This is a genomic window from Tindallia californiensis, assembly GCF_900107405.1.
Classification (GTDB): domain Bacteria; phylum Bacillota; class Clostridia; order Peptostreptococcales; family Tindalliaceae; genus Tindallia; species Tindallia californiensis.
The window spans coordinates 403700-454743 of sequence record NZ_FNPV01000001.1; the positions used below are offsets into that span (position 1 = coordinate 403700).

A 51044-nucleotide genomic window follows, 5' to 3' on the forward strand; every position below is an offset into this window, starting at 1 on the left:
CAGCAAAGTCCAAAACTTCCACCTTTTCAAAAACGTAAATGCCTACATTTCGCATGTTTGAAATCCCCTCTCTAATGGCTTCTTCACCTACACTGGCCATCCTTATTTCTATTTGATTCCCTAAAACGGCTACTATAACTCTACTCTTTACATACTTTCCTAGAGATACCCTTTTTTGAATCTTCGTATCATACTTCTTTCAAAACTTATGTTGATTCGCTGTGTTTTCTTTAACAACATTTAATAATTTCTCGTTTTCTATCTGTAAACAAGCTATAATAGAATATAATGAAACTTAAAGGTGATTACGATGGAATGGAATCGAAAAAATGTTGAAAACTTAATACTAGTTACAATGATTATCACATTTTCAGGCCAAATTTATTTAAGCCCACTCCCCAGTGTATTTCGATTATCAATGGCCGTTGCTGCCCTTACGGTTACATTGATTCATTTTCAAAAACTACCAGTGATGCTAGTCTGTGGAACAATCGCTTTTACCATCCCTTTGTTTCGGGCTTTTGTCGATTATATGAGTATTTCTTCCGTTGGATTTATTCAACTCTTTTGGATTTATGCTCCTGTTGCCATCTACTATTTTTCATATGGTATCTTATTTGAATTTCTTCAAATCAGAAAAAAACTTCAAAGTCCAATGCTATTTATGTTTTCTTTATGGTTTGTCGATAGTTTTTCAAATCTTATGGAATTATCCTTAAGGCAGTTATTAAATCGAACAGAAATAGGCGATACCATTCTACAAATTATTGTTATCGGAATGGTACGAACCGTGCTTACCTATTTTCTCTATAACACCACTATATATTATATTGAACGTTATGATCGAAGCTTAAAAGAAAAAAAATATCGAGAAACATTGCTGTTCCTGTCCAGACTGAAGTCTGAACTCTTTTTTATAAGAAAATCCATCACCGATATTGAAGAAGCAATGAAGGAAAGCTACAGTCTTTATCGTCAACTGGAGCCTGGTGTTTTTAAAGAACAAGCTCTTAGTGTGACAAAAAATATTCATGAAATAAAAAAAGATTATGCTCGAGTAGTAGAAGGAATTGAAAAAACTTTAGCTGGCGAAGAAGATTTTTCTCTCATGAGTATCCGAGAAATATTTGAGTTGTTAAAGGAAAACTATATCAGCTTAGCCGATAGTAAAAACCTTGAAATACGTTTTGTTTTCCAGTGCCGTACTAATATCATGACTTCCGAATACTATCCACTTGTGTCTATTCTCAACAATTTGATCATTAATGCATTAGAAGCTATTGAGGAAGATGGCGCTATTGTTGTAAAATCCTATCAGGATAAAGACTATTATCATTTTCAAGTGATGGATAACGGAAAGGGCTTTGACCCTAAAGACCTTGAACTTCTTTTCCTTCCTGGTTATTCTACCAAATATGATGAAGTAACCGGAAAAATGTCTACCGGTATTGGTCTTTCTCATGTCAAAGAGATCGTTGAAAACCATTTTTCCGGTATCATTCAGGTAGATACGCTCCATCAAAAAAAATGGACTCGCTTTTGGATTCAAATACCGGTCAAAAGAATTTGGGAGGTGGCATCTTAATGGAAACTCGTTTTTACATTGCCGACGATGATCTTAGCATCCAGCGCATTTTAGAAAGTATTATCGAGAAACACCATCTTGGTTTCGTTATTGGTACGGCAACGGATGGTAAATCTACCGTCAACGAAGTTATCTCATTACAGCCTGATATTGTCCTAGTCGATTTATTGATGCCTCATATTGATGGTATTGGCGTTGTGTCTATGCTGAATGAATCAAAATGCAACAGTTCTTTTATCATGATTTCTCAGGTTGATTCCAGCGATATGATTGCTACTGCTTATGAAAAAGGAATCGAGTTTTTTATCAGCAAGCCAATTAATGTCGTAGAAGTCGTTTCCGTTATTAAAAATATCAAAGAAAAACAAAGCCTTACAAAGATGCTTTACTCTTTTGAAAGTGCCGTTAAAATGATACGGGGTAACGAACCGGTCCTGTCAAAATCCGAAGGGCAGGATTACTTAAAAGCCAATATAAGAAAAGTATTGGCTAACTTGGGAATTTCGGGAGAAGCTGGTTATCAAGACTTGATAGAAATACTCGCCTTGCTAATGAAAAACGATCCACAACATAATCATTATCATAGCCCTAAAATGAGCGAAGCCTATGAGCAATTAAAAAACCACTACCTTCACAGTGGATCACATATTAATACCGGAACCATCGAACAAAGAATACGACGCACCATAAAAAGTGCGCTTAATAATCTTTCTCATCGTGGCTTAGAAGATTATCATGACGATCTTTTTATTCGTTATTCCTCTCTGCTGTTTGAGTTTAGTGAAGTTAGACGAGAAATGGATTTTCTGAAAGGAAAAAAAGCTACTGGTGGCAAAATCAGCGTTCGAAAGTTCGTTGATGGAATCCAGATTTTATTAGCGGATGAGTCTGCATTATAAGTTAAAATTTTCACGAAATTATGTATTTTTCTGTACTATTTTGTCTTTTTTTGTCACATCCCTTTTATACTGATTATGTCTCTATATAGGTGAACAGTGTTCAATAAAGGAGGAATTGTATTGAAAGGAAAGATGTCGCTTACTACAAAAATCCTGTTAGGGCTTGTTGCTGGTCTGATCGCCGGTATTATCCTGCAGGGAGCTCCAGAGTTTGTCAACACGTTTATCGCACCCTTAGGTAGGCTTTTCTTAAACATGATTATGATGATTATTGTGCCATTGGTCTTCTCATCATTGATTGTTGGTGCGGCTAGCGTAGGTGATCCTAAAACCCTTGGCCGAATGGGAGGTAAAACCTTAGCTTATTACCTTTTAACAACCGCTTTTGCCATTACTATTGGATTAGCTCTAGGTTCGCTTTTCAAACCAGGTGTCGGCTTATCCATGCCCGTTGATGCGGATATAGCCGCTTCAGAAGCGCCCGCATTAACAGAAACCTTATTAAATATTATTCCCAGAAATGCCATCAGTGCTATGGCCGATGGCAATATGCTCCAAATCATCGTTTTCGCACTTTTCCTTGGAGTAGCATTTAACGCTATTCCTAAAGAAAAGGGACAAGTCTTTATTGATTTCTTTGATGGTCTGGCAGAAATTATGTATAAAGTAACTTCTTATGTCATGGCCTTTGCACCTATCGGTGTCTTTGGATTGATCACGCCAGTAGTCGTTAATCATGGCTTATCGGTCCTTCTTCCTTTAGGTACCGTTATTGCCGCTGTCTATATTGGATGTATTCTTCATGCTACCATTGTTTACAGTACGGCTGTTTCAGTAATGGGTAAAATCAGTCCGTTGAAATTTTTCAAAGGTGTTGCACCTGCCGCTATTACAGCTTTCAGTACCACCAGTAGTGCCGGAACTCTACCCGTTACTATAAAGTGTGCCCGAGAAAACTTGGGAGTCTCTCAAAAAGTATCGAGTTTTGTTTTGCCTCTCGGAGCTACTATCAATATGGATGGAACGGCTTTATATCAAGGTGTTAGTGTTCTTTTCGTTGCGCAAGTATACGGAGTAGAGTTAACAATGGCACAGATGGGTACTATCATTTTAACAGCCACTTTAGCTTCTATCGGAACAGCCGGTGTACCGGGAGCTGGAATGATCATGTTATCTCTAGTGTTAACTTCTATCGGTCTTCCTCTGGATGGGGTTGCTTTGGTTGCAGGTATTGACCGGATCTTAGACATGGCCAGAACTTCTGTAAATGTTATTGGCGATGCTTCTTGTGCCGTTGTTGTTGCTGCCACAGAAAACGAATTAGATGTACCAGAAGAAGCTCAGTTAGGGTAATAGTGAGTGAAAAAGCTAAGAAGCCTGACTTTTCGGTCAGGCTCTTTTTTGTTTTTCTTCTCTCTTCATCAATAAAAGAAAAAAGAAAGAGGTTTTTATCATGAATGAAAAAATTGTTGGCATTTTAGGCGGTATGGGTCCAGAAGCCACCTGGGACCTATTTGGAAGAATTATTAAACGCACCCCAGTAAAAAAAGACGCTGATCATTTAAGGGTCATTATTGACTCTAATCCTAAAATTCCGGATCGCACAGCTGCAATACTTTCTAATGGACCGAGTCCTGTAAATGCGATGATCCAAACAGGTCTCAATTTAGAAAATTCTGGAGCTGATTTTTTAGTCATGCCTTGTATGACAGCACATTATTTTTATGAAGCTGTTCAAACTCGATTGAAAATTCCCATCATAAACGCTTTTGAATTGATGAAAAAGCATATCGAGCAGCATTTTTCTAACCAAGTTAAAGTGTTGGTTGTTGCGACTAGCGGTAGTATTCAATCCGGATTATACCAAAAGTACTTACCACCTGATCACTTGGTTTTTCCTGGAGAAAGTATTCAGGAAGAGGAAGTAATGGATCTCATTTATGGTCCTCGTGGTATCAAAGCCGGATATACCGACGAAAAAAATCTGGACCAATTATATCGATTAATGCAGCGTTACCAACAATCAGGGGTGAGCTCTGTGATTGCTGGTTGTACAGAAATAGGTCTTTTACTTAAAGATCAACCAACGCCACTTCCTGTCATCGATCCATTAGACTTACTAGCTGACGAAACCCTTCGTCTGGCCAAAGAACTCTAAAAGAAATTTTTTGAAACTTTTTTCCCTTTCACACGTCTTTATAGGTATCAAGCGCTTTTACAAGGAGGGATTGAAGTGAATGACATTCACGTTTTCAGAAAGAAAAAGGTAGTTCTCATTTTATTATTATTTTTTATCGCTTTTTTTGCTGTTTCCGGATGTGGATCATCGCAAGATGATGCCATGATGTCCGAACCTGCCTCAGCGCCAGATCTTGATATCTCTGAGAGTGCTTCTTTTACAGAAGAAGCAGCCTACGATGCTGCCCCGCAGGATCCCAGTACCCGCAGCGGCATGAACGTGAGTGATATTCCTAAAGCCAATCATAAAATTATCTACACAGGTGAAATCTCGATGGAAACCCTTACCTTTGATGAAACCATCGAAAAAATAACCCATTATGTAGAAAAAACAGATGGATATATCGAAAGTTCTTCTATCGAAGGTCACAGGATTGGTAACCGATCCGTCCAGTCCAAAAGATATGCCCATTTTACTTTTCGAATCCCCGAGCAAGGTTTTGCTGGATTCGCTGACCAAATGAGGGAGTTGGGCAATGTAACCTCCGAAAGTACCCAGGGAGAAAATATCACTGAACGTTATTTTGACACAGAAGCCCGCCTTAACAGTCTGAAAATCCAAGAAGAAAGATTGTTAAGCTTACTTGAAAAAGCTGATACCATCGATGATATCATGCGTATTGAATCCGAACTTTCCAATATACGTTATCAAGTCGAGAGTTTAACGGGTACTTTGCAACAATGGGATCATTTAGTCCAGTATTCAACTATCTACCTTAGCCTTCGAGAAGTGGATGAAATAACACCAGATCCAACTCATCCACCAGGATTTTTAAAAGACTTGCAACACGCCTTGGAAGATTCTATCCTAGCGGTCGTTGAATCCTTAAAATTTCTTGTCACCTTTATCATCATGGCCGTTCCTTTTATGATTGTCTTTGGTCTATTGTTTTTGCTAATCAAGAAATTCTATCGAGTGGTTATTGAGCCACGACGCAAATCAAAAAAACAACCACCATTACCACCAAAAGAATAAAACTAAAAAATCTTCGGTTTATCACCGAAGATTTTTTATCTTTTTTTATTATTAGTGAACCCGAGCCGCCGTAAGAAACCGTGGTCCCCAATAAGACGGATCATCTACAGGATCTAAGGTCACAGAACCTCCGGAGGAAGGAGCATGAATAAACATCCCTTCTCCTACATAAAAGCCTACATGAGAAGGTCCTGACCGATAAGCAGTAAAGAATACTAAATCTCCTGGTTCCATCTCTTCCTTCGGAATATGCTCAACGGCATTATACATAGCCGCACTGGATCTGGGCACAACCACTCCATGATTTGCTAACACATAGGATACCATTCCCGAACAGTCAAACCCAGTATTAGGACTGGATCCACCAAAACGATAGGGTACTCCTTTCATATCCATCGCCTTGTCTAAGATACTTTCACGCAAATCTTCTGCCTGCTCAATTTCTCTTTGCAATAATTTTTCTGCTTCATCCAGCATCTGCTTCATTCGCAACTGAGCTTCCTGCCCCATGGATTTTGTCAGCATAACAGAGGCTTCCGCTCGTGTTACTTTATTATCCGGTTGAAAACTTCCATCCGGATAACCAGAAATCCAGTTTTTCGCAAAAGCTTTCAGTACATAGGTCTGATAAGCTTCTGGTATTTTTTCATAATCCTTCACTCGTTCAATGTAAGATTCGCAACCCTCTGTATCCTCTGTAAGCTGTGTTCTTACTAAAATTCTTGCCGCTTCTGCCCGGTTAATCGGTTCATCCAGAGCCATTGTTTCAGCGTCTCCCGGCTCGATAGCACCCATCTCTTCTGCCGCACGTATGTAATTCATTGCCCAATGTTCATTTTCTGCTGTTTGGTAATGTCGGTGACTTGTTTTCATTGCCAATACAATAAATTCTGCTTTACTGATGGTTGCATCCGGTCTGAAGGTCGAGTCACTATACCCTCTTACAACGTCCATATCCGATAAGGTTAACACATAGCCAACATGCCAGTCTGTTAAATCAACATCAGAAAACTCAGACCCGTTAAACGTCGCAAACGCAGAAGGAATACTTATGCCAATAACTAGGATGACAAGAACTAGAATCATTCGATACTTCACACTGTCACTCCTTTAAGGCCTTGATGACATTTTTCGCTCAGAATTGGTTTATACTCAAGCCTTTTTATTTTAAGCAAAATTATATCATAAAAACAGTTTTTGTAAACGCCAGATCTCGTCCTAAAGATAAAGGATATATGTCCTTTATCTTTACAAAGCCTTCCTTGACAGCTTTCAAAGGGTGCAGGATAATAAAAACATCAAGTATATTTTTTTACTTATTTGATAAGCTTCTTTATCGATGAAGCCTATAGAATACGTTGAAAGGAACTGGATAAAATGAGTAAGACTATTTTCTTGGTCGATATGAATGCTTTTTTCATAAGCTGTGAAATGAGCCGGGATGCTTCTCTTAAAGATGTACCAGCGGCGGTTGCCGGTAGCCCTGAAAAACGAACTGGCATTGTATTAGCGGCTAATTATAATGCTCGCCATTATGGAGTTAAAACTGCTATGACGTTACATGAAGCTTATCAAAAATGCCCCGAACTAATTACCGTTCCACCTGATCATAAATATTATAAACAGCGATCAGACGAAGTGATGAAACGGCTACTTCACTATTCACCGATCGTTGAACAAAACAGTATCGACGAAGCTTGGCTGGATATGACCGGTACAGAGAAGTTGCTTGGTCCTGCCTACAAAGTAGCAACAACCATCATGAACGATTTGGAGAATCATCTGGACTTATGGTGTTCTATTGGCATTTCCAGTAATAAGTTTTTAGCAAAAATGGCTGCTGATATGAAAAAACCTCTTGGTATTACAGAACTTTGGCCAAAGGATGTCGAAAAGAAGCTATGGCCTCTTCCTGCACAAAAAATGTATGGGGTAGGAAGTAAGACTTTCCATAAATTAAAATTGTTAAATATCAACACCATTGGCGATATTGCCAACTTTTCGGCCACAGAGCTTTTAAGGGTTTTCGGAGCCCATGGTCTCAGCTTGCATCAAAAGGCGAATGGCATCGATCCTAGTAATGTTGTTCCTAACTCAAAGGATGATATGAAATCCATTGGACGGTCTGTCACGCTAGAATCTGATGCTTATAAGGCAGAATCTGTCAGAAATATTTTTTTTGCTTTAGCAGAAGATGTTGCTATGCAAGGAAGACAACATAACAAAAAAGGTACAGTGGTACAAATTATCCTAAAATCCAACGACTTCAAGTCCATTACCCGTCAAGTAACTGTAGAGCCAACTTACTATACAAAAGATTTATATGACCACGGTTTCCAACTACTGCAAAAGAACTGGCCTCCTCATAAAGGTGTCCGATTAATCGGAATTAGCCTAACTGGTTTCTGTGATCATGAGCAAGGTCAACAGATGAGTATCTTTGATACGTTGAACCATTCACCAAAAAAACAAACGCTTTTATCCCTTAAAAAACCTTCTCATACGGTTGATGACTTATTAGACAAAATCAGAAAAAAGCACGGCTCAGATTCTATCAGCCGCGCTTCTTTGCTTAGAAAGAAAAAATAGGTTGTAATGATACGCTTTAAAGCTTTTTATTTTATGCTATTCAATGCCTGATCTAAATCAGCAATAATATCTTCGACTTCTTCAAGACCCACGGATAATCGGATAAGATCTGGTGAGATACCTGCCATTTCACATTCTTCCGGTGAATAGGTAGAATGGGTCATGCTTGCCGGATGCTGAATCAAACTCTCAGCATCGCCAAGACTGACGGCCAGACCGCATAACTCTACGTTTTCCATTACTTGTTTTCCTTTTTCAACGCCACCATTAATCAGAAAAGATATCATGGCGCCAGGTTGGCTCATTTGCTTTTTCACCAAATCCACCTGAGGAAAATCTTCAAAACCAGGATAATACACTTCTTTTACCGCAGGGTGGTTGCGTAAAAAGGCTGCAACTTTTCTAGCATTCTGACAATGCCTGTCCATTCTTAATTTAAGGGTTTTTAGTCCTCTTTCTATCAAAAATGAATCGAAAGGACTTATGGAGGCACCTGTCATATCTTTTAAGCCGAAGGTTCTCACTTCTGTTATAAATGCTTCGCTTCCTATGACGAACCCAGCAATAACATCCCCATGACCATTAAGATATTTAGTAGCCGAATGTACTACAACGTCAGCTCCTAATTCCAATGGTTTTTGCAGGTAGGGTGTACAAAAAGTATTGTCAACCATCACCAAGCAATTCTCGTTTTTATGAGCTATTTGACTTATTTCAGCAATGTCCGCAAGTTCCATCGTTGGGTTTGCAGGACTTTCCAGATAGACAATCCGTGTGTTAGGCTTCATTGCCTTACGCACATTTTCCGGATCTTTCATATCTACAAAGGTAACTTCTACGTTAAACCGGCTCATCCCATGACATAGCAAAGCGAAAGTGCACCCATATAATGTTTTTCCAGCAATGATATGATCACCTGCTTTGATAGCTGTCCAAATAGATGAAGAAATCGCCCCCATACCGGAAGCTGTTGCCAGAGCAGCTTCTCCCCCCTCCAGCAAAGCCATTTTTTCTTCTATTACTGTGGTAGTAGGGTTGCCAAGGCGTGTGTAGATATAGCCTTCCTCTTCTCCTGCAAAACGGTTCCCTCCTTGATCGGCAGAGTCAAATAAGAAGGTGGCCGTTTGATAGATGGGTGTTGCTAAAGTACCTTGCTCATTACGAACCGAACCAGCGTGTATGCTTTGTGTTGCAAAACCCTGTGTTTTCATCTTTTCTTTTTCCATGAAGCATAACCTCCCGTTTTCACAAAATATTATCGAAGAATCCATCATTCACTGATTTACCCGATGACTAGCACCACTTAAAATTCTGTTTATTATCCTCTGTAATATATCTTCGACAATAATTTGTAAATCCCTTCTTTTTTGTGGAAATAATGTTCATTCATTAGTTTTTTCCAACTTGTCATTGAGTCAACCTCACCACTTTTGCAAGAAAGGTTCTTTTGATTAGTTTGTTTTCCAGATAATTTCCCCTACCGTTGCTTCTGTTTTTTCCAATACAACCCCATCGTGTTGTTGCTTTTCTAAAAAAGTTCGAATTTCCTCTTTTATGTTAGAGGATATTTCTTGCTTAATTCGAGTTTTTTTAATGTAATGTTGAGCGGCTTCTTCTATAGGCATTTTCATTTCCCACTCTCGATGATAAAGGTTCAACTCTGAATTGATGCCTTGTATTCTAAGTATATTTTGTATAGATTCGATTTTATTGGTGAGATGAACCCCTTTATCCCCTACTCGCCTTTGAATTTCATCCCCCAACTTATCCTTTCGTTTTATGAAAGCACTGATATAACAATATCCTTTGCTAGCCGTCATCATTTTGTCAAAAGTATCCCAATTGTGTATTGCTGGTGACATAGAAGCAATCACCATATCAAAGTAATGGTTCCACCCATAGTGGTTCAGATCAACCTCTTCCCAATTTTCTTTTATTAATGTAATGGAAGGAAGGTTTAGATTTTCAGCCTTTTCTTTTAGATGTTTCAACATGTTTGACGAAATATCCATAGCCGTCACCTGGCACCCTTTTTTTGCAAAGGCAATGCTATGTGTTCCCGGACCGCACCCAATGTCCAGCACCTTGCTCTGACTGGAAATCATACCTTTCTGAATCAGCTCTTCTGCCATCTGATCTGCTTTTTCTTGACGTTTTTCAGCACGTTGATTAAACTCATTTGCCCTATCGTCCCAGAAAGATTCGCAGGTTTCCATATCTAACTCTTGATTTAACTGATTAATCCAATACTCAAGTTTCTCTTCATTCATTTGTAAACCATCCTTTCCATTTATCCGATGACTGTCATCGCTAAAGCTGGCTCTTCAGTAAGAAAGAGGTAGCGCTTCACCGAAAGCTAAAAACTCTGTTTTATCGTAACATCCTAGGGTCTGCCATGCTTTCTAAATCTCTCCCTAATAGTGCCAGCGAGGTTACCAAAAGTGTAAGAAAAATCCAAGGAAACAGTAACCACCATTTCCAAAAAGGAGTCATAAAGATCCCTTGAAAATTAACAGCATGGTGAATGATCAAGCCCCAACTTCTTGAAGCTGGATCGCCAAGGCCTAGAAAAGCTAAGGAGGACTCGGTTACAATGGCCATACTTGCCAAACGGATCATGTTAATCATCAGTAATGGAAACAACTCTGGAATAAGATGTTTCCATATCATATAGGGAGCCTTCCCGCCGTAATGGGATGCCATCTTGATATAAGGTTGTTCTCTTAGGGATAATGTTGCTGCCCGGAGAATTCTTGCTGGTCTGGACCAGGAAAACAGAGCTAAGACAATAATGATATTTTTCAGGCTTGATCCAAAAAAAGCAGCAATCACAATCATTGCTGGTAATTCAGGAAGTGCCAGCATGATATCAATGAACCGTTGGATACATCTATCCATAACGCCTCCTTTCCAGGCAGCCATGATGCCAATAATCCCACCTCCCAAACCTGCCAGTAGAGAGGTTCCCAATCCAACCAACAGGCTGGTTCTGGCACCATGGGCAATCATTGACCAAATATCAATCCCTAGCTGATCCGTACCCATAATATGAGGCCATCCTGGCGGTTCCAAAGCTGGTCCTGATGAACGCTGATGTGGTAAGTTGGTAAGGACTGGCGCAAAAATAGCCATCATGGTTAAGGTTATTAATAGAAGCATTGCCAGCTTTCCGAACAAAGATCTGGCTTTCCAGAAAAAAATCAAGGCTTTCATTTCGCCCGACCTCCTTTTTCAATACGAGGATCAACTTTTAGATATATTAAATCAGCTATCAGATTAGCAAGAATCACCGTTATCCCCATTACCAAAAAAATCCCCTGAAGCAATGGATAGTCTCGATAGGCGACAGCCGTTGTCATCAATGTGCCTAATCCTGGATAAGAAAAAAGGTTTTCCACGATAACCGCTCCACCAACTAACCCGCCTACTTGCAACGCAATTCTTGTAATGAGCGGTAATAAAGCATTGCGCAGTCCATGAATATACCGGATGCGGTATTCTTTTAATCCTTTCGCTCGTGCTGTGGTCATATAGTCCTTGGTAAGCACCGTGCTTAAGCTATTTCGTACCATCAGATAAATACCACCTGTTCTCGCTATGGTCAAGGTTATGATAGGTAGAGTCGCATGCCTTATGATGTCAATCACTTTTGACCAGTGATCTGTATGCATTGCAAAATGTGTCTTTGCCCCAGAAAGTGGAAGCCAACCTAACATCACAGAAAACACAACCAACAAAACCAATCCTATTAAAAATGCTGGTATTTCAGACAATACAATAATCAGGCTATACGTTAATGAATCTTGCCATTGATTTCTTTTCCAAGCAGAATAAGTACCAAGCAACACTCCTGCTAAAATGCTTAGCGCTAAAGAAGTGCCCACTAAAAAGAAAGTCCAAGGCAACCGCTTCATTATGAGATGACTAACCTCCTCACGATGACTATAACTAAAACCGAACTGACCACGACTTACATCCATCATGTAGTTGACGTATTGAACATGTAACGGTCTGTCCAAACCATAATACTCTCTATAGTAAGTTATTTGTTCTTTCGAATATTCCACAGAAGCCTCATGATCATCTCCACTAATATATAAAAAAGGATCTCCCGGCATCATTCTCGGAAGTGCAAAATTAAGGCTAAGAATGACAATAAACGTCATCAGATACTCTGCTTTTCTATCCATTGATCAGACCTGCTTTTATCAAGTTCTCACAAGGGCTTTGATGATTATTTGGATGATTGATCTGTAGAATTCTATTAGCGTTGCCTTCTTCAATGACCTTTCCTTTATCCAAAACGATTAATTGATCAGCTATCTTTCTTCCTAAGTTTAAATCATGAGTAATAAAAAGAAGTGCAAAACCCTTCTGGCTTTGAAGGCCTTTAAGCAGCCTTAATACATTTGCCTGTGTTGAAACATCCAGCATTGACGTTATTTCATCCGCTATTAATACTTTAGGGTTCATCACCAATGCTCTTGCAAGAGCAACCCGTTGTCGTTGACCTCCACTAAGACTTGAAGTATAACGGTGTAACCATTTCTCCTCATCACTTAACTGTAGATCTCTTAAAGCATGCTTCACCCTTCTTTTTCTTTCAGCTTGATCACCTATTTTATTAATTTGCAATGGTTCGCTTACTACTTCTTCTACAGTCATTCGATGGCTTAAAGCGCTAAAGGGATCTTGAAGTACCAATTGCACGCCTTCTTCACAGCAAGAAAAAGGATGTTCTTTGAGTTTTTTCCCATTAAAAAAAACGTCTCCTTCATCGGCTTCAGTAAATCCGCCTAACACCTTAGCCAAAGTAGATTTTCCAGATCCAGAAGGACCAATTACAGCAAGCGTTTCGCCGTGTCTTAAATTCATATAGACCTTATCTAAGGCTACGATAGATTTTTTTCCAATATCATATTCTTTACTTAACCCTTCTCCTTTTAGTACATGAATTAATCCATTTTGATGACACGCTACCTTGCGTTCAATTGAAACACTTTCCAAGGAAGGCATGTGGCGGTAACAAAGCGAAGACGGCTGTGTACAACGATTATTAAACACACAGCCTTCTTCTATTCCATTGTTGCTTTCTCCAGGAATACCCCATAAATCTTTATAAGGCGCCAGTTCAACCGACGCATTAAACAAACCTCGGGAATAGGGATGCATAGGTTTTTCAATCACGGCATCCGTTGCTCCCTGTTCCACCACACAACCTCCATACAATACCATTATCTCTTGGGTAAGCTCTCCAATCAATTTAATGTCATGAGAAATAACAAGCATGGCAAAATTCATTTGTTTTTGCAAGCTTTGAATCCGTTGAATCATCTCCGCCCTTGCAAGCCCATCGAGCGAACCTGTGGGCTCATCAAGGATTAAAAAGCGTGGCTTACAAGCAACAGCCATCGCCAAAAGTACTCTTTGCTGCATTCCTCCAGAAAGCTGATGTGGAAAAGCTTTTGCTTCCCACCCCTCTAAACCTACAGATTTCAAAAGACTTTCTGCTTCCTGCTCAGCTTGCCTGCTATCCATTATCTTTCTTTCTACTAACCTTTCTGTTAACTGCTTACCAATTGGCATCACAGGATTCAATACATTCATGGAATTTTGAAACATCATCGCCATCGTATTCCATCGATGTTTTTTTTGTTCTTTTTCCGGCAAGCTTAGGTAGGGTTCTCCAAAAAGCTTTAATTCTCCAGATCTAGTATGCTTTCGATGAATAAGCCCCATCATCGCAAGTGCCAAAGAGGTTTTTCCACTTCCTGACTCTCCCACAATTCCTATGCTTTTACCTTCTCGCAAAGTAAAAGAAGCTTTTCTCAAGGCCACTACTTTTTCCTTTTCTGTCTGATATTGTACTCGAAGGTCTATGGCATTAATGGTACGGTCCATCTTATCCTCCTTATCTTCTTAATCCTAATAATTCAAGCAGGAAACCTAATAGTCTAGGTAGGAAAGTTTATTGTGCGTCATGTTATGATGATCAAAAACATGCATCCATCCATCGTAGGCTTCTTTATTATATACGGTATATCCTGTTCTTAAAAAAAGAGGTATTTCCGGCACTTCCTCTGCTAATATATATTGGATTTCTTTTATCTTTTGCTTTCTTTCTTCTTCATCCAAAATCAAAATCTGTTCTTCCAACATATCCATTAATAATGGATGATGATAACCAGGCACACTGTTTACCCAGTCGCTGTCGGCTGTCGTAAATCGAGCTCTTAAGTAATCCGCGTCCCGAGCCCATCCGCCATGACCAACAATAGCCATTTCATACTGACCATCGGCAATTCTCTGATCTCTGGACTGGCTATCCCTCGAATGCAGGTTTATTTCGATCCCAATATCTTCTAATTGTTCACGAATTAATTCGCCCATCCTTACTTCTTGGTCTTCTCCTGTTAGTAATTCAAAGGATAGATTTTCTGTTTCTATGTCATTTTCAGCTAATAGCCGCATCGCTTTATCCGGTGAAAAGTCGTATGCCGTCACTCCTGCATCATGCCAGCGATGATCTGGTGGCAAAATTCCCAAGCTGCCCGGAATACCACCTCCACGAGCTATTCTTTCTACTAGGGCATGCCTGTCAATAGCATATGCCATCGCCTGCCTCAGTTCTTTCTTTTTCAGCTCTGGTTTTTCTTCCATATTAAATCGCAGACGATAACCCCAGACTCCCGGTTTTTCTACAAGCTGATATCTTTCATTCTCTTGAAAATATTCCAAAGAGTCCATCGGGATATCCGATAGATGAATGTCTTCGTTCCGAAGAGCCAATACCGAATCACTCACCGGTATGAATTCAATAATATCTACCTTTTGTTCTGGTCCCCAAAACAAATCAAAGGCTTCAAACCGATAAGTTCCGTGTTCCTGTTCGTAATGTGTTAATTCGTATGGGCCAGTTCCTATCAAGGACTCCGGTTCATGAAAAGACTCTGGTTCCTCTATATCCTGCCAGATATGTTTTGGTAAGATACTAATACCAAATAGCTCTTCTATAAAGATAGGACTTGGTTCTCCTAGCCGAATCACTACCTCGTGATCATTCATTACGTTTACTTCCTGAATAAAGTTTTCGTCCAGTAGCTGAGCTGAAGAAACTACCGGTGTATATTTTCTTGCATATTCTAATGTAAAAGCAACATCTTCCGCTGTAAACGGCTTTCCGTCATGCCACTTCACTTCTTCTTGTAAAATAAGATGATATTCTAATCCATCTTCAGACATCTCCCATTTTTTTGCTAGCCATGGAATATATCCATTTTCATCTTTTTCCACCAACTTATCAAAAATAAGGTTTACCTTATAACGTCCAGGGCCTCTGGAATGAGTGGCATATGGTTGTGGCAAACCATAATCTCCTCCCTCTAACCGGATCAGTCGCTGCTCTTCCTCCATTACTGATTGCTGACCATTTTCAGACTCTGCCGGATTGCCGCAGGCTGTCATCAACAGAGCCGTTACCATCAATAATGTTATCATCTTCTTGCTAATCTTCTTCATCTCCCTTACCTCCCTATATAATATCCTTTTTAACATCGATGCTTTTATTCCTTTGATGAGGTTAAAGAAAACAAAAAAGCCTCCTGATATCCTCAAGAGACTTTTCCCATTTTAAAGTCACTTCTTTTTTCTAAAAAATATACAGATTCCCATCATATATTTTTCCTCATCTAAAGGCAGGTCTCCTGGCTTACGGTTCATCCTTTTCCTCACCTTCCCAAGAATCACTCAGTGGTATATCGAGGAATTGTCGCCGCTTACAGTGGTGGGTCCGCGCCGGATTTTAACCGGTCTTCCCTATTCTCCCTCTTTCTTAAGGGCACCTTCGATGCAATTGATCATTTGCCATTATATCAATAACCTTGTTGTTATTCAAGATAATCATCGGATAAATGTCAATAGTCTGAGAGAATAACCATCATTTTCTAATCGCAAAAAAGCGGCTTCTGCATAATGCAAAAGCCGCTTTTCACTCTTTCTAATCTTCTTCCAGGATCTGTTTCTTTTTTCTAAGAAAGAAAAATACAGATAAAATGGTGACTGTCCATAAACCAATCGATATCGGACTACTGACAAAGTAAAGGTAATTACCACGCGCAATGGTTAAGGCTTGTCTGAAACTAGCTTCAAAAAGAGGTGTTACTAAAAATGCCAAAATCAAAGGTCCGTCTGGCAATTTATACCATTTATAAAAATAGCCAATAAAACCGGAAACAATCGCAATGATCGTATGATATGGCATATTACTGTAAGCATAGGTACCAATAACCAGGAACACAGCAATAATAGGCCATAATACCTGAACAGGTATCTTTGAAAGCTTTGTAAAAACAGGAATTAAAATCCATCCAAAAACCAAATTGAGCGGATTGGTCATCAGCATCAATATAAAGAGGGTGTACACTACTTGGGTATGGTCTACCACTACCCGAGGACCTACCGGTACGCCTTCCATTACCAAGGCCGCCATCATTAGTGCGGCAATTGAACTCCCAGGAATACCAAAGGTTAACATCGGGATAAAAGTCGCACCGCAAGTCGCATTATTGGCAGCCTCTGCCGCCGCAACACCATCTAAGGATCCTTTACCATAGTTTTTATCACTGGATATCTGACTATACACCGAGTAAGATGTATAGGATGCCAGAGTAGCTCCTGGTCCTGGAAGGGCTCCCAGAAAGGTCCCCAACACCGATCCTATTCCGATGGCTTTTCCGGACTTAAATAGTTCTTTAATCGTCAATCCTTCTTCTTTTTTCTTAGCTTCATCCAAAATACTGTCTCCCAGATCCCCGGATTTATCAGGATCTTTAAGAAACTCATGAATCTCTTTGACAATAACAGGCAGAGCGAAGAAACCCATCAGTAAAGGCACTAACGGAAATCCAGATTGCATCTGTCTGATGCCAAAAGTAAATCGAAGGCCTCCTGTAATAATATCTCTCCCAATAATAGCTAAAAAGAATCCAATTCCTGCAGACATAATCCCTTTACCTGGGTTTTCTGCCGAAAAAACTACCACTAATGATAAAGCCAGCATATACAATGCCGTCAGTTCTGCCGGTCCAAATCTAGGTGCCATTCGTCCAATAGGTACTACTAGAAAAATAAGGACAAAAGAACCGAAAAAACCACCCAAAACAGAAGCATATAGCCCCATTTGAAGTGCTTTTTTCCCTTTTCCCATCTGAGTTAGGCCGTATCCATCCGCAACGGTGGCGGCCGCACCGGAAGTTCCAGGTGTTCCAAAGGCAATTGCTGTAATCGACCCTCCATAAGTACCACCCACATATGTACCAATCAGCAACCCCATGGTTTGAGCTAATGGCAACACAAAGGAAAACGGCAAAACCAAAGCAATAGGAAGACTATGCGCTAATCCGGGGATAGCCCCTACAGAAATCCCTACAACAATTCCCATCATAATAAAAAGCATCGTTTGAATAGTAAATACGTCTGCTACAGCGCCTGATAATGCAACAGTATCAACAGCCATCTTAAGTCCCCCCTTTTAAGGCAATGGTGTTCTTGGCATGTACATAGATAGCAATTCAATAAATAGTATGTGAATCACAATGGCTACCACAAGTGCTAAAGCGGCCATTTTCCCTGCCGTTATAGCAAAGCGACTAAAGTCTTTCTTTCTTTTTGCTTCACGATAAATGGTCCATAACCACCAAAAAAATAGAAAGGCAAAGGTTGACGTTGCTAAGCCAATATTTCTAAAAGACCAAGAATAAGCCCACATGAAGATAGCGATGGCTATTGCACAGGGTAATTTCCCAGTCATCTTAAATTCAACTTTTGTTTCTGGCTTCAATATTTCTCTAATAGGTACCAAGACGCCACCTACCGCCATCAAAATCAATGAAATTCTAGGTACAAATAGTTCCATTGATCTTAAAGAGGAGGTGAATGTCCAGGCATATCCTCCCATAGAAATGATCGTAATCAATAGCCCTACTTTAGAGTTTAATGATAATTGGAATTTTGAACTCATCCTAACACCCCTGACTAAGCTTAGTCATAAGCTTTGATTGTTCGGAAATTTTCGTCTTTTTTTCAACAGAGCCTATCACCATTTTGGTTTTAGGCTCTGTTATTAACTGGTTTTCTATCAATAATGTAATGCTTTTAGATCAATATCAACCTTTAATCCAAGGTTTCGATCCATTCCATATAATTAGGAATCATGGTGCTTTTTACATCCATATAGAACTCCCATGTTTCTTCAGCATTTAAGTAATGAGCGACTACACCCATGTCCTTAAAGCTTTCTTGCAGTGTTGGCATCTCTGCTACTTCACCAATCGCTGCAGATATTCTATCAACCAAAGCAGGGTCTGTCCCTTTAATGGCCCATAATGCAATCGGATGTCTTTCTCGACCATCTTCTATACCAAACTCGGATACATTCGGCACGTCTTCCATCAATGGATCCCTCTCTACCAATGGTTGTGTATTAACCATGACGCTCATATCACCATCCTGGTGAAGTGGAACAGCCGCCGCTAAGCTTAAATGTCCAACGTCTACATGGCCTCCTGTTAAGTTCAAGGCTACATCTGCACCACCTTCTAAGCCTACAAAAATATAATCAAGTTCATCAGGTGGTAAGATTTTTTCGACAATGTAATGTCTGACATTGCCTTCCCCCTGACCTCCAAATACAACCTCGCCCGGGTTTTCTTGAATATATTCTATTAACTCATCTAAGGTTTCCCAAGGTGCTCCTGAACGATTTCCTATAACGAAAGTTGGACTCGCCAATGTTGCAACTGCTTCAAAATCATCAATTGTATAGCCCCTGTCACCAGCTGCTGGTTCAAACAGCAGCGGCCCTGTATGTCCCCAGAAAAACATATTAGAGTCCGGTGATTGATTAGAAACATGATAAGCTGCCTCTGTGCTCATTCCACCCGGCATATTTACAATATTGGCATTAATTCCAAATTCTCTTAAATACTCTGCCATGTACCTAGCCGTCAAGTCATTAGAGCCACCCGCACCAAACCCAACGATAATATCAATATCCACTTCTTCCTCTACTGCTTCCTCAGACACTTCTGCTTCTTCTGCTGATTCTCCCATCTCCGTTGGTGCTGATTCTTCCGCTGGTTCTTCTCCACCACATCCAGTTACCATTCCTCCTGTTAAAATAAGAATCAATAACAAGAGTAATGTTCTTTTGATATTCATATTAATATCCCCCTTTAGGGTCCAGTCGGTTTATACAATCACCCAACATTGCGTTTTATAGCTTCTCTTTAAGCAGCATTATGAATTATTATGTCGAAGCGCAACATCAGCGCTTCGACATAACTGACAGAAACTTACTTTCACCCTTTCAAACCAGTTAAGGTGTTTTAGTCTTCAAACGCTTCCACCCATTCAATAAATCGTGGTAACATATCATCCTGCACATCCATAAAAAATCCCCATTGATCTTCAGGATTCAGATAATGAGCGATGATCCCAATATCTTGATAGTTTTGAATTAAGGTTTCACTTTGAGAAGCTTGTTCCACCGCATTGCTGACACGATCAATAAGTTCTTGCGGAGCTCCTTTAGGTGCCCATAAGCCTAGTGGATGTGGTTCTTTCGCATTAATTCCAAATTCTTCTATGTTTGGAATGTCTGGCATTAATGGATCCCTATCCACCAATATTTGCGTATTAACCAATACGGATAAGTCTCCATCTTCATGCAATGGCCTTGCCGCCGCCAAACTCATATGACCTAAATCCACATGTCCACCTGTTAGGTTCAAAGCAACATCGGCTCCGCCGCCTAGTCCAACGTAGGTGTAGTCTAATTCATTCGGATCAAGGATTAGTTCTGCAATAAAATGCATCATGTTTCCTTCTCCCTGACCACCAAGTACCACTTCTCCTGGATTTTCTTGAATGTATTCAATCAAACTTTCCATATCATCCCAAGGTGCATCCGCTTTCGATGCCAAAGCAAATGTCGGACTGGCTAATAATCCAGCCGGTTCAAAATCATCTATCGTAAAACCCCTATCACCTGTCGCTGGCTCAAACAACATAATCAGTGGATGTGCCCACATAAACATATGTGAATCCGGCGCCTGTGTTGATACGTGATAGGCAGCTTCCGTTCCCATACCACCAGGCATATTAATAACGTCCGCATTAACACCAAATTCTCTTAATGCTTCTGCTAAGTATCGTGCTGACATATCATTTGATCCACCTGCCCCAAATCCAACAACGATATCAATGTCAATTTCCTCAAGTTCTTCACCAGTATCTGCTGGTTCTTCCGCAACTTCGTCTCCCGGATCATCGGCAGGTGCTTCAGCTGGCGCTTCTTCCTGTCCACCACAGCCCGCCAATAAGGTGATTACCATTACCATCGCTAACATTAGTAATAAGATTTTTTTCTTTTGCATGATACAAGTCCCCCTTTTTGATAGCTTACCCTTCAATCTGCAATAGATGTCTTTTTTCGCAACTCACCTCCTCTCAATAGAATTGAAGCAAATTATGAATACTTCTAAACTTTCAGTCATTATACAATAAATGCATTGATTTTTCAATCTTTATTGAAATCAAAATCATCAAACAATTGTTATTGTTTCTCTATGCCACTGTTTTTCAACTGGTTTCGATTTTATTTCGACAAAGTTTATTTTTCTTTTTTAGATCATTTCAAAATAAAGCGACCTCCTGAAAAGGAGATCGCTTTATCATTAAATCCTCTATGGCTAGTCAATCGTTTCATGCCATGCTTGAAAATCTGGCACTACTTCCTCATGTATTTGCATATAGAAATTCATTGTATCCTGAGCGTTCAGGTAATGAGCAATCAATCCACTATTCATAAAATTTTCCTGCAAAGTTTCGTTTTCCGCTGCTTTTTCCATAGCGGCACTAATGCGAGCTACTAGCTCTGGATCTGTTCCTCTAGGTGCAAAGAGTGAAATGGAATGCGGCTCAGCCGAAGCACTTGATACTTCTGTAATATTTGGTATTTCAGGCATTAGCGGATCTCTATCTACAAGAATCTGCGTATTCACTAATACCGTTAAATCTCCTTCTTCATGTAAAGGTCTTGCCGCTGCCAAACTCAAATGACCAACATCCACATGCCCTCCTGTTAAATTCAAAGAAACATCAGCTCCACCTTCAAAAGCAATATAGGTATAGTCCAGCTCATCCTGAGGAAGCATATTTACCGCATAATAATGCATCATACTACCTTCTCCTTGACCACCTAGGGTCACTTCACCCGGATTTTCCTGAATGTATTCAATCAACTCTTCCCAGGTTTCCCAGGGAGCTCCTGATCTGGAACCAATACTAAAAGTCGGGCTTGCCAACATACCTACCGCATCAAAATCTTCAATGGTATATCCGCGATCTCCTATCGCAGGCTCAAAAATAAGCGTCATTGCTTGACTCCAGAAAAACACATTGGAATCCACAGGCTGATTCGCCACATAGTATGCTGCTTCTGAACCCATTCCTCCCGCCATGTTAATAACATCAGCATATATTCCATATTCCCTTAATGCTTCTGCCATATAACGAGCAGCAACATCATTTGAACCTCCAGCACCAAATCCTACAATAATATCAATGCTTACATCTTCTTCCGCTGCTGCTCCTTCTATTTCCGCTGGTTCTTCAGCTCCATTTGCTGGTGCTGGCTCTTCAACCGTCTCTTCCGCACCTCCGCACCCTGCTAATATCGAAGTAATCATCACAAAAACTAGTAGTAGCATCCATTTTTTATTTTTCTTCATCGTATTTCCCCCTGTCTTTCTATTTCTATCACTACTTTGCCTTATCCACTCTCTTTGAACTTTCTTTATAAACAAGAGCCACCCCCTTCATGCCATTTTTTATGTCCTTTTGATAATTGCTTATTATACACTCGCCGCTGTATAATTGCAATATTTTTATAAGTAAAAATATTCAGTATTTTATTGTTCCACCAAACTACCCTGTCCTTTTTGCACAAAAGACCCAAACATCTCTAAAAGTGTTAATTCATAATAAAGTTTAGTGAAAAGGAGAGGAAGAGAAAAACGGCTATAATCCCAGTAAACAAAGGGATTATAGCCATAATAATATAATTAATTATTTATTGAAGTAATAATAAAGTTTGGTGAAAAATGCAGAGTTTCTAGCCTATAAGAAGGCTAAAAATGTAAAAATAAGTAATAAAAAATGATAATAAAGTGTGGTGAAAATGGAGAGGAATTTCGACATATTCAATTATTTATTTATTGATTTTATAGGCGGATAGAAGTCTATTCTGAGGTCCTCGGAAGGATCTCCTTTCTATGGATTTAGTTATTTATTTATATATTTATTTTCTGTTAAGTTTGCTTTAAACTATTGATTTTACCGTATTTTTAGGTGTAGGGGATGAAAATATTTATTTGTTTTTTTATTTTTTTCTTCCCTAATACTGGCCTTTCCTCCCCTCCTCGTATTCCCTCCACAACAAAAGCCCAGCGTATACTCGCAGCACCTTTCTCTGCAAATACCCGCTGGGCTTTCACTAATCTTTATTATTTTTCACCATTCTTTATTCTTATTCACCAGTCTTTATTATGATTCGACAAAAAGAGAAAGATTCGGGTCTTTTGACATAACTATCTCTATTCTACCGTCACAGATTTAGCTAAATTCTTTGGTTTATCAACGTCCGCTCCTCTTGCAACTGCCATATAATAGGAAAAAAGTTGCAAAGGTACTACCGAAAGAACTGGCGAAAGGATATCCAGTGTATCTGGTACAGAAAAAACAACGTCCGCTGACTGTTGTATTTCTTCTTCGAGAGACGCTTTTGTTACGGCTATAACGTAGGCTCCTCTAGCTTTTACCTCTTTCATATTCGATACCATTTTATCATAAAGTGGTTCTTGTGTTGCCATCGCAACTACCAAGGTTCCTTTTTCCAATAAAGCAATGGTTCCATGTTTTAATTCTCCAGCGGCAATCGCTTCAGAATGTACATAGGAAATTTCTTTTAATTTAAGCGATCCTTCTCTAGCTGTATAATCATCAAGTCCACGTCCAATATAAAAAGCATGATGTTGATGAATCTGTTTATTTGCTAATTCTTTAATTTTCTCCTGATGGTCTAATATTTGCTGAATTTTAGACGGTAATTCTTTTAGTTCCTCTACAATCTTCACTATGTCTTCATGAGGCATCTGTGCTCTTAACTCAGCCATTTTTAATCCTATCAAGTAAAGAGCCATCACTTGTGTAATGTAAGCTTTTGTGGATGCCACCGCAATCTCAGGCCCTGCCCAGGTGTAAAAAACATCTTGTGCTTCTCTAGAGATTCGACTCCCTACCACATTGGTGACCGTCATCACATGAGCACCTTTTCCTTTAGCTTCTCTAAGCGCTGCTAAGGTATCGGCGGTTTCTCCTGATTGACTGACCGCAATAACCAATGTTCTTTCATCGACAAAAGGATCTCTGTAACGAAACTCTGAGGCGATTTCTACTTCAACAGGGATTCGTACAAATTTTTCAATCGCTGCTTTTCCAACTAAACCTGCATGCCAAGCGGTTCCACAAGCAATGATAATTATTTTCTTAAGATGATTCAATTGCTCCGGTGTTAAACTTAATTCATCCAATAAAATGCGGTTTTCATCATCTAAGCGTGGCATCAAGGTATCCCGAACCGCTTTAGGCTGTTCGTACATTTCTTTCAACATAAAATGCTCGTATCCACCCTTTTCAGCTGATTCTAGATCCCAAGTGACTTTGTATATGCTTCTTTCCACCGGCATGCCCAACTCGTCAAAAATATCGATATTGTCTTTGGTAAGGACTGCCATTTCTCCATCCTCAAGAAAATATACATCTCTGGTATATTTCAAAAGCGCCGGTATATCTGATGCAATATAATTTTCACCTTGTCCAATCCCTACTACAAGAGGGCTATCTTTTCGAACAGCTACCATCTTATTCGGTTCGTCTTTGCAGATAACACCAATGGCATAGGCGCCTTCCATCCGATGGACAGCCTTTTGTACTGCTTGAATAAGATCCCCTTCATAGTAATGCTCTATAAGATGAGCTATCACTTCCGTATCCGTCTCAGTAGTGAATTCAGCTCCCAAGGTACTTAACCATTCTTTTAGCCTCATATAATTTTCAATAATCCCATTATGCACCACTGCAATTTTCCCGCCATAACTGGAATGAGGATGGGCATTAATATCATTCGGCTCTCCATGAGTTGCCCACCGGGTGTGACCGATACCTAGTGTTCCAGGAACCCGATGTTTATTAAGATGCTCTTCTAGCACAGCCAGCCTCCCTTTGAATTTTTTTACCGCAATTCCTTGATCCGTATAGATTGCAACTCCAGCAGAATCATAACCTCTATACTCTAACTTCTGTAGCCCTTCTATTAAGATGGGAGCTGTTTGCTGCTCTCCAATATATCCAACAATGCCACACATATAATAAATGACTCCTTTCGACGTTCAGAACATTTTGATTTTATTTTTACTGTTTTCATTTATCTTCTGCACAAAAATCAGACCTCTGACAAGCTGTCACAGGTATTCACCCGAAGCACTTTGTACTGCCAATCACTTGCCAGCTTTGTCGCTTCTTTTTCGGTGGTGAAGTCACCGCAGGGCATCCGCCGATCAGTCGATACTCCCTGTCCCTCGTCAACTCATCATTAACTCTATGAGTCCAGGCGCTTGGTATAGCTATTTAGTTGTAGGTAAAGACACAGCACCACCCCTTTCAAAGTACTGATTTCCGAATATTTCTTGCAAGACGATTGTTCAAAACTTAGCCTAATCTTTTCTGTATTGTATCTGCTAATCCTCGTGCCATACTGTTTAGTTCTTCCTGATTTTCACCTTCCAGCATCACCCTTACCAAGGCTTCTGTTCCTGAAGGCCTTATCAGAATTCGTCCCTTGCCATCCATTTTTGATTCCAACAAACTTATTTCTTTACAGATTTCCGGATCATTCAAATACTCATGCTTTTTGCTGTTTTCCACCTTTGCATTCACCAAAACTTGTGGATAACTTTTCATCACCGATGCCAATTGTGATAGAGGCTCTTTCTTCTCTAGCAATAAACTAGCTAACATCAGTGAAGTTAATAACCCATCTCCTGTTGTGCTTTGCTCTGAATAGATAATATGGCCTGATTGTTCGCCACCCAGAACAAAGTTAGATTTTTTCATTTCTTCAATGACGTATCGATCGCCTACTTTTGTGCGAACTAATTTACATCCATGTTCTTTAAGGGCCAATTCCAGTCCCAGATTACTCATAACCGTTGTCACCAACGTATTGTGGGGTAGCTTGTTTTTTTCTTTTAGCCTTAGTGCCAATAATGCCATAATCTTATCCCCATCGACCATAGCTCCTTTTTCATCTACAGCAATAAGTCGATCCGCATCCCCATCATAAGCAAAACCAAAATGACTATTGGTTTCCACCACTTTTTTCTGAAGATTTTTTACATAAGTAGAACCACTGTCTTTATTAATATTTAATCCGTCAGGCTGGTCATTAATCACATGTATTTTTGCTCCTAGCGCCGCAAATACTTCTGGCGCAATACGAAAAGCGGCTCCATTAGCTGTGTCTATCGTAATTGTAAAAGAGCTATAATCTCCAGCAGCACTTTCTTTTAGGTGTTTCACGTATTGGTCAACATCCACTTCCTTTTGCCGCCATTTCCCCATATTTTTCGATTCAACGCTAGTACTCATTTTGATAGGATCTTTCATCATTTCTTCTATCTTATCTTCTAATTGATCGTCTAACTTAAAACCTTCACTGTTAAAAAATTTTATCCCATTATACTCCGCCGGATTATGAGAAGCGGAAATCATCACGCCACAGGAAGCTTGGGTGCTTTTTGTTAAGTATGCAACACCTGGTGTTGGTATAACGCCAACAGACGCTACATCGACACCCATACTAAAAAAACCGGCACTCAGAGAGGCCTCCAGCATATCACAGGATCTTCGAGTGTCCTTTCCAATAATCACCATAGGTTTATGAAATGTTTCCAGCATTACACCAGCACAAGCTTTAGCCATTTTATAGGCCCTTTCTGCTGTCAATTCTTCCCCCGCAATGCCTCGAACCCCGTCCGTCCCAAAGAGTCTCGCCATGCAACATCTTCCTCCTCTATTTCATCACTAGTCAGTTTATTGTAGCATAATGGTTGGCAAAACACAATGTAGCCGTATTCCTCCATCTTTCCATCCAAGTTTATCATTGAAGAAAAAAAGTGCAAGTCCTTGTAAGACTCGCACCTTTCCTTTGTTTTTTATAGGTTACTGATATTTTTAGTCAGTTGCCAGCTTTTTATAAATTTCATATCGTTCTTTAGCATCCATTTCAGCTGCTTTGAACAGTACTTCCGCTTCTTCTGGGAATGTCTTTTTCAAAGAAGCATAACGCACTTCACTGCTCAAGAAGTCTTGGAAAGACATGGAAGGTTCTTTAGAATCCAAGGTAAATGGATTTTTACCTTCTTCTTTCAATAACGGGTTGTATCGATACAGATGCCAGTATCCAGATTCTACAGCTTTTTTAGTCTGCTCCTGCGTCTTGCCCATACCAGCACCAATGCCATGAGCAATACATGGTGAGTAAGCAATCACCAAGGATGGTCCTGGATAAGCTTCAGCTTCTTTCATTGCTTTCATTAGCTGATTTTTATCAGCACCCATTCCAACTTGTGCCACATAAACATATCCATAGGTCATCGCCATTCTACCCAGGTCTTTTTTAATAATTTTCTTTCCTGAAGTAGCAAATTTAGCAACCGCACCAGCAGGAGAAGCTTTTGAGGACTGACCACCAGTATTGGAATATACTTCGGTATCCATTACTAGGACATTAATGTCATCTCCACTTGCCAACACATGATCAAGCCCACCATAACCGATATCATAAGCCCAACCATCGCCACCAAATACCCAGTGAGATTTTTTAACTAAATAATCTTTTTTCTCGATAATTTCATCCACAATTAGGTTTCCAGCTGATTTTTCCAGCAACGGAATCATTTCGTATGTGGCTGCTTTTGAAGCTTTCGCATCTTCTTTTCCTTCTATCCATGCAGCGAAAGTATCTTTCAAGTTTTGAGGTAGGTCAGTTTCTAAACCTTCTTTCATCAAATCCTCTAACTTAGCTCTTATTTGATTTGTTGCCAATACCATTCCGTAACCAAACTCTGCATTATCTTCAAACAAGGAGTTTGCCCATGCAGGACCGTGTCCGTTTTCATTTACGCAATATGGCACAGAAGGTGCGCTGCCTCCGTAAATAGAACTACAGCCTGTCGCATTAGCAATCGTCATTCGATCACCAAACAACTGAGTAATCAACTTCACATAAGGAGTTTCGCCACACCCGGCACATGCTCCAGAGAATTCAAAGAGCGGCTGTGCAAACTGGCTTCCTTTCATGTTTTCGATATTGGTTAAATTAGCTTTATTTTTAAGCGAAATAGCATAGTTCCAGTTTTCCTTTTGTGCTTCTATTTGAGGTTCAACCGGCTTCATTTCTAAAGCTTTCTTTTTAGATGGGCAAATGTCTGCGCAGTTTCCACAACCTGTACAGTCAAGGGTTGACACTTGAAGTCTGTATTGTAGACCTTCAAATTCTTTGCCCATTGCTTTTAGAGTTTCAAAGTTTTCTGGTGCTGCTTTTGCTTCTGCTTCATCAACCAGGAAGGGACGAATGGCTGCATGAGGACAAACAAAAGAGCACTGGTTACACTGTATGCAGTTTTCTTTTATCCACTCTGGCACATTAACAGCGATTCCTCGTTTTTCGTATTCTGAAGTTCCCATAGGGAAAGAACCGTTTTCTCTTCCTACAAAGGCACTAGTAGGCAGATCATCTCCTTCTTGTGCATTCATTGGACGAAGGATGTTTTTAATGAAATCAGGAGCATCATCTTCCTTTGCCATTTCTGCTTCTGCGCCAGTCCAGCTGCTTGGAACTTCAACAGCTTCCAACGCATCCATGCCCATGTCTATTGCCTTTTGATTCATTTCAACAATTTTTTCACCTTTAGACCCATAGGTGTCCACAACAGCTTGTTTCATATATTTTATCGCATCTTCAACCGGAATTACTTCTGCCAGCTTAAAGAATGCAGACTGCATCACCATGTTGATTCTATTGCCAAGGCCAATTTCTGCAGCAATATCCGTTGCATCAATAATATAGAATTTAATGTTTTTTTCAGCTATTGTCTTTTTCAGGCTAGCTGGTAATTTTTGATCCAATTCTTCTTTTTTCCAAATACAGTTCAGCAGGAAAGTTCCGCCTTCTTTAATTCCTTTCAACAAATCATATTGATTTACATAGGCTTGATTATGGCACGCTATAAAATCAGCCTCACTGATCAGGTAAGTGGAGCGGATGGGTTTTTCTCCAAAACGTAAATGAGAAATCGTTACCCCGCCTGATTTTTTGGAATCATAGGAGAAGTATCCCTGTGCATATAGATCTGTATGATCACCAATGATTTTGATGGAGTTTTTATTTGCTCCTACCGTACCATCAGAACCAAGTCCCCAGAATTTACATCTAACCGTTCCTTTAGGCTCTGTGCTTAATGGATCTGTAACAGGCAAGGATGTATTTGTAACATCTTCGTTGATTCCAACTGTAAAACCATTTTTAGGTTCTGCCTGCTTTAGGTTTTCAAAGACGGCTTTCATTTGAGCAGGTGTTGTGTCTTTAGATCCAAGACCATATCGCCCACCTACAATAACCGGTGCATCTGCTTTTCCATAAAACATATCTTTTATATCTAAGTACATAGGCTCTCCCGGTGCTCCCGGCTCTTTACATCGATCCAAGACCGAAATCTTTTTAACTGTTTTAGGGAGAACATCCATAAAGTAAGATGAAACAAAAGGTCTATATAGATGTACTTTAATAACCCCTACTTTTTCGCCTTTTTCAAGTAAATAATCTACCGTCTCTTCTAAGGTTTCTGTTACCGACCCCATAGCAACAACCACGTGCTCAGCATCTGATGCACCATAATAGTTAAATGGCTTGTAGTCTCTTCCGGTAATTTCATTGATCTTATTCATATAATCCACTACAATTTCCGGAAGTGCGTTGTAAAATGGATTGACGGCTTCTTTTGCCTGGAAGAAAATATCAGGATTCTGAGCCGTACCCCGTAGTTCTGGATGCTCTGGATTTAGAGAATCCGCTCGGAAAGCTTTAATCGCATCCCAGTCTACTAGCTCCTTAAAGGTATCGTATTCAATAGCTTCAATCTTTTGAACTTCATGAGAGGTTCTGAATCCATCAAAGAAATGCACAAAAGGAATTCTACCTTTAATAGCTGCCAAGTGAGCAATTCCACCTAAGTCCATTACTTCCTGAACACTTCCAGAAGCCAGCATCGCACATCCGGTCTGACGAGCTGCCATCACATCAGAGTGATCTCCAAAAATAGATAAGGCATGAGCCGCTACCGCACGAGCGCTTACATGAAAAACACCCGGCAATAATTCACCTGCAATTTTATACATATTGGGAATCATCAATAAAAGACCTTGTGACGCTGTATACGTTGAAGTTAATGCACCTGCCGCTAAGGATCCATGCATAGCACCAGCAGCACCAGCCTCTGACTGCATCTCTGTAACGGTTACGGTTTGTCCAAAAATATTTTTTTGTCCGTACGCACTCCATTCATCAACACTTTCCGCCATGTTAGAGGAAGGGGTGATTGGATAGATAGCCGCTACATCTGTAAATGCATAAGACACATAAGCAGCCGCTGTGTTCCCATCCATCGTTTTCATTAATTTTGACATTAAATTGCCTCCTTCTTGATTTTGATTTATTTTTAACTTTATCTTGGGTTGAAAAAAATACTGTCACTTATTAATTATAAAGCATTAAAGTAGCATTTACCAGTATGATTGAAAAAAAATGGAAAGTTTATATTTTCAGAAATCTGCAATTTATTTTATATGTCTATTATTTAGTTTAATCTTTCACATACTCAATTTCCTATGTCTTCTTGTTTCTTATTTATAATTGTCTTATAATAGGCTTATCTATGCAGGAGCTTTGACTTTTTTCAGAAATATCTATTTACTTCCCTCCTGCTTTTTCACCACTTTAAGAACTCTTAAAACGAGAGGTGTTTTTTTATGCATAATAATGATTTTTATTCCGTCCCATTGTCTTATCAACACTTAGCAAGTAGATTTTTCTCAGATAAGGTAAATGATCACGAGATGCGTGTGATGCATTATTCTTTATTCATATTCGATGCTATTAAAGCAGAATTTTCAATTGGCCCTAAAGAGCGACATCTACTTTATCTTAGCGCTATGCTTCATGATATTGGTTATGAAATCAGTGCAAAAAAACATGATTCCCATACGTTTTCCATTATAAAAAACGATCCATTTTTTAATTGCATCCCTCATCCAGAGCGTTTAATGTTAGCACTAATTGCCGGTGGGCATAGAAAAAAAATCAGTTCTGAAATTCGTCTATTAAGCATAACGAATCAGCTGATTGTAAATCAATTAGCCGCTATTCTTCGTATTGCCGATGCGATTGATTATCCCCGAGATAGAGAGCTTCGTATCACTCATATTCAATTGCATTCTAATTTTTTGGAAATACATTTTATCACGCCAGTCTTTGATGTGGTTCAAACACGTATTGAGAAAAAATCTTCTTTGTTTAAAGAAACATTCGACCGCTCCCTCAAACTCTGCAAAAGTGTTTAGACTTTTCGGTCTATATGTCTATTTTCCGTATGGATTGGACATCTTCATCTTTTTCTGATATCATGGCGACAAACTTATTAATAAAGGAGCGATCCCATGGATCAGAAACAAGTATTAGCTATTGTAGAAGGTAGAGAAATTACTCAAGAAGATCTTGAGCTTGTTATTCAAAGTCTCAACCCACAACAGGCGAATCAGTTCCAAACAGAAGATGGAAAAAAACGATTATTACAGGAACTGGTAAATCAAGAATTGATTTACCTAGATGCTGTTGAAAATGGAGTAGAGTCAAACCTTGATTATCAAAGAGCTTTAAAGAAAATGAAAGACAATTTTTTGAAACAATATGCGATGAACGCCATGTTCCAAAAAGCCGAAGTGTCCGAAGAAGAAATCGAACAGTTTTATAAGGATCATCCGGAGCAATTCCAGCAACCTGCTCAAACGAAAGCAAGCCATATCTTAGTTGATGATGAGGATGCGGCCATTAAGATAAAGAACGAACTTAATGAGGGTGCTTCTTTTGAAGAAAAGGCTAAAGAAGCTTCCGGTTGCCCTTCTAGTCAAAAGGGTGGAGATCTTGGGTATTTTCCTAAGGGAAAAATGGTTCCTGAGTTCGAAGAAGCTGCAATGGAACTAAATCCTGGCGAAATCAGCGAACCGGTTAAAACTCAGTTCGGATTTCATATTATTAAAGTGGTTGACCGAAAAGAAGGTAGCACCAGCAAGTTAGAAGATGTTAAAGATCAGTTGCAACAACATTTAGCCGCCCAAAAACAACAATCTATTTATTTAGAAACAGTGAACAGCCTAAAAGACAAGTATAAAGTGGAAATAAAATAATTTTCGAATAAAAAGAACCTCTCTTCTTGTTTAAGAGAGGTTCTTTTTAATAAGCGATATCTACTCCATCAATGGTTATTTCATATGTGAAAAAGAATTTTCTCAGATCCATATGAACCGTATTTCTCTTGAATTTAATTTCTTTATCGATATATACAGTAATGGTATCTGTCAGGTAAGCTTTATATTTCTCTTCATTTTTAGGTTTTTCTTCCTTCACCGAAGGCAAGTTAGGACCTAATCAACAACGTTTGATTTCAACTTGATCAACCGTTAAATTTCCAATCGCTTTTTTGGCTAAATATTTTTTCAGTTTCTCTGTCATCAGGATGTTCACAACCTCACTCCTTCCATGTCCTCTTTCGCGTAACTCTTCACCTTTTATCTTCTGTATTTCCCTGTCAACCCTTTCTATAAACAGGTTTTTTAGTTTTCGGATAAATAATATCTTTCTAAGACCGCTTCTGCCGATCGAATTCCATCAACCGCTGCTGACATAATCCCTCCCGCAAAGCCACACCCTTCACCGCTTGGGTATAATCCTTTAACGTCACTTTCCATTCTTTCATTTCTTTTGATGCGAAGGGGCGATGAACTCCTCGTTTCCACTCCGGTTAATAGGGCATCCTTCAATGCAAATCCTTTCATCTTCTGATCCCATTTTTTCAACGCTTCTCTTAACACCTCTGTAACGTAAGGCGGCAAACAGCTTGTCAGTTCTGTTGGCGTTATTCCAGGTCGATAGGTCGAAAGAACACTTCCCAGTTCCCTCGATGGTCGGGAAGCCAGAAAATCTTCTACTCGCTGAACAGGTGCATGGTATTTTTCTCCGCCAAGCTTAAAAGCTTCTTGTTCCCACTTTCGTTGAAATCTCATGCCAGCTAAGGGATCGTCTCCTTCAAAGTCCTTAGGTGTAACAGACACCAGTAATGCGCTGTTTGCATTTTTACCTTTTCTTCCATAGGCGCTCATGCCGTTTGTTACCACTGATCCCGCCTCAGAAGCTGATGCAACCACCATTCCACCAGGACACATGCAAAAGGTGTATGCACCTCTTCCCATCGGGTGATGCCAGGATAGTCTATAATCTGCTGCTCCTAGTATATGAGCATTTTTATCTGTACCATATTGAATCAGATTGATTTGCTTTTGAGGATGTTCAATGCGCACTCCTAAAGAAAACGCTTTTGCTTCCATCGGTACACCGGACTGATAAAAAGATTCAAACAAGTCTCTGGCACTATGTCCCATAGCCGCAATGACAATTGAGGTTTCAAGATGTCCTTTGTTTTCTATTTCCACTCCTTTTATTTCTCCTTTTTCTATTTGAAGCTCTGTTACTTTGTGTCCATAAAGAACCTGGCCCCCTTCTCGAATAATTGATTTCCGAATTTCAGCCACTACATTTCTTAATTTATCCGTTCCAATATGCGGCTTACTGTCGTACAGAATTTCTTCCGGAGCACCATGTTCCTTAAGTTTTTTAAGAACATATCGACATCTAGGATCCTTGATCCTTGTCGTTAGTTTTCCATCGGAAAAAGTGCCGGCTCCTCCTTCTCCAAACTGAACATTAGATTCTGGGTTTAGTTTTCCATTTTTCCAAAAATCATAAACATCCTTTACCCGTTGCTCTACTTTTTCTCCCCGCTCCAGCAAGATAGGCCGGTATCCTTTTTCTGCCAAATAAAGGCCACAAAAAAGACCTGCAGGCCCTGTACCGATAATCACAGGTGGTTTTTCCAACTTTAAGTTCCCTTTGTTTACATTGGCTTCCACTGGCGGCTCTTCTGGCATTAAAGCAATGTTTTTATTGCGTTTCAAGCGATTCAGTACTGACTTTTCATTTTTCACATGCACATCAATAATATACACAAACATAATGTTTTCTTTTCTTCTTGCATCAACAGAACGCTTGTATACTCGATAGTCTATGATTTCTTCCGTTTCTAGCTTTAATTGCTCCATAATAGCTTTCATTAAATTTTGTTCTTGCTTGGCAGAAATTTTCAGTTCGCGAATACGAATCATTGATTCACCTCTTTATATTTTCAACAAACACCACTATGCTAACGCCGAACTTCGACCCGCTATGATTCCTGTGCACCATGCCCAATGAAGGTTATAGCCGCCACAGTCACCATCTATATCCATCATTTCTCCCGTCAGATAAAGCCCCTTTACGAGCTTAGATTCCAGCGTATCTGTCCTTATTTCAGTAGTATCTATCCCGCCTGCTGTTACTTGAGCATGCTGCCAGGAAAGCGTTCCCTTCACCGGTATTACCCAGTTTGACAAAAGGTTAATCAACTGTTTTAGCTGTATGTCCGTTACTTCTGAAACCAAACAGTCGGTTTTTATAATCCCTGATTCTTTTAATATAACCGGAATCATTTTTTTATGTAGCAACCCTACAAGAGAAAAGTCTGCCGGTTTTTCTTGTGAACTTCTCATTCTCATATAGACTTCCGCACACAATTCATCCCGACTCCACTCAGGAAAAAGAGATATGCTCACGTTACAGTTTTCGCCTTTTTCTGACGCCAACCTTCCTAGTTGTAAAGCTGGAGGACCTGATATCCCATATTCTGTAAAAAGGATTTCTCCTTCTTCTCTTCTCAGTATTTCCTTTTGCTGTGTAATAGAAACAGCACCTTGCCATTTAACGCCATTTAAAGCCTTTAGCCAGGGAGCCTTTAACTTAAGCTGAACGATTGCTGGCAATGGTTTGATGAGCCGATGACCTAATTGCGTTGCTAGTTGATACCCACTGCCATCAGCCCCAAATTTGCTGCCAGCTTTACCTCCAGTCGCTAAAATCACCTTGTTTGCTTCTATTGTTTCTTTTATTTCTTTCCCTTCTAGCATCACTCCAAATCCATGTTCTTTTTGGTTAATACAGACTGCTTTCGTTTCTGTTCTAATCTCTACACCCAATCGTTCCATTTCATATCTAATCACATCTAGAACAGAAGATCCCTGGTCAGAATATGGATATATCTTCCCTTCTTCCTCTACTTTATACTTTATTCCCAAATGTGAAAACAGGGATAAAACTTCTTCTAAAGTCACTTTCTTTAACACCGATTCAGCTAATATCAGGTTCTTCCCATGATAATAAGGTAGTGATGAGTTCATATTGCTAAAATTACATCGACCATTTCCCGTTGCCAACAGTTTTTTTCCGGCTCTTTTTTCTTTTTCTATCAGCATTACATCCGTACCATATCTTGCAGCTTCAATGGCCGCAATCATACCAGAAGCTCCAGCTCCTATAATGACAGTTTGTTTCTTTTGATGCACTTTTCATCTTCCTTTCCACTATTTTTCATATGCAAATAGTGTTGTATCGTTAAAGCTTCTTGAAATTCATCCTCTTAACAACATCTCTTTATATTTATTATTTCTCTCTGCATCCATGTTGATTTATTATAGCATACCATTAGCTTATCTTTTTTTTCAACGCTATTATCAGTTGCTATGGCCGGCTTTTTTCGCTCTATCTTCCGGCCTAATAATTCTAGCCGGTACACCAACAGCTGTACATCCTTTCGGCACATTTTTTACAACAACAGCATTAGCCCCAATTTTTGATCCTTTTTCCAGTGTAATAGGTCCAAGTATTTTTGCCCCAGCACCAACGATAACATTGTTCTCTACCGTTGGATGTCTTTTTCCTTTATCTTTTCCTGTGCCACCCAAGGTTACTCCATGAAACAAGGTTACATCATCACCAATTTCTGCTGTTTCACCAATGACAATGCCCATTCCATGGTCAATAAAAAGCCTTTTTCCTATTGTTGCACCTGGGTGAATTTCGATCCCTGTCAAAAATCGTCCTATCGTCGATACGATACGGCCTAACAAGATGAACCGAGAACGGTACAACGCATTAGCAATACGATGCAAGCATATGGCATGCACTCCTGGATAATTCAGAATCATATCTAATCTGTTTCTTGCTGCCGGATCTCTTTCCCTTACCACATCAAAATAAGATGCCATGTTCATCCTCCTTCTAGATCATACTATACTAATTCACTCGGAATAGTAATGTATATTGTACGCTTTGCAGAATAATATGTCAACAAAAACAGTCCTTTTCTTTTTCTGAAATCATGTCTATAATGGAATATAAGGTTAGGAGGACATACAATGAAAACACATCATAAAAGCCAACGTTTAGGAACTGAAGCGATTTTACCCTTACTGTTTCGTTTGTCAATCCCCGGTATGGTTTCTATGTCTGTTCAAGCACTATACAATGTGGTAGACAGCCTTTTTGTAGCCAGAGTCAGCGAAAATGCTTTGACGGCACTAGCCATTGCTTTTCCTGTTCATATTTTCATCATCGCCTTATCAACAGGAACAGGTATTGGTACTAGTGCCCTTATTTCAAGAATGCTTGGTAAGGACAATCGTCAGGGGGCTTTCCTTGTAGCTCAGCATGTCATTACAGCTGGGCTTGTTTACGGAGTTCTATCTGGCTTAGCAGGCATCTTTCTTTCAGAGTCTATTGTGTCTATTTTTACAAATGATCCTGAGGTATTGGTTCAAGGCACGCAATATGTCCGCATTCTTCTTTTAGGCTCTGTCTTTCTCTATGTTTCGATTATTGCCAGTGATATTATGAGAGGCCAGGGAAATACATTTGTACCAATGTTAGCCTTGATGATCGGCGCCATTACAAACATTGTTTTGGATCCCTTTATGATTTTTGGTATTGGTATTTTTCCTAGATGGGAGGTTCTTGGTGCTGCTTTGGCTACTGTTATTTCTAAAGCCATCAGTTGCTTGTTTATTTTAGTTGTTTTGTATGGCGGCAATAATGAAATCAAACCTCGTCTCGAAGGTTTTTCTTTTGATTTTAGCATTTTGGCTGAGGTGTATAAAATCGGGCTTCCAAACATGGTCATGCAAGTAATGACCTCTTTTATGATCGGCATCCTAAACAGCATTGTTGGTGCTTATTCTGAAGTTGCTATCGCTGTCAATGGGGTATATTTTCGATTGCAATCTTTTGCTATTATGCCCGTTTTCGGATTAACTCAAGCTTATATCCCTATTATTGGTTATAATTATGGGGCTGGAAACACAGAGAGAATGAAAAAAACAGTTCTTTATGCTTTAATGGCAGGATTTCTTATCACAGGTACCGGTTCACTATTATTTCGCTTTTTTCCAGTTCAGCTAATGAGCCTTTTTAATCCTGGTGAAGAAATGTTGGAAATCGGGGTGCACACTCTCCAAACCATTTCCATCGGCTTATTTGTAGTTGGCCCCGCTATTATTGGCGCTACCACTTTTCAAGCAATCGGCAAGGGGCTCCCAGCACTGGCCTTATCTTTTTTGCGCCAAATGATTTTATTAATTCCACTAGCATACTTATTTGGCCATTTATGGGGTCTTTATGCTGTATGGTATGCATTTCCCGCTTCTGAATTTATCGCTTTTGTTATTATGATTCTATGGTTGGGTAGTAAGCTAAAGAGGGTTTTTAGGGAAATGGAAACGCAGCAAGCTGCCCCGCTCTAATGTACAACGTGTTTTTAATATCACAGAATACTGGAGGTTTATAGGATGGATGAAAGAAAAATAGTATTAAAAGCATCAATAAAAGGCATGATGAGTATGTTAATAAAATTCGTCTCTCTATTAGTGGTCGTAATGATTGTTTTTTTCAGAGTAAGACAATTCCAGCAATCGATCATGCAGGAATACTCTGTTGGTTACATTTCAGCTCTTACACAGATTTTGGATACAGATATGGAAATAATTGAACTGGGAATGCTTCTTATTTCTTACCTTGTCAGTTTAGCTTTATTAGCCGCTATTATTTATTCTTTATATCACTTGTTTTCCTTGCTTTTTGGACTTTCGTCCATTACTATCATCGATTTTCAACAAGGAAGGATTGTTCAAAAGTCTCTTCGTTTCCCCTTTTTGCGTATTGAAGACGAAAATAGATTTCATCAACTGATTCAAATTCGAATTGAACAAAATCTTATTGACGGTATTTTGCAGGGTGGAACGCTTTACATTGAATACTTAGTAGAAAGCCAACTGGATTCTCAGTTGCGAGTTTTATTGATCCCCTATGTTAAAGATCCTGACAAAGTCAAACGCAAGCTTCTTTCTTATTAAAAAAATCCGATCTCTTGTACAGAGATCGGATTTTTTAGCTTATCATACTATCTTTCGAAAATCTTTTTCTGCCATTGGCTTATAATAAAAATACCCCTGCACATTTTCGCAACCAAAAAGTTTTAATATGTTGATCTGCTCTATTTCTTCAACACCTTCAGCTGTCACTTTAAGGTTGAGTTCATGTGCCATATTAATAATCTGCCTAACAATTGCCGCCTCTTTTTTATTTTTTTCCAGCTGACTTATAAAGGCTTTATCTATTTTCAGAATATCCAAGGGCAACGCTCTCAAATAATTTAGTGATGAATAGCCGGTTCCAAAATCATCTAAGGCTACCTTTACTCCTAAATTTCTTATCTTTTCTAACACTTTCACACTATGATGCATGTTTTCCATCGCAACATTTTCCGTTATTTCGATATGCAGATATTGAGGATCCATTTCATAATAATGTATTAACTTTTCAATCCACTCGGAGATATCTTGTCTCTTAAACTGAACGGGAGATATATTAACAGAAACCATTAGAGAGGTTCCTTTACTATCCTTCCAATCTCTCTGGTGTTTTAATACCGTTTCCATTACCCATTGTCCTATAGGGAGAATTTGACCAGTCTCTTCTGCAATATCAATAAAATGAAAAGGTGATAGAATCCCTTCTGTCGGGTGGTTCCATCGAATCAAAGCTTCCGCTCCACAGATTTGAGAGGTAGATAAATCTAATATAGGTTGGTAGTATACCAAAAACTCTTCTCGCTGAATAGCATACCGAAGGTCTTTTTCTTTTTCCATCCAAGTAGCTACGCGTTCACGAATGTTTTGATCAAAAAACCGGTACTTATTTTTTCCACCTGCTTTTGCCTCATTCATTGCAACATCCGCATGTTGAATGAGTGTATCTCTATCATCCCCATCATCTGGATAAACTGCTATTCCTATACTCGCTCCAATAAAAAATTCTGACTCTTCTATCGTAAAAGGAGTTTCAAAAGACTTTAATACATCCAACGCTAGCTCCTCTACCTCTATCAAACTATCTATTCTTGGCTTTAAGAGAAAAAATTCATCCCCTCCGGACCTGGCCACTATTTCTCCGTTATTGGCAATTCCCTCAAAACGACGTGCTACTTGTTTTAACATTTCATCGCCAACCAAATGTCCCCTAGTGTCATTTATCCTTTTAAAATCGTCTAAGTCAACAATTAAAAGTGCAAACTGCTTGTTTTTTCTTTGATGGGATAGCAATACTTTTTTTAGATGATCGTAAAATAAGGTTCTGTTTCCTAGTTTTGTTAGTTTATCATAAAATGCCATATCATACATTTCCATCATCATTTTTTTCTGACCAGTAACATCCAGATGAGAACCCGCCATACGTAACACATTGCCATCCTTATCTCTTGCAACTTTTCCTCTGCTTTGAACCCAACGATAGTCTCCTTTTTTTTCTTTCATCCTATACTCACAGTAATAATAAGGAACGTTACCTATTGAATGTTGCTCTTCGGCTTTTTTAGCTGTCAGAAAATCATCAGGATGCACCAGAGATTTCCAGCCTTCGTAAGTGTTACCAATCTCCTCCTCGTCATAACCAAGCATTTCTTTCGTTCGGCTAAACATCATTGTGCCGGTTTGTTTATTGAAATCCCATATATTTTCATTACTACCTTCAACAATAAGCCTATATTTTTCTTCTGTTTCAGTCAAAACAATTTGTTGTTTTTTTAGGCTGTTATAATTTTCCTCAAGTTCTGATTCCATCGCAATCAATTCTTCGTAAGAGCTTTCCAGTTCTTCATAACTCATTAATAATCGATGCCGAGATTCCTTAAGCTTTTGCATTTGGTTGTATATTAATACAAACAGCAATATGCCTGTAATAAATACATAGAACCACCCTTTATAAGTCTGCATGATTCTATAATGGTGAGGATCTGAAACAAGATATAGCAGTATTTTATCAGAAAGAGCAATCCAAAATAAACCCACAACCATGTATATGCTTGTAATTTTCCATGGAATTTTCTCAAAGCTGGTTAATTGAAGGTTATTTCGCTCAGCAACTTGCCTAGCTTTTTCTTTTTCCAGTACTCCCATATACCTGCCTCCTCCATGACGATCACCTAAATCTAAAAGTAAGTTCTAATATTTGCTCTATACCCTTCTTACTATTTTTGTAACGACTACTTATGATCAAAGTAAGGGCTTTTCATTAAAATACCTTCTCAACTCTTTTTATTTTCTATGGTTTATTTCTCTGCTTAACCATTCTTTCGGGACAAAAGAAAAAACTCCTGCTTTTTGCAGAAGTTTACCCACTGAATGCCTTAATTCTTCTATTTCTTACTTCTTGAATGTGAAAATAGCCTGTCATAAAACCGCTTATTAAACAAACCAACCAAAACGTTACTGTCCGAAAAATCAGCGTCAGTACCAGTGCCAGAGAAGGGTCTATGCCAGCAATCGTTAACAATACTACCATCGCTCCTTCAAAGGTGCCTACACTTCCAGGCAAAGCAGGTATCATAGCCACCGTATAGGCAATAAAGACAACAGCCGCTGCCACCCAAAACCGAACCTCTATACCTAAGTCAGTTGTTAGCATAATCATTTTCAAGGGATATAGAAGCCAAATAACACTAGCTAGCATTAATTGTATTGCCATTTCAAATTTATTCGTTCTCATCCGAAGCCAATGTCTTTTGGATTCATCCGCTATTTTCCCGATACTCTTTATCCTATCAGCATGTTTCTTCTTAATTATTCTGTATGCGCAAGTTCCGATAATACAAATAAAAATAAGGAGTCCGGCATAATAGAATAGGTATTTCCACTGATTTTCGCTAACATTCCACGCCCATTTAGCCGATATATTCGTCCAGAAATGCATCAAATACATGCTCGATAATAGTATGGTGTACCCAAGAAAAACAAGGCCACTAAGACTTTTTTGTATCATTAATAATGAAGCGGCTTCTTCCCCAGTCCAACGTAAACGTTCCTTAAACCACCACACTTTAACAGCCTCTCCACCGATTTTAACCGATGGTGTGATCGATTCAACAAAACTTCCAGCCATATTCATTCGAAGCATCTGCTTAATAGTCACTTCACGATAATTTGACCAGGCTAGCCTTTTCCACTGATATGCAATCAGCAGTTGAGTGATGATCTGCAAAAAAATCAATAATAAAAGCGTTTTCTTACTGATCCCCTTAAATCCGTCGATCACAGAAGCTATATCCGTCTGCCAGATAAGTAGCAATACCAACAGGCTTCCAATGATTGTCACTATTCCCTTTTGAGTCCGACTCATATTCTTTTCCTCCACAAACCACCATACAAGTTCCTTTTATCGTTTTTCGAGGGTTCAACAAAAGCTTTTTATTGCTAGTTAGCATCTCGTTGCTATACTTTCCATAGGATCGGTCATAAAATTTCTCCATCCATGCACGAGGAAACCTAGCCAAAATTTTCGTACCCGGGTGTGTGTTTTTCTGGAGATGAGCTAAAACCTCTTCTCTATTTTTCACCTGAAGAGCTATATGAACTACTTGATAATTTTTAGGATCAAAACTCTGACCACATCCTACATACACATTAATATCTTTGTTTTTACCCATTCGTTGTAAAAGGTCAGAGGCATGTTGTACAGCCTCTTGATCACAATCCAAAACGTCCACCTTAGCTCCTGTTTGGCGATGGATTTCAATCGCCGTAGCCGGGAATGCACCACCTCCAATACAAAGCACACGATCCTGTCGTTTAATGCCACCTATTTTTATCTCATCTCTGACAATTTTTTCATAGTAGTATTGAAACAAGGGATAAGAAAAGGTACTGTGAGACAAAGCTATTTCTAACAAGCGAGTTGCTTGCGGTATCATAGAAAAACTCCTTTCAGACTTAACCAATAATGGCTGTCACTATATTTGCAATTTGAAAAAACAAGCCACCTAAAACAAAAGCACTGATCGTAGTCCCTAGACCAACAAGTAGGCCTATCTTAGCGCCAAATTCTTTTACTAAAACACCTAACACAGCCAAGCAAGGCATATAAAACAAAGCCACTACCGCACCCGTGAAAAGCTGAATCCCTGAAAGCCCAAGCTCCAACAAAGGAAGTACCGCAAGTTCTCTACGAACAATCCCTAATATTAATCCTAGTGTTGCTTCAGGCGGTAGCCCCAACCAGCCTTCAACTAAGGGAGATAACACAACTCCTACTTGCACTAATGCCCCCGTCTCAGCTAGTAAAGCTGCAAAACCGACACCTAAAACCATCGGCACTTCCGCTTCAACAATAAAATGTTTTACTCGCAACTTTATTTTTTTTATTAGTGTTTGTCGGTCTGGTAGCAATAAATTAGGTATCTCTAAAAGCATCGGATCGCTTTTCCCTGGTATAAACCGGTTCAGCATCATGCCTGATACAAGAATGGCTATAAACGACACAAGGTACACGGCGATTAGCAAAAACACCGAGTGGTCACCTAGTAGTGCTATAAAGGCTCCTGTTTGTGCCGCACAAGGCACCGTAAAAGTTACCATCGACGCAACCATCAAGCGTTCCTTTTGCGTTGTAGCCGCCCTGGTACCTAGTATTGCAGGGATTGCACATCCATACCCCATAATCATAGGTACGATATTACCACCTTGTATGCCTATCTTTCTAAAAACACCGTCCACCAGTACTCCTAGTCGTGGCAGGTATCCACTATCTTCCATAAAAGAAAGCACTACGTAGAATAATAAGACATAAGGAAGAATAAGTGCAAAGGGCCATTCGATGCCTTTTACAAGCATACCATATTCGCCCATCAATACATTATATAAGATTCCTTCCGTCACAAAGAGCTGTACAACTCGGTCTAAAAACGGAACGATCACCCGGTGTACCAAAGGCAATAAGATAGCACCTCTTAGCCCCTTTCCACCACCTACAACAATCCCCAAAGCTATACTCATCACTAAGAAGGCAATAGGGATTCCCGGAAAGGGTCTCATCGTAGCATCCCCAAGTTTTTCTAACCAAGTAGGATGTCGATGCTCAACTTGTTGTACTTCTCGAATCACTTTCCCTACCCATATCCAACGATCATCCTCGGATTTCGACCATTCTTTTTTTTGAAAGGAAGCATTTTCCTCAATCGAGTGAATCGTTGCTTCCATAAGCTCCGAAAGACCAATATTCCGAACAGCTACTGTTGAAATAACCGGAGCATCAAGGTATTCTTGCAAAGAATCTACGTCAATGTCAATTCCCTGCCTTTTTGCAACATCTATCATGTTTAATGCAAAAATAACAGGGATGGGCTTTTTAAGTATTTCAGTGCTTAAATGTTGTATTTGAGAAGCAAAAAATAGATTCCTCTCTAGGTTTGTAGCATCCAGCACGACAACAATCGCATCCGCCGCTTCTTGCTTCAACATGTCTATCGCTACTTTTTCTGCTTCTGAGGAAGCGTCAAGAGAGTAGGTTCCAGGAACATCGATCAGATCACCTTGTTTACCTCTAAACTGCCAGTCCCCTTTAGTAAAGCTTATGGTTGTTCCAGTATAGTTGGCACTTTCCACTTCAACACCTGTTAGTTTACTAAATATAACGCTTTTTCCTACATTTGGGTTCCCCATTAATAGGATGCGGTAGCCAGAAGCCTTTGGTTCTAATTCTGATTGAGTTGAATGACAATTCAATTAAGCATCCTCCTTGACGATAATCTGTTCTGCCAGTTCTCTAGCTAAAGCAAAGCTTCTATTTCCAATCGATACTACTACGGGTCCCCCGAAGGGCTGCTTCGTTTTAATGGCTATGCACTGACCTTTTCTAAAGCCCATAGCATCTAACAATGGAACTTCAGGAAGCGACTCAATGATGCACTGACATTTTTTCTTCATTGTATATAGCGACATTTTAATCCCCCATATCTTTTATATAAAACAATGATTATCTTTCTCAATTGCATTATAAGTTTATCACTAAATCCCTTTCTTTTCAACATATTTCTTTTTTTCTTTTGATTTTCTTTCTACACCCTTTGGTATTCGTTAGTGTTTTCTGTTTTTTGTCTGATTATTAGGGTTTAACGGACAATGCTTACATGCCTCTAATCGATGAATCAAATCACTGCTAGCTCTCTTAGAAAAAACACATGGAATGCTCATTTGCTTTGCTTTTTCTTTCACTAACTGCGTCATATTATGTTCAATAAAATCTGTAAATATAATGACGAGATCTGTTTGCTCCGGAATATCCATTTTTCTCATCCCTTTTTTTCTTCCGGTCCAATGAACATATTCTTCTATTCCAAAACTCTGAAGCGCATTTGGTATACTACCTAATCTATCTGCTCCTACAAGTAATGCTTTCATTTATTTCTCCTCCTTCGATTTCCCTCTACCTGCCTATAGTAACAGTTTATATCACGCCAAATTTATTGATAATGATTATCAATATTATATACTTCTGTGTTATTTTTGTCAATAAAAAAAGATCTTTCGCTCTGCTAAAGATCTTGGTTCTACGCTTGTCTATAATGCTGACACTATCAAATTTCATCTCATCATGAAGGTTTGTTCTTATACTAGTTTTTTCACAACAGCGACAAAGATTAAGACTGCTACAGAAGTCATCACAATGGTCCCACCGGGAGCTAGCGATGCATAAAAAGAGATGACTAAGCCTCCCATTACAGAAATCAAACCAAATACTAAAGATGCTATAAAGGTCACACGAAAACTTGTTTTTAATTGAAGGCTGGTAGCTACAGGTATTACCATCAGAGACGATACCATTAGTATACCGACAATCCTCATGGAAATAGAAATTGTCATTGCCACGAGAACTGTAAAAATAAAATTGATTCTTTTCACCGGAACACCCGCAAGACGTGCAGCCGTTTCATCGAAGGCCATATAAAATAATGATCGATAGTAAAATAATACAGTAGCTAAAATAATGCCTCCTAATACTAAAATACTGACTAAGTCCTGATAGGACACCAGCGTTACACTTCCAAATAAATAGCTAAAAACAGTGGCTCCTGCTCCACCCATACTAATGAGTATCGTCGCTAATCCGATGCCAAAAGAAAGAATAACAGCAAGTGACACCTCCGCATATTGATGAAATTCTTTACGCAATATTTCAATAGCAAAAGAGGCTGCTAAGGTGAAAAACAACGCCGTATAAATAGGATAAAAATTCAACAATATTCCTCCAGCAACACCTGCCAAAGCAACATGCGACAGTGTATCGCCAATCATTGACAGCCGTCTTAACGTCAAAAAAATTCCTATCGACGGGCATATAAGTGCTACAAAAATACCTGCAATTAGTGCTCGTTGCATAAAGCCATATTGCAATATTTCCGGCATTTTATCCCTCCTTAATGATTATGATGCACTATTTTTGTTTTTTCTCCATAAATACTCTCAAGATATTCTTCCGGTCTAAATGCCTGAGAATCATGCACATATATTTTCCCATTGCCCATACAAGCTATATGACTTGTTCTTTCGCTAATTACCCCTACGTCATGAGATACCATCACTAACGTGATTCCCATTTTTTGATTTAATTTTTCCATCAGTGCATAGAATTTTTCCTGAGACTCAAAATCTACTCCCACCAATGGCTCGTCCATAAAAATCACTTGAGGAGAGTTAACAAGTGTTCGCGCAATAAACACACGTTGTTGCTGTCCCCCTGAAAGTTTTCCAATTTGTCGTTTTGCATAATCTTGCATCCCTACAATCTCCAGGGCTTCTTTCAGTTTGTTCTTATGCGTTTCTGTCATCCATTTCAAAATACCCATCTGACTAATTAGATTGGCACTAACAATTTCCTCAACGGTTGCTGGAAAACCCATGTTGAACTCTCTTACGTTTTGCGGGATATATCCTATTTTGCTCCATTGTTTAAATTCATGAACAGGCGTACCCAGAAGCTGACAAGAACCAGCATTGGGTTTTATCAGTCCCAGAATCAGTTTAAGAAAGGTGCTCTTAGCTGATCCATTGGGACCTACAATGCCCCAAAACTGTCCTTGATTGATTGTCAGATCGACGTCGGTTAGAAGCATTGTATCATCGTAACCAAAAGTCATTTTTTCTATTTTGACAACTTCGGTCACCTTCATCACCTCACTTTAGAAACTTTTACTATTCTGTTAATGCTTTTCGAATTGCTTCTACATTTTTTTCCATCAAGCTAATATAATCTTCTTCCGCTTCCTTTTGATCGGCTGTCAAGCCTTCTAAATTATATAACATCAGAGGTTTCAATCCAGCTTCTTCTGCAAGCACTTCTGCCGTTCTCGGATTAGCAAGGGATTCAAAAAAGATATATTTAAGTTCATTTTCTCTCGCTAGCTTTGTTAACTCAGCCAATCTACCTGGGTTAGGCTCCGCATGAGGTGTAATACCAGTAACAGCAATTTCTTTTATTCCATGTCTATCGGCTAAATAACCAAAAGCAGAATGAGAAACCAGGATAATGTTTGTGTGTGCTTCCTCCATTATTGATTCAAACTCATGATTCAGATTCAACAACTTCGCTTCAAAGTCCTTGAAATTAAGAGCATATTCGTGATGACGATCCGGGTCAATCTGCGCAAAAATTTCTTTTATTTCTTCTGCTATCTTTATAACATTCATAGGATCTGTCCATATATGTGGATCAAACTCACCATGATCGTGGTCGTGATTGTGATCATGACTGTGGTCGTGATCATGGTCGTGATCATATTCACGACCCTCTATTAATTCACTGGCTTTCACCACAACAATGTCTTTACCTTTTATTAATTCCAGTACATCCGCTATCCAGGGTTCCATATCAAAGCCGTTAAAAATAAACACATCAGACCCCTCAAGTTCAATAAGGTCTCTGGGAGATGGCTCGTAGCTGTGAGGATCAGCTCCATCAGGAACCATTTGCTTTACCGTTATATTTTCCCCTCCTATGGCCTTGGAAAAATCATAATATGGATAGAAACTAACCGTAACCTTAATTGGTTCTTTTGTATCTGTTTTTTCTATCTGGTGTTCTGCTTGACTTGCTTTCTCTTCTTCTACTTCTTGCATACCACCAACATCTTCACTACTGCACCCCCAAAACCATATAGAAACGAAAATAATCAAACTAATTATCGCTATATTCTTCTTTCCTTTCATCTATACTCCTCCTCATATTTTTATGATCTGTTAGATTCCATTTTTTGCAGTCCTTACCCCTCTTTTGTTTTTTAACTTCACAAATTGATTCGTAAGGATAATCTTGCAAATCATTTGCAATTTATTTTTATTATTATACCCTATCCTTCTTATATTAACAATATGATTGTATTTGAAGTTAAAATTCTCCCCTGCAAGCGGTTGACATTTAGGTACTTCAATGATACAATTCACGGTATAGGAGGTGCCTTTCATGGCCGGCGTTTTTCATTTATCTGAAATGCTTTCATTAGCATTGCATAGCATGGTTTATATAGCAACATCAGACGATGAGTATATTAATGTAAAACAAATTGCAGCTTCTACCGGTGCTTCAGAAGCCCATCTCTCCAAGGTTTTACAGAGGCTTTCTAAAGGACGAATTATCCATTCCGTCAGAGGTCCGCGCGGAGGCTTTGCATTAGCATTGCCCCCCGAGGAGATAACTTTTCTGGATATCTATGAAATAATTGAAGGACCCGCTGTTATTGAAGGTTGCCCTAATCACCGAAAGACCTGTCCCTTTAAAAATTGTATTTTCAAAGGGATTCCTGAAAGAATGAATCGTCAATTTCTTGATTACTTAGAGAAACATCGTCTTTCTGATTTTATTGATTCTCGAAAAAAAATAAATCAAGATCATCAAGTTGTCTAGATTTCAGACCATATGATCTGGATTTCTTTACCTTGATTAAGGTATTTCAACACCTTAATGCTCGTTATAAATTAAGCTCGATTTATCGACAACTCATGTTGTCATAAAAATATATGATTAAAAATTAAGGAGGAAGAAAAATGAGTATGTTTTGTTATCAGTGTCAGGAAACATCAAAAAACAAAGCTTGTGAAGTGGTCGGTGTATGTGGAAAAAAAGAAGATGTCTCGAATTTACAGGACCTTTTAATGTATGTTGTGAAAGGTATTTCTCAAGTTGTCCAGAAGAAAGGGCTTAATGTAAAAAATCTACACACTGTCAATCAGGAAGTTTTTACAAGTATTTTTATGACAATTACAAACGCGAATTTTGACAAAGTAGCTTTCGAAAAGCAAATAACTAAAATGATAACACTTCGTAATCAGCTTATACAAGATAAAAGTGCCGATGAACTTCATGATGCTGCAACTTTCACGGTGTCAACCATTGAAGAAATGAATAAAAAAGCTTCCAGCCCTGAAGTTGGTATCTTAGCAACCGTAAATGAAGATATCAGATCATTGCGTGAGTTAATTACTTACGGTGTTAAAGGAATCGCCGCTTATGGTGAGCATGCATTAAATATAGGCCAGGAAGATCCGCAACTATACGAATTTATGTATGAAGCATTAGCCGCAACTCTTAATGATCAATTATCGGCTGATGATTTGGTTGGTTTAACAGTGAAAACAGGTGAGCATGGTGTGAAAGTCATGGCACTTCTCGATGAGGCCAACACTTCTAAATATGGCAATCCAGAAGTTACAGAAGTAAACATTGGTGTACGGAATAACCCAGCAATTCTTATTTCTGGTCATGACTTAGTGGACCTTGAAGCATTATTAGAACAAACTCAAAATACAGGTGTCGATGTGTATACTCATGGCGAAATGCTTCCCGGTCATTATTATCCAGCTTTCAAAAAATATGATCATTTCGTCGGGAATTATGGTGGCTCCTGGTGGGAACAAATTACAGAATTCGAAACTTTTAATGGTCCGATTCTTTTTACAACCAATTGTATTGTTCCGCCTAAATCAGAAGAAGTAAAAAATCGGATTTACACCACCGGTGCAGCAGGTTTTCCTGGATGTCAGCATATTACAGCTGATGAACAACGTAAAAAAGATTTCACCAAAATAATTGAACATGCAAAATCCTTAAAAGCTCCACAGGAAATAGAGACAGGAAAAATAACAGGTGGTTTTGCACATCATCAAGTGATGGCATTAGCAGATCAGGTAGTAGATGCGGTTAAATCAGGAAAAATAAAAAAATTCTTTGTCATGGCTGGATGCGACGGTCGAATGAAATCACGTGACTATTATACACGCTTTGCCGAAGAACTGCCTAAAGATACAATCATCCTTACAGCCGGCTGTGCCAAATATCGCTATAATAAGTTGAATTTAGGTGATATTAATGGAATACCAAGAGTACTTGATGCTGGTCAATGTAATGATTCTTATTCACTCGCCGTTATTGCTCTGAAATTAAAAGAAGTGTTCGAATTAGAAGATATTAATGATCTACCCATCGCTTATAATATTGCTTGGTATGAGCAAAAGGCGGTTATTGTTTTACTAGCGCTTCTTTATTTAGGAGTTAAAAATATTCATCTAGGCCCCACTCTTCCTGCATTCCTATCGGAAAATGTTGCCAATGTATTAGTAGATAAGTTCAGTATTGCTGGTATTACATCGGTTGAAAGGGATATGGATCGTTTGCTTGGATAATCTTTTATAAGCCACTCAGAACCTGCCTACAAAAAAGCTTCTCCTTATTATAAGGAGAAGCTTTTTTTCTTTTATTTGGCAGGGGTGGCAGGATTTGAACCCACGGCATACGGTTTTGGAGACCGTCGTTCTACCAGACTGAACTACACCCCTATGTAAAGATACTATCTGTCTAAAAACATTATATATAAAGTTGAATGGTGGGCCTTCAGGGACTCGAACCCCGCACCTGCCGGTTATGAGCCGGATGCTCTAACCATCTGAGCTAAAGGCCCTTACTAATTATGCCCGGTGTATATCAGAAATATACTCACTAGCTATGGCGGAGAAGGCGGGATTCGAACCCGCGCGCCGCATAAGCGACCTAACGGTTTAGCAAACCGTCCTCTTGAGCCTACTTGAGTACTTCTCCTGAGTGAATACCCGGGTTATTGGTAAGTTATGGCGGAGAGGGTGGGATTCGAACCCACGGTCCCTTTCGGAATCACTGGTTTTCAAGACCAGCTCCTTAAACCACTCGGACACCTCTCCTGGTGACCCATCCGCGACTCGAACGCGGGACACCCTGATTAAAAGTCAGGTGCTCTGCCAACTGAGCTAATGGGTCTAATGATGGCTGGGATAGCAGGACTCGAACCTGCGAATGACGGAGTCAAAGTCCGTTGCCTTACCGACTTGGCTATATCCCATTGTTTAATGGCGTGCCCACAGGGATTCGAACCCCGGACCCACGGCTTAGAAGGCCGTTGCTCTGTCCAGCTGAGCTATGGGCACTAATTGGTTGCGGGGACAGGATTTGAACCTGCGACCTCCGGGTTATGAGCCCGACGAGCTGCCAGCTGCTCCACCCCGCGTCATTGGTTTGTCCACTTATTTCTTGCAAAATCCTGGTGCCGAAGACCGGAATCGAACCGGTACGATCTTTAAGGATCGCAGGATTTTAAGTCCTGTGCGTCTGCCAGTTCCGCCACTTCGGCTCGCTTGGCTCCAGAGAGAGGACTCGAACCTCCAACCTACCGGTTAACAGCCGGGTGCTCCACCATTGAGCTACTCTGGATCAGGGTAAGAAGACGCAACGACCTACTCTTCCGGGAAGTCTCCTTCCAGGTACCATCAGCGCTGAAGGGCTTAACGGCTGTGTTCGAGATGGAAACAGGTGTTTCCCCTTCGCTTTGGTCACGTCTTCTGTTGTTCCCTCAAAACTACATGAAACGTTTTCGCACTTTTTTTAGGTCAAGTCCTCGTACCATTAGTACCGGTCAGCTCCATACATTACTGCACTTCCACCTCCGGCCTATCTACCAGATCGTCTTTCTGGGGTCTT

General features: G+C 39.5%; 41 protein-coding genes, 10 tRNA genes, 2 rRNA genes and 1 riboswitch (1 of these 54 cut by a window edge). Of the genes, 12 read left to right on the forward strand and 41 right to left on the reverse strand.

All coding sequences use genetic code 11. From position 1 onward, the window contains the following. A protein-coding gene (locus tag BLV55_RS01910; RefSeq protein ID WP_207645999.1) for a DJ-1/PfpI family protein crosses the window boundary here: on the reverse strand, nt 1-100 show its beginning. 545 nt of this gene lie to the left of the window's left edge; the window shows 100 of its 645 coding nt (coding positions 1-100); it begins with the start codon at nt 98-100; its stop codon lies beyond the left edge, outside the window. A 210-nt stretch (nt 101-310) separates the two neighbouring features. Between BLV55_RS01910 and BLV55_RS01915 the strand changes: the two genes are divergently transcribed. From BLV55_RS01915 to BLV55_RS01935, 5 genes are all read left to right on the forward strand, one after another. After that, on the forward strand, nt 311-1585 hold the full coding sequence (locus BLV55_RS01915) for a sensor histidine kinase (RefSeq protein ID WP_093310426.1): 1275 nt from the start codon (nt 311-313) through the stop codon (nt 1583-1585). Further along, nucleotides 1585-2484, forward strand: a complete 900-nt coding sequence (locus tag BLV55_RS01920; protein ID WP_093310427.1) for a response regulator — start codon at nt 1585-1587, stop codon at nt 2482-2484. Before BLV55_RS01915 ends, BLV55_RS01920 begins: the two co-directional genes overlap by 1 nt. Before the next feature lie 120 nt (nt 2485-2604). Further along, on the forward strand, nt 2605-3837 hold the full coding sequence (locus BLV55_RS01925; protein ID WP_330386554.1) for a dicarboxylate/amino acid:cation symporter: 1233 nt from the start codon (nt 2605-2607) through the stop codon (nt 3835-3837). A 100-nt stretch (nt 3838-3937) separates the two neighbouring features. Continuing rightward, nucleotides 3938-4642 carry a cysteate racemase gene (gene cuyB / locus BLV55_RS01930; protein ID WP_093310429.1) on the forward strand — a complete coding sequence of 235 codons (705 nt, stop codon included), beginning with the start codon at nt 3938-3940 and terminating at the stop codon, nt 4640-4642. 75 nt (nt 4643-4717) lie between these two features. Next, entirely contained in the window at nt 4718-5698 is a 981-nt protein-coding gene (locus BLV55_RS01935) for a DUF4349 domain-containing protein (RefSeq protein ID WP_093310431.1), read from the forward strand. Nucleotides 5699-5749: 51 nt separating this feature from the next. On the opposite strand, the gene BLV55_RS01940 is transcribed toward BLV55_RS01935, so the two are convergent. Further along, the gene (locus BLV55_RS01940) at nt 5750-6796 is read right to left on the reverse strand and encodes an NlpC/P60 family protein (protein ID WP_093310433.1); all 1047 of its coding nucleotides are present in this window, start codon (nt 6794-6796) and stop codon (nt 5750-5752) included. A 279-nt stretch (nt 6797-7075) separates the two neighbouring features. Here BLV55_RS01940 and dinB point away from each other — a divergent pair, with 279 nt between their 5' ends. Beyond that, nucleotides 7076-8287, forward strand: a complete 1212-nt coding sequence (gene dinB, locus BLV55_RS01945) for a DNA polymerase IV (RefSeq protein WP_093310436.1) — start codon at nt 7076-7078, stop codon at nt 8285-8287. A gap of 26 nt (nt 8288-8313) precedes the next feature. Here the strand turns inward: dinB and megL are convergent, their stop codons facing one another. The 14 genes from megL to nifJ form a co-directional block, all read right to left on the reverse strand. Next, a complete protein-coding gene (gene megL / locus BLV55_RS01950) occupies nt 8314-9513 on the reverse strand; it encodes a methionine gamma-lyase (protein ID WP_093310440.1) in 1200 nt (399 codons plus the stop codon). Between the two features lie 225 nt (nt 9514-9738). After that, entirely contained in the window at nt 9739-10557 is an 819-nt protein-coding gene (locus BLV55_RS01955) for a class I SAM-dependent methyltransferase (RefSeq protein WP_093310445.1), read from the reverse strand. A 100-nt stretch (nt 10558-10657) separates the two neighbouring features. Further along, on the reverse strand, nt 10658-11500 hold the full coding sequence (locus BLV55_RS01960) for an ABC transporter permease (protein WP_207646000.1): 843 nt from the start codon (nt 11498-11500) through the stop codon (nt 10658-10660). After that, nucleotides 11497-12477: an ABC transporter permease gene (locus BLV55_RS01965; protein WP_093310446.1), complete on the reverse strand. Its 981-nt coding sequence runs from the start codon at nt 12475-12477 to the stop codon at nt 11497-11499. Before BLV55_RS01965 ends, BLV55_RS01960 begins: the two co-directional genes overlap by 4 nt. Further along, nucleotides 12470-14188, reverse strand: coding sequence for an ABC transporter ATP-binding protein (locus tag BLV55_RS01970; RefSeq protein ID WP_093310448.1), 1719 nt, complete (start codon nt 14186-14188; stop codon nt 12470-12472). Before BLV55_RS01970 ends, BLV55_RS01965 begins: the two co-directional genes overlap by 8 nt. A 45-nt stretch (nt 14189-14233) precedes the next feature. Then, a complete protein-coding gene (locus BLV55_RS01975) occupies nt 14234-15805 on the reverse strand; it encodes an ABC transporter substrate-binding protein (RefSeq protein WP_242869999.1) in 1572 nt (523 codons plus the stop codon). Between the two features lie 158 nt (nt 15806-15963). Next, nucleotides 15964-16147: riboswitch (cobalamin riboswitch) on the reverse strand. A gap of 136 nt (nt 16148-16283) precedes the next feature. Further along, nucleotides 16284-17801: a tripartite tricarboxylate transporter permease gene (locus BLV55_RS01980; RefSeq protein ID WP_093310451.1), complete on the reverse strand. Its 1518-nt coding sequence runs from the start codon at nt 17799-17801 to the stop codon at nt 16284-16286. A gap of 15 nt (nt 17802-17816) precedes the next feature. Next, on the reverse strand, nt 17817-18305 hold the full coding sequence (locus BLV55_RS01985; protein WP_093310453.1) for a tripartite tricarboxylate transporter TctB family protein: 489 nt from the start codon (nt 18303-18305) through the stop codon (nt 17817-17819). Nucleotides 18306-18457: 152 nt separating this feature from the next. Further along, nucleotides 18458-19504 carry a tripartite tricarboxylate transporter substrate binding protein gene (locus BLV55_RS01990; protein ID WP_093310456.1) on the reverse strand — a complete coding sequence of 349 codons (1047 nt, stop codon included), beginning with the start codon at nt 19502-19504 and terminating at the stop codon, nt 18458-18460. A gap of 167 nt (nt 19505-19671) precedes the next feature. Continuing rightward, nucleotides 19672-20721 (reverse strand): tripartite tricarboxylate transporter substrate binding protein, encoded by a 1050-nt coding sequence (locus BLV55_RS01995; RefSeq protein ID WP_093310459.1) that lies wholly within the window; start codon nt 20719-20721, stop codon nt 19672-19674. Between the two features lie 315 nt (nt 20722-21036). Continuing rightward, nucleotides 21037-22077, reverse strand: coding sequence for a tripartite tricarboxylate transporter substrate binding protein (locus BLV55_RS02000; RefSeq protein ID WP_093310461.1), 1041 nt, complete (start codon nt 22075-22077; stop codon nt 21037-21039). A gap of 864 nt (nt 22078-22941) precedes the next feature. Beyond that, nucleotides 22942-24771 (reverse strand): glutamine--fructose-6-phosphate transaminase (isomerizing), encoded by a 1830-nt coding sequence (gene glmS / locus BLV55_RS02005; RefSeq protein ID WP_093310462.1) that lies wholly within the window; start codon nt 24769-24771, stop codon nt 22942-22944. Nucleotides 24772-25114: 343 nt separating this feature from the next. Next, nucleotides 25115-26461, reverse strand: a complete 1347-nt coding sequence (gene glmM, locus BLV55_RS02010; protein ID WP_093310463.1) for a phosphoglucosamine mutase — start codon at nt 26459-26461, stop codon at nt 25115-25117. Between the two features lie 177 nt (nt 26462-26638). Further along, on the reverse strand, nt 26639-30151 hold the full coding sequence (nifJ, locus tag BLV55_RS02015) for a pyruvate:ferredoxin (flavodoxin) oxidoreductase (protein ID WP_093310464.1): 3513 nt from the start codon (nt 30149-30151) through the stop codon (nt 26639-26641). A 342-nt stretch (nt 30152-30493) separates the two neighbouring features. Here nifJ and BLV55_RS02020 point away from each other — a divergent pair, with 342 nt between their 5' ends. Together BLV55_RS02020 and BLV55_RS02025 are read left to right on the forward strand one after the other, a co-directional pair. Beyond that, nucleotides 30494-31084, forward strand: a complete 591-nt coding sequence (locus BLV55_RS02020) for an HD domain-containing protein (RefSeq protein ID WP_093310466.1) — start codon at nt 30494-30496, stop codon at nt 31082-31084. A 96-nt stretch (nt 31085-31180) separates the two neighbouring features. After that, complete coding sequence (locus tag BLV55_RS02025) at nt 31181-31927, forward strand: peptidylprolyl isomerase (RefSeq protein WP_093310468.1); 747 nt, start codon at nt 31181-31183, stop codon at nt 31925-31927. 46 nt (nt 31928-31973) lie between these two features. Here the strand turns inward: BLV55_RS02025 and BLV55_RS02030 are convergent, their stop codons facing one another. The 4 genes from BLV55_RS02030 to epsC form a co-directional block, all read right to left on the reverse strand. Next, nucleotides 31974-32156 (reverse strand): hypothetical protein, encoded by a 183-nt coding sequence (locus BLV55_RS02030; protein ID WP_093310470.1) that lies wholly within the window; start codon nt 32154-32156, stop codon nt 31974-31976. A 197-nt stretch (nt 32157-32353) separates the two neighbouring features. Beyond that, a complete protein-coding gene (locus BLV55_RS02035; RefSeq protein WP_093310471.1) occupies nt 32354-33958 on the reverse strand; it encodes an NAD(P)/FAD-dependent oxidoreductase in 1605 nt (534 codons plus the stop codon). 33 nt (nt 33959-33991) lie between these two features. Next, a complete protein-coding gene (locus BLV55_RS02040) occupies nt 33992-35230 on the reverse strand; it encodes a BaiN/RdsA family NAD(P)/FAD-dependent oxidoreductase (protein WP_242870000.1) in 1239 nt (412 codons plus the stop codon). Nucleotides 35231-35398: 168 nt separating this feature from the next. After that, nucleotides 35399-35932 (reverse strand): serine O-acetyltransferase EpsC, encoded by a 534-nt coding sequence (epsC, locus tag BLV55_RS02045; protein ID WP_242870001.1) that lies wholly within the window; start codon nt 35930-35932, stop codon nt 35399-35401. Nucleotides 35933-36082: 150 nt separating this feature from the next. Here epsC and BLV55_RS02050 point away from each other — a divergent pair, with 150 nt between their 5' ends. Beyond that, nucleotides 36083-37462: an MATE family efflux transporter gene (locus BLV55_RS02050; RefSeq protein ID WP_093310474.1), complete on the forward strand. Its 1380-nt coding sequence runs from the start codon at nt 36083-36085 to the stop codon at nt 37460-37462. A 45-nt stretch (nt 37463-37507) separates the two neighbouring features. Continuing rightward, a complete protein-coding gene (locus BLV55_RS02055) occupies nt 37508-38071 on the forward strand; it encodes a hypothetical protein (protein ID WP_093310477.1) in 564 nt (187 codons plus the stop codon). 42 nt (nt 38072-38113) lie between these two features. Here the strand turns inward: BLV55_RS02055 and BLV55_RS02060 are convergent, their stop codons facing one another. From BLV55_RS02060 to BLV55_RS02100, 9 genes are all read right to left on the reverse strand, one after another. Continuing rightward, complete coding sequence (locus BLV55_RS02060; protein ID WP_093310478.1) at nt 38114-40171, reverse strand: bifunctional diguanylate cyclase/phosphodiesterase; 2058 nt, start codon at nt 40169-40171, stop codon at nt 38114-38116. Between the two features lie 214 nt (nt 40172-40385). After that, nucleotides 40386-41390 carry a lysylphosphatidylglycerol synthase transmembrane domain-containing protein gene (locus BLV55_RS02065; RefSeq protein WP_093310480.1) on the reverse strand — a complete coding sequence of 335 codons (1005 nt, stop codon included), beginning with the start codon at nt 41388-41390 and terminating at the stop codon, nt 40386-40388. Further along, nucleotides 41290-41961 (reverse strand): class I SAM-dependent methyltransferase, encoded by a 672-nt coding sequence (locus tag BLV55_RS02070; RefSeq protein WP_093310481.1) that lies wholly within the window; start codon nt 41959-41961, stop codon nt 41290-41292. Before BLV55_RS02070 ends, BLV55_RS02065 begins: the two co-directional genes overlap by 101 nt. Before the next feature lie 19 nt (nt 41962-41980). Next, on the reverse strand, nt 41981-43771 hold the full coding sequence (locus BLV55_RS02075; protein ID WP_143033156.1) for a ferrous iron transporter B: 1791 nt from the start codon (nt 43769-43771) through the stop codon (nt 41981-41983). Next, nucleotides 43772-43987: a FeoA family protein gene (locus tag BLV55_RS02080; RefSeq protein WP_093310484.1), complete on the reverse strand. Its 216-nt coding sequence runs from the start codon at nt 43985-43987 to the stop codon at nt 43772-43774. Between the two features lie 135 nt (nt 43988-44122). Next, nucleotides 44123-44446: a DUF2325 domain-containing protein gene (locus BLV55_RS02085; protein WP_093310486.1), complete on the reverse strand. Its 324-nt coding sequence runs from the start codon at nt 44444-44446 to the stop codon at nt 44123-44125. A gap of 207 nt (nt 44447-44653) precedes the next feature. Next, complete coding sequence (locus tag BLV55_RS02090; protein WP_093310489.1) at nt 44654-45451, reverse strand: metal ABC transporter permease; 798 nt, start codon at nt 45449-45451, stop codon at nt 44654-44656. 11 nt (nt 45452-45462) lie between these two features. Then, on the reverse strand, nt 45463-46209 hold the full coding sequence (locus BLV55_RS02095; protein ID WP_093310490.1) for a metal ABC transporter ATP-binding protein: 747 nt from the start codon (nt 46207-46209) through the stop codon (nt 45463-45465). A 28-nt stretch (nt 46210-46237) separates the two neighbouring features. Then, a complete protein-coding gene (locus tag BLV55_RS02100) occupies nt 46238-47251 on the reverse strand; it encodes a metal ABC transporter solute-binding protein, Zn/Mn family (RefSeq protein ID WP_093310492.1) in 1014 nt (337 codons plus the stop codon). A 253-nt stretch (nt 47252-47504) separates the two neighbouring features. Between BLV55_RS02100 and BLV55_RS02105 the strand changes: the two genes are divergently transcribed. Next, nucleotides 47505-47945 (forward strand): RrF2 family transcriptional regulator, encoded by a 441-nt coding sequence (locus BLV55_RS02105; protein ID WP_093310494.1) that lies wholly within the window; start codon nt 47505-47507, stop codon nt 47943-47945. A gap of 140 nt (nt 47946-48085) precedes the next feature. Further along, a complete protein-coding gene (gene hcp, locus BLV55_RS02110) occupies nt 48086-49720 on the forward strand; it encodes a hydroxylamine reductase (protein ID WP_093310497.1) in 1635 nt (544 codons plus the stop codon). Between the two features lie 76 nt (nt 49721-49796). On the opposite strand, the gene BLV55_RS02115 is transcribed toward hcp, so the two are convergent. The 12 genes from BLV55_RS02115 to BLV55_RS02170 form a co-directional block, all read right to left on the reverse strand. Then, a tRNA-Trp gene (locus BLV55_RS02115) sits at nt 49797-49873 on the reverse strand. Between the two features lie 45 nt (nt 49874-49918). Next, nucleotides 49919-49995 (reverse strand) — tRNA-Ile (locus BLV55_RS02120). A 45-nt stretch (nt 49996-50040) separates the two neighbouring features. Then, a tRNA-Ser gene (locus BLV55_RS02125) sits at nt 50041-50132 on the reverse strand. A gap of 30 nt (nt 50133-50162) precedes the next feature. Further along, a tRNA-Ser gene (locus BLV55_RS02130) sits at nt 50163-50251 on the reverse strand. After that, a tRNA-Lys gene (locus BLV55_RS02135) sits at nt 50252-50327 on the reverse strand. Nucleotides 50328-50333: 6 nt separating this feature from the next. Beyond that, nucleotides 50334-50409: transfer RNA gene (locus BLV55_RS02140), tRNA-Gln, on the reverse strand. 8 nt (nt 50410-50417) lie between these two features. Further along, nucleotides 50418-50494, reverse strand: a tRNA-Arg gene (locus BLV55_RS02145). 4 nt (nt 50495-50498) lie between these two features. Continuing rightward, a tRNA-Met gene (locus BLV55_RS02150) sits at nt 50499-50574 on the reverse strand. A 34-nt stretch (nt 50575-50608) separates the two neighbouring features. Continuing rightward, nucleotides 50609-50697: transfer RNA gene (locus BLV55_RS02155), tRNA-Leu, on the reverse strand. A gap of 5 nt (nt 50698-50702) precedes the next feature. Next, nucleotides 50703-50777, reverse strand: a tRNA-Asn gene (locus tag BLV55_RS02160). 10 nt (nt 50778-50787) lie between these two features. Beyond that, nucleotides 50788-50904 (reverse strand): 5S ribosomal RNA (gene rrf, locus BLV55_RS02165). A gap of 45 nt (nt 50905-50949) precedes the next feature. After that, nucleotides 50950-51044 (reverse strand): 23S ribosomal RNA (locus BLV55_RS02170); the annotation flags it as partial.

Coding starts and splice junctions, on each gene's coding strand:
- BLV55_RS01915 (WP_093310426.1), top strand. CDS start 311: ATGGAATGGAATCGAAAAAATGTTGAAAACTTAATACTAGTTACAATG.
- BLV55_RS01920 (WP_093310427.1), top strand. CDS start 1,585: ATGGAAACTCGTTTTTACATTGCCGACGATGATCTTAGCATCCAGCGC.
- cuyB (WP_093310429.1), top strand. CDS start 3,938: ATGAATGAAAAAATTGTTGGCATTTTAGGCGGTATGGGTCCAGAAGCC.
- dinB (WP_093310436.1), top strand. CDS start 7,076: ATGAGTAAGACTATTTTCTTGGTCGATATGAATGCTTTTTTCATAAGC.
- megL (WP_093310440.1), bottom strand. CDS start 9,513: ATGGAAAAAGAAAAGATGAAAACACAGGGTTTTGCAACACAAAGCATA.
- BLV55_RS01955 (WP_093310445.1), bottom strand. CDS start 10,557: ATGAATGAAGAGAAACTTGAGTATTGGATTAATCAGTTAAATCAAGAG.
- BLV55_RS01960 (WP_207646000.1), bottom strand. CDS start 11,500: ATGAAAGCCTTGATTTTTTTCTGGAAAGCCAGATCTTTGTTCGGAAAG.
- BLV55_RS01965 (WP_093310446.1), bottom strand. CDS start 12,477: ATGGATAGAAAAGCAGAGTATCTGATGACGTTTATTGTCATTCTTAGC.
- BLV55_RS01970 (WP_093310448.1), bottom strand. CDS start 14,188: ATGGACCGTACCATTAATGCCATAGACCTTCGAGTACAATATCAGACA.
- BLV55_RS01975 (WP_242869999.1), bottom strand. CDS start 15,805: ATGAAGAAGATTAGCAAGAAGATGATAACATTATTGATGGTAACGGCT.
- BLV55_RS01980 (WP_093310451.1), bottom strand. CDS start 17,801: ATGGCTGTTGATACTGTTGCATTATCAGGCGCTGTAGCAGACGTATTT.
- BLV55_RS01985 (WP_093310453.1), bottom strand. CDS start 18,305: ATGAGTTCAAAATTCCAATTATCATTAAACTCTAAAGTAGGGCTATTG.
- BLV55_RS01990 (WP_093310456.1), bottom strand. CDS start 19,504: ATGAATATCAAAAGAACATTACTCTTGTTATTGATTCTTATTTTAACA.
- BLV55_RS01995 (WP_093310459.1), bottom strand. CDS start 20,721: ATGCAAAAGAAAAAAATCTTATTACTAATGTTAGCGATGGTAATGGTA.
- BLV55_RS02000 (WP_093310461.1), bottom strand. CDS start 22,077: ATGAAGAAAAATAAAAAATGGATGCTACTACTAGTTTTTGTGATGATT.
- glmS (WP_093310462.1), bottom strand. CDS start 24,771: ATGTGTGGCATTGTTGGATATATTGGAGAGCAGCAAACAGCTCCCATC.
- glmM (WP_093310463.1), bottom strand. CDS start 26,461: ATGGCGAGACTCTTTGGGACGGACGGGGTTCGAGGCATTGCGGGGGAA.
- nifJ (WP_093310464.1), bottom strand. CDS start 30,151: ATGTCAAAATTAATGAAAACGATGGATGGGAACACAGCGGCTGCTTAT.
- BLV55_RS02020 (WP_093310466.1), top strand. CDS start 30,494: ATGCATAATAATGATTTTTATTCCGTCCCATTGTCTTATCAACACTTA.
- BLV55_RS02025 (WP_093310468.1), top strand. CDS start 31,181: ATGGATCAGAAACAAGTATTAGCTATTGTAGAAGGTAGAGAAATTACT.
- BLV55_RS02035 (WP_093310471.1), bottom strand. CDS start 33,958: ATGATTCGTATTCGCGAACTGAAAATTTCTGCCAAGCAAGAACAAAAT.
- epsC (WP_242870001.1), bottom strand. CDS start 35,932: ATGGCATCTTATTTTGATGTGGTAAGGGAAAGAGATCCGGCAGCAAGA.
- BLV55_RS02050 (WP_093310474.1), top strand. CDS start 36,083: ATGAAAACACATCATAAAAGCCAACGTTTAGGAACTGAAGCGATTTTA.
- BLV55_RS02055 (WP_093310477.1), top strand. CDS start 37,508: ATGGATGAAAGAAAAATAGTATTAAAAGCATCAATAAAAGGCATGATG.
- BLV55_RS02060 (WP_093310478.1), bottom strand. CDS start 40,171: ATGGGAGTACTGGAAAAAGAAAAAGCTAGGCAAGTTGCTGAGCGAAAT.
- BLV55_RS02065 (WP_093310480.1), bottom strand. CDS start 41,390: ATGAGTCGGACTCAAAAGGGAATAGTGACAATCATTGGAAGCCTGTTG.
- BLV55_RS02070 (WP_093310481.1), bottom strand. CDS start 41,961: ATGATACCGCAAGCAACTCGCTTGTTAGAAATAGCTTTGTCTCACAGT.
- BLV55_RS02080 (WP_093310484.1), bottom strand. CDS start 43,987: ATGTCGCTATATACAATGAAGAAAAAATGTCAGTGCATCATTGAGTCG.
- BLV55_RS02085 (WP_093310486.1), bottom strand. CDS start 44,446: ATGAAAGCATTACTTGTAGGAGCAGATAGATTAGGTAGTATACCAAAT.
- BLV55_RS02090 (WP_093310489.1), bottom strand. CDS start 45,451: ATGCCGGAAATATTGCAATATGGCTTTATGCAACGAGCACTAATTGCA.
- BLV55_RS02100 (WP_093310492.1), bottom strand. CDS start 47,251: ATGAAAGGAAAGAAGAATATAGCGATAATTAGTTTGATTATTTTCGTT.
- BLV55_RS02105 (WP_093310494.1), top strand. CDS start 47,505: ATGGCCGGCGTTTTTCATTTATCTGAAATGCTTTCATTAGCATTGCAT.
- hcp (WP_093310497.1), top strand. CDS start 48,086: ATGAGTATGTTTTGTTATCAGTGTCAGGAAACATCAAAAAACAAAGCT.